The 57,671-nt window shown below is 73.5% G+C and carries 47 protein-coding genes and 1 pseudogene (1 of these 48 running past the window's edge); 34 read left to right on the forward strand and 14 right to left on the reverse strand.

Annotated elements, in window-relative coordinates:
• The 27 genes from ACIRL2_RS32835 to ACIRL2_RS32965 form a co-directional block, all read left to right on the forward strand.
• Positions 1-459 (forward strand): Hsp70 family protein (locus tag ACIRL2_RS32835; protein WP_402236931.1); only part of this gene is annotated, 459 nt, incomplete at its 5' end.
• Positions 456-1,016 (forward strand): nucleotide exchange factor GrpE, encoded by a 561-nt coding sequence (gene grpE, locus ACIRL2_RS32840; protein WP_395873216.1) that lies wholly within the window; start codon positions 456-458, stop codon positions 1,014-1,016. The genes ACIRL2_RS32835 and grpE, both read left to right, overlap by 4 nt.
• Positions 1,017-1,136: 120 nt before the next feature.
• Entirely contained in the window at positions 1,137-1,403 is a 267-nt protein-coding gene (locus ACIRL2_RS32845) for a DUF1876 domain-containing protein (protein ID WP_395873217.1), read from the forward strand.
• A 427-nt stretch (positions 1,404-1,830) separates the two neighbouring features.
• Positions 1,831-2,616 carry a LuxR C-terminal-related transcriptional regulator gene (locus ACIRL2_RS32850; RefSeq protein WP_402236935.1) on the forward strand — a complete coding sequence of 262 codons (786 nt, stop codon included), beginning with the start codon at positions 1,831-1,833 and terminating at the stop codon, positions 2,614-2,616.
• A gap of 201 nt (positions 2,617-2,817) precedes the next feature.
• Positions 2,818-4,860: an AAA family ATPase gene (locus tag ACIRL2_RS32855; protein WP_402236938.1), complete on the forward strand. Its 2,043-nt coding sequence runs from the start codon at positions 2,818-2,820 to the stop codon at positions 4,858-4,860.
• Positions 4,860-7,295 (forward strand): DUF4157 domain-containing protein, encoded by a 2,436-nt coding sequence (locus ACIRL2_RS32860; RefSeq protein ID WP_402236940.1) that lies wholly within the window; start codon positions 4,860-4,862, stop codon positions 7,293-7,295. The genes ACIRL2_RS32855 and ACIRL2_RS32860 overlap by 1 nt, the downstream gene beginning before the upstream one ends.
• The gene (locus ACIRL2_RS32865) at positions 7,292-8,212 is read left to right on the forward strand and encodes a Pvc16 family protein (RefSeq protein ID WP_402236942.1); all 921 of its coding nucleotides are present in this window, start codon (positions 7,292-7,294) and stop codon (positions 8,210-8,212) included. The genes ACIRL2_RS32860 and ACIRL2_RS32865 overlap by 4 nt, the downstream gene beginning before the upstream one ends.
• Positions 8,213-8,225: 13 nt before the next feature.
• Positions 8,226-10,193: a phage tail sheath family protein gene (locus tag ACIRL2_RS32870; RefSeq protein WP_402236944.1), complete on the forward strand. Its 1,968-nt coding sequence runs from the start codon at positions 8,226-8,228 to the stop codon at positions 10,191-10,193.
• A gap of 91 nt (positions 10,194-10,284) precedes the next feature.
• Positions 10,285-10,722: a phage tail protein gene (locus tag ACIRL2_RS32875; RefSeq protein ID WP_331771652.1), complete on the forward strand. Its 438-nt coding sequence runs from the start codon at positions 10,285-10,287 to the stop codon at positions 10,720-10,722.
• Between the two features lie 2 nt (positions 10,723-10,724).
• Positions 10,725-11,117: a hypothetical protein gene (locus ACIRL2_RS32880; RefSeq protein WP_402236947.1), complete on the forward strand. Its 393-nt coding sequence runs from the start codon at positions 10,725-10,727 to the stop codon at positions 11,115-11,117.
• 17 nt (positions 11,118-11,134) lie between these two features.
• Positions 11,135-11,260, forward strand: coding sequence for a DUF6760 family protein (locus ACIRL2_RS32885; protein ID WP_395873225.1), 126 nt, complete (start codon positions 11,135-11,137; stop codon positions 11,258-11,260).
• Between the two features lie 108 nt (positions 11,261-11,368).
• Positions 11,369-12,136 carry a hypothetical protein gene (locus ACIRL2_RS32890; protein ID WP_402236950.1) on the forward strand — a complete coding sequence of 256 codons (768 nt, stop codon included), beginning with the start codon at positions 11,369-11,371 and terminating at the stop codon, positions 12,134-12,136.
• On the forward strand, positions 12,133-12,831 hold the full coding sequence (locus tag ACIRL2_RS32895) for a peptigoglycan-binding protein LysM (protein WP_395873227.1): 699 nt from the start codon (positions 12,133-12,135) through the stop codon (positions 12,829-12,831). The genes ACIRL2_RS32890 and ACIRL2_RS32895 overlap by 4 nt, the downstream gene beginning before the upstream one ends.
• Positions 12,828-14,048 (forward strand): phage late control D family protein, encoded by a 1,221-nt coding sequence (locus ACIRL2_RS32900; RefSeq protein WP_402236953.1) that lies wholly within the window; start codon positions 12,828-12,830, stop codon positions 14,046-14,048. The genes ACIRL2_RS32895 and ACIRL2_RS32900 overlap by 4 nt, the downstream gene beginning before the upstream one ends.
• Positions 14,049-14,145: 97 nt before the next feature.
• Positions 14,146-14,799, forward strand: a complete 654-nt coding sequence (locus ACIRL2_RS32905; protein WP_395873229.1) for a phage baseplate assembly protein V — start codon at positions 14,146-14,148, stop codon at positions 14,797-14,799.
• A 51-nt stretch (positions 14,800-14,850) separates the two neighbouring features.
• Complete coding sequence (locus ACIRL2_RS32910; protein ID WP_026217775.1) at positions 14,851-15,129, forward strand: PAAR domain-containing protein; 279 nt, start codon at positions 14,851-14,853, stop codon at positions 15,127-15,129.
• 2 nt (positions 15,130-15,131) lie between these two features.
• Positions 15,132-15,584, forward strand: a complete 453-nt coding sequence (locus tag ACIRL2_RS32915; RefSeq protein WP_395873230.1) for a GPW/gp25 family protein — start codon at positions 15,132-15,134, stop codon at positions 15,582-15,584.
• Positions 15,581-19,936 carry a hypothetical protein gene (locus ACIRL2_RS32920; protein ID WP_402236957.1) on the forward strand — a complete coding sequence of 1,452 codons (4,356 nt, stop codon included), beginning with the start codon at positions 15,581-15,583 and terminating at the stop codon, positions 19,934-19,936. The genes ACIRL2_RS32915 and ACIRL2_RS32920 overlap by 4 nt, the downstream gene beginning before the upstream one ends.
• Positions 19,937-19,939: 3 nt before the next feature.
• Positions 19,940-22,225, forward strand: a complete 2,286-nt coding sequence (locus ACIRL2_RS32925; RefSeq protein WP_402236960.1) for a hypothetical protein — start codon at positions 19,940-19,942, stop codon at positions 22,223-22,225.
• Entirely contained in the window at positions 22,222-22,515 is a 294-nt protein-coding gene (locus ACIRL2_RS32930) for a hypothetical protein (RefSeq protein ID WP_395873233.1), read from the forward strand. The genes ACIRL2_RS32925 and ACIRL2_RS32930 overlap by 4 nt, the downstream gene beginning before the upstream one ends.
• The gene (locus ACIRL2_RS32935; protein ID WP_395873234.1) at positions 22,512-23,546 is read left to right on the forward strand and encodes an H-type lectin domain-containing protein; all 1,035 of its coding nucleotides are present in this window, start codon (positions 22,512-22,514) and stop codon (positions 23,544-23,546) included. Before ACIRL2_RS32930 ends, ACIRL2_RS32935 begins: the two co-directional genes overlap by 4 nt.
• Entirely contained in the window at positions 23,543-24,511 is a 969-nt protein-coding gene (locus ACIRL2_RS32940; RefSeq protein WP_402236963.1) for a hypothetical protein, read from the forward strand. Before ACIRL2_RS32935 ends, ACIRL2_RS32940 begins: the two co-directional genes overlap by 4 nt.
• Positions 24,508-26,424, forward strand: coding sequence for a phage tail protein (locus ACIRL2_RS32945; RefSeq protein ID WP_402236966.1), 1,917 nt, complete (start codon positions 24,508-24,510; stop codon positions 26,422-26,424). The genes ACIRL2_RS32940 and ACIRL2_RS32945 overlap by 4 nt, the downstream gene beginning before the upstream one ends.
• A gap of 6 nt (positions 26,425-26,430) precedes the next feature.
• Positions 26,431-28,383, forward strand: a complete 1,953-nt coding sequence (locus ACIRL2_RS32950; RefSeq protein WP_402236969.1) for a hypothetical protein — start codon at positions 26,431-26,433, stop codon at positions 28,381-28,383.
• A 118-nt stretch (positions 28,384-28,501) separates the two neighbouring features.
• Positions 28,502-29,650 carry a hypothetical protein gene (locus ACIRL2_RS32955; RefSeq protein WP_402236972.1) on the forward strand — a complete coding sequence of 383 codons (1,149 nt, stop codon included), beginning with the start codon at positions 28,502-28,504 and terminating at the stop codon, positions 29,648-29,650.
• A gap of 297 nt (positions 29,651-29,947) precedes the next feature.
• Positions 29,948-32,638, forward strand: coding sequence for a pyruvate, phosphate dikinase (gene ppdK, locus ACIRL2_RS32960; RefSeq protein ID WP_402236974.1), 2,691 nt, complete (start codon positions 29,948-29,950; stop codon positions 32,636-32,638).
• A 66-nt stretch (positions 32,639-32,704) separates the two neighbouring features.
• Positions 32,705-33,343, forward strand: a complete 639-nt coding sequence (locus tag ACIRL2_RS32965; protein ID WP_402236977.1) for a LysE family translocator — start codon at positions 32,705-32,707, stop codon at positions 33,341-33,343.
• Positions 33,344-33,414: 71 nt separating this feature from the next.
• Here ACIRL2_RS32965 and ACIRL2_RS32970 read toward each other — a convergent pair whose 3' ends face one another.
• Positions 33,415-33,804 (reverse strand): ATP-binding protein, encoded by a 390-nt coding sequence (locus ACIRL2_RS32970; protein ID WP_402236979.1) that lies wholly within the window; start codon positions 33,802-33,804, stop codon positions 33,415-33,417.
• Positions 33,805-34,342: 538 nt separating this feature from the next.
• On the opposite strand from ACIRL2_RS32970, the gene ACIRL2_RS32975 reads away from it, so the two are divergent.
• On the forward strand, positions 34,343-34,750 hold the full coding sequence (locus tag ACIRL2_RS32975) for a peptidase inhibitor family I36 protein (protein WP_402236982.1): 408 nt from the start codon (positions 34,343-34,345) through the stop codon (positions 34,748-34,750).
• A 196-nt stretch (positions 34,751-34,946) separates the two neighbouring features.
• Here ACIRL2_RS32975 and ACIRL2_RS32980 read toward each other — a convergent pair whose 3' ends face one another.
• Both ACIRL2_RS32980 and ACIRL2_RS32985 read right to left on the reverse strand, forming a co-directional pair.
• Positions 34,947-35,420, reverse strand: a complete 474-nt coding sequence (locus tag ACIRL2_RS32980) for a GNAT family N-acetyltransferase (protein ID WP_402236985.1) — start codon at positions 35,418-35,420, stop codon at positions 34,947-34,949.
• A gap of 182 nt (positions 35,421-35,602) precedes the next feature.
• Positions 35,603-36,399: pseudogene (locus tag ACIRL2_RS32985) on the reverse strand (SDR family NAD(P)-dependent oxidoreductase).
• Between the two features lie 259 nt (positions 36,400-36,658).
• Between ACIRL2_RS32985 and ACIRL2_RS32990 the strand changes: the two are divergent.
• The gene (locus ACIRL2_RS32990; protein WP_402236988.1) at positions 36,659-37,696 is read left to right on the forward strand and encodes an NAD(P)/FAD-dependent oxidoreductase; all 1,038 of its coding nucleotides are present in this window, start codon (positions 36,659-36,661) and stop codon (positions 37,694-37,696) included.
• 132 nt (positions 37,697-37,828) lie between these two features.
• Here ACIRL2_RS32990 and ACIRL2_RS32995 read toward each other — a convergent pair whose 3' ends face one another.
• Positions 37,829-39,064, reverse strand: a complete 1,236-nt coding sequence (locus ACIRL2_RS32995) for an epoxide hydrolase family protein (RefSeq protein WP_402236990.1) — start codon at positions 39,062-39,064, stop codon at positions 37,829-37,831.
• A 94-nt stretch (positions 39,065-39,158) separates the two neighbouring features.
• On the reverse strand, positions 39,159-39,530 hold the full coding sequence (locus ACIRL2_RS33000; protein ID WP_395865260.1) for a MarR family winged helix-turn-helix transcriptional regulator: 372 nt from the start codon (positions 39,528-39,530) through the stop codon (positions 39,159-39,161).
• A gap of 100 nt (positions 39,531-39,630) precedes the next feature.
• Here ACIRL2_RS33000 and ACIRL2_RS33005 point away from each other — a divergent pair, with 100 nt between their 5' ends.
• The gene (locus ACIRL2_RS33005; RefSeq protein WP_395865257.1) at positions 39,631-41,133 is read left to right on the forward strand and encodes an MFS transporter; all 1,503 of its coding nucleotides are present in this window, start codon (positions 39,631-39,633) and stop codon (positions 41,131-41,133) included.
• Positions 41,134-41,528: 395 nt separating this feature from the next.
• A complete protein-coding gene (locus tag ACIRL2_RS33010; protein WP_402236994.1) occupies positions 41,529-42,299 on the forward strand; it encodes a hypothetical protein in 771 nt (256 codons plus the stop codon).
• Between the two features lie 541 nt (positions 42,300-42,840).
• Here the strand turns inward: ACIRL2_RS33010 and ACIRL2_RS33015 are convergent.
• Both ACIRL2_RS33015 and ACIRL2_RS33020 read right to left on the reverse strand, forming a co-directional pair.
• Entirely contained in the window at positions 42,841-43,857 is a 1,017-nt protein-coding gene (locus ACIRL2_RS33015; RefSeq protein ID WP_402236997.1) for an ArsR/SmtB family transcription factor, read from the reverse strand.
• Positions 43,858-44,381: 524 nt separating this feature from the next.
• Positions 44,382-45,533, reverse strand: coding sequence for an acyl-CoA dehydrogenase family protein (locus ACIRL2_RS33020; RefSeq protein ID WP_402237000.1), 1,152 nt, complete (start codon positions 45,531-45,533; stop codon positions 44,382-44,384).
• Positions 45,534-45,781: 248 nt separating this feature from the next.
• Between ACIRL2_RS33020 and ACIRL2_RS33025 the strand changes: the two genes are divergently transcribed.
• Positions 45,782-46,582, forward strand: a complete 801-nt coding sequence (locus tag ACIRL2_RS33025) for a hypothetical protein (protein WP_402237003.1) — start codon at positions 45,782-45,784, stop codon at positions 46,580-46,582.
• A 42-nt stretch (positions 46,583-46,624) separates the two neighbouring features.
• Here ACIRL2_RS33025 and ACIRL2_RS33030 read toward each other — a convergent pair whose 3' ends face one another.
• From ACIRL2_RS33030 to ACIRL2_RS33050, 5 genes are all read right to left on the reverse strand, one after another.
• Positions 46,625-46,996 (reverse strand): hypothetical protein, encoded by a 372-nt coding sequence (locus tag ACIRL2_RS33030; protein ID WP_402237005.1) that lies wholly within the window; start codon positions 46,994-46,996, stop codon positions 46,625-46,627.
• Positions 46,997-47,250: 254 nt separating this feature from the next.
• The gene (locus ACIRL2_RS33035) at positions 47,251-47,901 is read right to left on the reverse strand and encodes a response regulator (RefSeq protein WP_395865244.1); all 651 of its coding nucleotides are present in this window, start codon (positions 47,899-47,901) and stop codon (positions 47,251-47,253) included.
• A complete protein-coding gene (locus tag ACIRL2_RS33040) occupies positions 47,892-49,028 on the reverse strand; it encodes a sensor histidine kinase (RefSeq protein ID WP_402237008.1) in 1,137 nt (378 codons plus the stop codon). Before ACIRL2_RS33040 ends, ACIRL2_RS33035 begins: the two co-directional genes overlap by 10 nt.
• Positions 49,029-49,377: 349 nt before the next feature.
• A complete protein-coding gene (locus ACIRL2_RS33045; RefSeq protein WP_395865240.1) occupies positions 49,378-51,948 on the reverse strand; it encodes an ABC transporter permease in 2,571 nt (856 codons plus the stop codon).
• On the reverse strand, positions 51,945-52,820 hold the full coding sequence (locus tag ACIRL2_RS33050) for an ABC transporter ATP-binding protein (RefSeq protein WP_395865238.1): 876 nt from the start codon (positions 52,818-52,820) through the stop codon (positions 51,945-51,947). Before ACIRL2_RS33050 ends, ACIRL2_RS33045 begins: the two co-directional genes overlap by 4 nt.
• Positions 52,821-53,225: 405 nt before the next feature.
• Here ACIRL2_RS33050 and ACIRL2_RS33055 point away from each other — a divergent pair, with 405 nt between their 5' ends.
• Positions 53,226-54,773, forward strand: a complete 1,548-nt coding sequence (locus tag ACIRL2_RS33055; protein WP_402237011.1) for a M4 family metallopeptidase — start codon at positions 53,226-53,228, stop codon at positions 54,771-54,773.
• 55 nt (positions 54,774-54,828) lie between these two features.
• Here ACIRL2_RS33055 and ACIRL2_RS33060 read toward each other — a convergent pair whose 3' ends face one another.
• Complete coding sequence (locus tag ACIRL2_RS33060) at positions 54,829-55,674, reverse strand: M55 family metallopeptidase (protein WP_395865234.1); 846 nt, start codon at positions 55,672-55,674, stop codon at positions 54,829-54,831.
• A gap of 214 nt (positions 55,675-55,888) precedes the next feature.
• Here ACIRL2_RS33060 and ACIRL2_RS33065 point away from each other — a divergent pair, with 214 nt between their 5' ends.
• Entirely contained in the window at positions 55,889-57,364 is a 1,476-nt protein-coding gene (locus ACIRL2_RS33065; RefSeq protein WP_402237014.1) for a serine hydrolase domain-containing protein, read from the forward strand.
• Between the two features lie 59 nt (positions 57,365-57,423).
• On the opposite strand, the gene ACIRL2_RS33070 is transcribed toward ACIRL2_RS33065, so the two are convergent.
• A protein-coding gene (locus ACIRL2_RS33070; RefSeq protein ID WP_395865230.1) for a SpoIIE family protein phosphatase crosses the window boundary here: on the reverse strand, positions 57,424-57,671 show its end. Its footprint extends 1,459 nt past the window's final position; only the last 248 of its 1,707 coding nucleotides appear in the window; its start codon lies off the right edge, out of view; the stop codon is at positions 57,424-57,426.

Raw genomic sequence — 57,671 nt, forward strand, 5'->3', positions numbered from 1 at the left:
ACGGGCAAGGAGCAGTCGATGACCATCACCGGCGGCTCGGGCCTGCCGAAGGACGACATCGACCGGATGATGCGCGAGGCGGAGGCGCACGCGGACGAGGACCACCAGCGTCGCGAGGCCGCGGAGACCCGCAACCAGGCCGAGCAACTGGTGTACACCACCGAGAAGTTCATCAAGGACAACGGCGACAAGGTGCCGGCGGACGTGCGGGGCGAGGTCGAGACGTCGCTGACCGGGCTCAAGGACGCGCTCAAGGGCGAGGACCTGGCCGCCATCCGCGACGCCGCGGAGAAGGTCGGCACGATCAGTCAGCGGATGGGCAGCGCGATGTACGCGAACGCGCAGCCGGGCACCGACGATGCGGCCGGAGCCGGAGCCGGCGGTGACACCGTCGAGGACGACGATGTCGTCGACGCGGAGATCGTCGACGAGGACAAGCGGGGAGGTGGGGCCGCGTGAACCGGACCTCTCCCGGCCCGGGGCTGTTGCCGGTGCCCGCCGGGCAGCCGCAGTCGCCGATCCTGGCCACGCTGTTGACCGAGATCGCCGCGCTGCGCGGGCAACTCACCGAGCGGGTGGACGAATTGCGGCGCCTTCAGGCCGACTACAACGCCTATCGAGCACACGTGCGGCGGGATCGGCTCGCGGTACGGGAGGCGGCGCTGGCCAATGTGCTGACCCCGTTGCTGCCGGTGGTCGACGGCTTCGATCGGGCCCGAGCCGCTGACGAGTTGACCTCCGGGGTCGCCAAAGTCGTCGGTCAACTCGAGGACGCGCTCGCGACGCTGGGGTTGCGGGGGTTCGGCGCGGTCGGGGACACGTTCGACCCGCACGTCCACGACGCGTTGGCCCATCGGCCCTGTCGAGGGGCGGATCCGCCGATCTGTTCGGTGGTGCACACGCCGGGCTACCGCGTGGGGGAGCGGTTGTTGCGCCCGGCCAGGGTGACGGTGACCGGGTCGGGGCCGACGGCGGACAGCCGGGGGGTAGCGGGGGCGGGACGCGAGCACGGGTGACGGAAGGAGCGGCGGATCTCACGGAAGGGAGTGGCGGACGTAGGCGCGGCAGGTCGAATCGGGTCGGTGCGGAGGGGCTCGGCGGGTGCCGACCGGACGGGGGGCTCGGAAGGGGTAGTCATGCAGATCGTCGGATGGCACATCGAGATGGAGTTCAAGGAGGACGGGAAGCGGACCGAGGCCGCCGCGCTCCTCCGGTTGCGAGACGGAACGGAGTTGCGTTCGCACGCGCACGCCAGTCGTTACCCGGATGATCCCGATCAACCGCAGGTGGGCGAGGAGATCGCCGCGGCGCGGGCGCTGACGGATCTGACCCGGCAGTTGCTGGACAAGGCGGCGGGCGAGATCGAGACCACGACGCGGCGGCCGGTGACGACGCTGGTCTGAGGAGGCCCGGGCCGTACCGAATCGGCGTGGGTGAGCGGTGGTTCGCCCACGCCGATGTCGGTCCGGTCGTCCCCGGAGCTTTCGATCGAGTGGGTTCGTATCCAGCGGTTCCTATCGAGCGATTCGAATCGAGCGGTTCGGTCGAGTCGGCGCGTGCCGCGTCGGGGAGATGCCGTCCGCGGGCGCCGCCGCGGCTCGGAATGGGTGCGGTTTCGTCGAGAGGTGCGCCGGTTCGGCTGCTGTGAACCCGGGTTTGTAGCGAGGCAACGACAGCGGCGGTACTCTTAGCGCGACCGGACGATTACTGTGAGTTGTCAACAGTCGATGTGACGCAGTCGCCCGATTCGGCACGCCGCGCGAGGGTTTCGCGGGACGGTGGTGCGGATCGCCCGGCGGGCCTTCGACGGCGGGGGGCAGAGAGAAGCCGATGAGTGCGGCCATCGAGGTACTCGTGATCACCCCGGTTCGGATCTATCGCGAGGCCACCGTGCGGGCGCTCGCCGATGAACCCGCGTTGCGCCTGGTCGGGTCGGGTGGGTCCGCCGCCGAGGCGGTCTCGGGGGCGCTGCGCCTGCGGCCCTCGGTCCTGCTGCTCGATCTCGCCACGCCCGACAGCATTCCGGCGATCCGTGCGATCCGGTGCGGCTCGCCGGAGACCCGGTTGATCGCGCTCGGCGTGGACGAGTCCCGGGACGACGTGATCACCGCGGCCGAGGCCGGCGTGGCGGGGTTCATCGGCCGGGAGTACTCCGTGTTGCAAACCGCAGCCGCGATCGTCGGCGCGGTGCGCGGCGAGGCGTCGTGCAGTCCGCGGATCGCCGCGCTGCTGCTGCAACGTGTACAGTCGCCGGCCGCCGGCGCGCAGCGTGGAGGGTCCGCACTGTCGGAGACGCTGACCGCGCGCGAGCGGGAGATCCTCTTCCTGATGGCCGAGGGGATGAGCAACCACGCGATCGCCCGGCAACTGTCCATCGGCCTGTCCACGGTCAAGACCCATGTGCACGCGGTGCTGCGGAAGTTGGACGTTCCACATCGCGAGGCCGCGGCGACGCTGCTGCGCTCGATGCCGGCCGACCGACCGTCGGGCCCCGCGGACGCGGGATCGGACGCGGGACCGGATCGGCCGATCGTCGGCGGGCCGACGCGGGCTCCGCGTACCCGGCGTGCGCCGGATCTCGGGCAGCCCACCAACGGTGGGCCGGCGCGCGCCTGACGCCGATTCGCTCGGTGGGCGTACGCCCGTTTCCGCTCCCCCGGGGCGCGGTCCGGCGTGGGCTCCGCGGGTGGATGCCGATCTCCACCCCGGGTGGAGGAGGACGCATCGGCGGTCCATCGGGGATCTACTCCCGCCACGCGCAAAGATCGTCCTGTCGGGTGGATGACGCGTCGGCGGCCGGTGATCAAGGATCACGACATGGCCGCCACCTCCTCGATCGATTCGAGCGCATCCGTCTTTCCCGACCTCTCCGATCTGGAGCGGTGGATCGCGGACGTGCTCGCGCGGGCCGTGGCGGCGATCGACCGGCAGGACGAGGAGAGTTCGCTGGAACGCCTCTATCCCTCGTACGACGAGGTGCACCGCGCGCTGTCGGGCGATCCGCGCCCCGCGCCCGAGCCGATCACCACCCCGCCGCTGCCCGCGCACGTGACACTGCCGTTGACCCGTGCCGGCTTCGACGCGTTCGAACTGACCGTCCTCGCACTGGCGTTCGCGCCCGATCTCGATCCCGCGTTCGGTCGGGCGATCGGCTGGTTGCAGCGCGACCCCGGACAGCCGTACCCGACCCTCGACCTGCTCGCCCGGCTGTGTTGCGCGACCGGTGCGGATCGCACGGCGGTGGCGGTCCGGCTGTCCTCGGCCGGACCGCTGGTGCGCCGCGGGCTGGTCGAGCCGGTCGGAGCCGGGTCCGGGCCCTCCTTCGCGAGCGCGGTGCGGCCCTCGGTGGTGTTGCTGCGCCGGCTGTTCGCGGTGGCCCCAATCGCCGACGAACTGGCGCCGTTCGCCACCCTGGACGGGTACGCGCCGGTCGGTGTGGTCGACCCCGAGGCGGCCGAGGTGCTGGTCGCCCGGCTGACCGGCGAGGATCCGACGCTGACCCACCTGCACGGTGCCGAGCCGGCGAACTGCCTGGATCTGGCGTGGTGGAGCGCGGCACGGGCCGGGCGCCGGGTGCTGACCGCGCGGCCCGAGGCGTTGGCCGAGCCCGCCGTCGTGCGCGGGCTGGCCGCCGAGGCGCTGCTGCGCGAGGCCGTGCTCGTGGTGGACGCCCACGCCGTGACGCCACCCGCGCCGGTGTGGGAGCGGTTCACCCACACGATCGTGATCGGCGGTCCCGACTCGCTCGCGCCCACCGGACCCGAACCGTCCGCCGGGCGTGTGGTGTCGCTGCCCGTGCGGCGGATGCCGGCAGTGGGTGGTTCCGGCGGGCTCACCACCGCGCTGGCCGAGCGGGGGGTGCGCGTCGCGGGCGGCACCGGGCCCGACCCGCTCGCCGGCTGGACCCACCTGGCCGGCGCCGAACTGCGGCACACCCTGGACGCGGTCGCCGCCCGGGCCCGCGGCCGGGCCGAGGCCGGTGTCGAACCGCACACCACGCCGGCCGAGGTGGCCGACGTCGCGGCCCAGGTCACCGGCGGCGAACTGGGCCGACTCGCGTCCCGGTTGACCACCTCGGACGACTGGTCCGCGCTGATCGTCCCGGACGGCGTCGGCGAGCGGCTGGACGACGTCTGCGCGCATCTGAGCGCCCATCGCACGGTGCTCGACGGGCACGGGTTCGCCGGGCGACCGGGCCAGGGACGAGGTGTGTCGGTGCTGTTCGCCGGACCCAGCGGCACCGGCAAGACGCTCGCCGCGCGACTGGTCGCGGGCCGGCTCGGACTGCCGCTCTATCGGGTGGACCTCGCGTCGGTGGTGTCGAAGTACATCGGCGAGACCGAACAGAACCTGGACGCGGTGTTCACCGCCGCCGCGCGCACCGACGCGGTACTCCTGTTCGACGAGTGCGACGCGTTGTTCGGCAAACGCAGCGAGGTGCACGACGCGCGGGATCGTTATGCGAACCTCGAAGTCGCCTACCTGCTGCAGCGGTTGGAGGACCACGACGGGCTCGCGGTACTGGCCACGAACCTGCTGCACCACATGGACGACGGGTTCATCCGGCGACTGACCTACTGCGTACACTTCCCGTTCCCGGAGGCCCCCGAACGCAGGCGGATCTGGCAGCGCGTGTGGCCGCCGGCACTGCCCCGACACGTCGACCTCGACCTGGGTGAACTCGCCGACGACTACCCGCTGTCCGGGGGCCACATCCACAACGTCGCGGTCGCGGCAGCCCACTTGGCGGCGGCCGAGGGCCGGGTCGTGGACCGGGCGTCGGTGTTGCGGGCGATGGCGCGCGAGTACGACAAGATCGGACCCTCCCCGCAGGCCGCGGTCCCGGTCGGGGTGGTGTGATGGCGTCGAGTCCGAAGGCCGGTGGCGACGGCGGATCGCACCTGCCCGCCGAGTTGGAGTCCCGCGCCGAGCGCGCGCGGCCGCTGGACGCGTCGGTGCGCGGTCCGATGGAGCGTTCGTTCGGGGCGTCGCTGGGCGATGTGGTCGTGCACACCGACGCCGACGCCGCGGCATCCGCCGATCGGCTCGACGCGAAGGCGTACGCGGTCGGTCGGCATGTCGTGTTCGGCCCGGGGCGCTACGACCCGCACTCGGACGCGGGTCGCGCGCTGATCGGGCACGAACTCGCGCACGTGGTGCAGCAACGGCGCGGCGGTGTGGCACCGGGACCCGGCGGTGTGCACCCGTCCGGAACCGCCGCCGAGGGCGCCGCGCACCGTGCGGGCGCCCGGGCCGCCGCCGGGTTGTCCGCCCCCGTCGCGGGCGGCACCGCACCCGGCGTGTCCCGCGCGCCGAAGGGCGAGGAGGATCCGGAGGTCGCCGCGCTCAAGGCGGAGAACCGCGCGGCCGACCTGAGGAACCTGGGCGTGGCGGAGGGCATCGTCCTGGAGGGCGCAGCCATCGTCGACACGGTGGTCGGCTTCCGCTACAGCGTGCAGGACCTGGAGCAGCGCGGCGTCGACAACCTGGCCTCGGCCCTGGGCCTGGGGGCCGAGGGCAAGGCACGACTCCAGGTCGCCTCCGATCTGCTGACCGGTGGCGCAGTGCTGCGGGCGGTGCGGGACGAGGCGAAGGCCGCCGGTCTGGTCGACCCGGTCACCGGTTCGCCCGCCGTCTCGTCCCGGGTCACCGCGGCCGGCGACTGGCTGGAGGCGAAGTACGACGAGAACATGGGAACCAGGGCGCCGAGGAACGACGACCTGTTCACGGACCGCGAGTTGGGCCAGATCATCGGTCAACTCACCGCGAAGACCGTGCTCACGGCGATCGACGTCGAGGAAGTCGCGGTCGCACTCGCCGCGGTGAACGTCATCGGCGCCGTCAGGTCGATCCTCGACGCGGTCAACGCCGATCCGGACGGCTGGCCGTCCGACGTGCACTTCTGGACCCAGGTGGTGGCCGCGGTGCTCACCGTGGCCGGGATGCGCGCGGGCAGCGCCAACAAGAAGATCGCGATGTTGCTGATCGACGCCGCGTTGGCCGGATTGACGCTCGCGCCGGTGGTGAAGCGGCTGGTGACGGACTGGCGGCGGCCGGCCGGCGCGGATCGGGACGCGGCGCTCGAGCGGGGCGCCAAGGACTTGGCGAAGGCGCTGCTGGCGCTGCTGCACCAGATCCTGCTCCAGGCCGCCGCGAGCCGACGCGCGAAGGCGGGCGGCGCGCCACCGGCGGCGGGCGCCGCATCGGGCGCGGCCAAGACGGGCCCGAGGACTGGGAAGCAGCCCGCCTCGCACGGCGAGCCACATGCGGCCACGCCGCCACAGGCCGTGCACGCTCCGTTGGCGACGCCGGCGCCGGCGCCGGCGCCGGTCTCGGTCGCGCATGTCGCCGCGCCCGCGACACCCGCCGTGCCCGCCGGCGCGCCGAAGGCCGGTGCCGCGAAGCCCGCTGCCAAGCCCGCCCCCGGTAGGAAGGCGGTAGCCAAGCGAACCCCGCGCGAGACGACGAGTGCTGCGGCGGTACCTGCGGCCGGTACGCCGGAGACCGCCGGTGCGGGGGCCGCAGGCCCGGTGAAGGCCACATCGGTGCGGGCGAGGCCGGCGAAGAAGGCTTCGACAACCAAGCCCTCCACCGGGAAGGCTTCGACGCCGAAGTCTTCGGCCGGGAAGGTTCAGGCCGAGAAGGCTCCGATCGACAAAGCTCAGGCGGAGAAGGCTCCGCGCGGGGCCGCTTCCACCAAGGCGACCGAACAGGCCCACCGGCAGCAGCTCAAGGAGACTCGGGCTCGGGCCAAGGAGTTGCACGAGGAACTCCGTCGCGACAAGGACGGGTCCGCGTTGGACCGACTGGAAGCCCTGTACCGGGGACAGTCGGACCGTGTGCTCCGCGCCTTGGAGAAGGGCGATCCGGTGGCGGGCAAGGTCTTGGAACAACGGCGCGCGCAGGCTCAACAGGCCGAGCTGAAGCGCCTCGAGGCGAGCGGGTTCCGCCCTCCGCACGACGCGATCGCCAAGGTCGTGGACAAGGACGGCCACGTCGTCAGCCACAAGCCGGTGCACAGCGGCGGCTCCACCAAGGAGCGGCGCCGAGAGGTGGGCCTGATCAAGGCCAACCAAGAGGTCCACACCGAGGCCAAGGCCGTGCGGAACATCCCGCTCAAGGCCGGGCAAACGATGTACATCAGCGGCCAGTACGACCCGTGCGGCCCCTGTCGAAGCACGATGCAGGCGGCTGCGGACCGCACCGGAGCTCGGATCAACTATCAGTGGCAGGGCGGGCCGGCGGGCGGTATCACCTTCACTCCCACCCCGCGCCGGCAGGGCGACAAGCCATGATCGACATCCTCGACCTGATCATCCGGGAGACCCTGGTCGCGGGCCTGCCCGGGCTGACGAGTGCGCGGATCGGGTTCCAGCCGCCGGACGACGACTGGCGGCAGCGGGTCGGTGCGAGCACCGGCGTCTGGGTCAACTGCGCACTGGTGGACCTGCGCGAGGACCGGACGCTGCGGCAGAACATCCGGCGACGGATCACCACCGGTTCAGTGACCGTGGAGCGCCGCGAACCCGCGCGGATCCGCTGCCACTACCTGATCACCGCGTGGAACGCGGCCAAGGACAGCGCCCAGATGCCCGCCACCGAGCAGGAGCACACCGTGCTCGGCGCGGTCCTGGCCGTGTTCCTGGACGCCGACCCGATGGTCGCCTCGGCGATTCTGACACCCGAGCAACTGGCCAAGGTCCCCGCCACGTTGCGCGAGGCGGAGCTGCCGGTGGAGGTGGTGCCGCCGGAGGGGTTCGGCAAGCTCGCCGAGTTCTGGGGAACCGTCGGACGGGCCACGTCCTGGCGGCCCGCCGTCTACCTGATCGTCACCATGCCGGTCCCGGAACCGGACCGGCGGATCGACGGCGTCGTGCACACGGTGCTGACCTCCTACGACGGCGTAACACCCCGGGCCGGTGACGGCTCCGCAGAACAACTCGCCGACGTGGGTGGCCTCGTGCTCGACGCCACCGCGGGGCCGGCGGCGCCGCCGGTGCCGGTGCCGGACGCGGACATCGTGCTGTACCACCCGGCGGGGCGCGTGGTGGCCCGGGTCCGCAGCGACGACGACGGGCGGTTCGTGCTCGTCGGCATCCCGCCGGGGGAGTACCGGGCGCGGGTCACCGCCGCCGGATTGCCGCCGCCGGCCCCGCAGACGGTCCGGGTCCCCGGATCCCCCGACGCGCTGATCGAACTCCGCTTCACCTGAGAGGACACCCGCCATGGCCGTGCAGGTCTCGTATCCCGGCGTCTACATCGAAGAGACCGAGCCCGCCGCACCCATCCAGGGTGTGTCGACCAGCGTCGCGGCGTTCATCGGCATCAGCGCGCACGGGCCGATCGCCGAACCCATCCTGGTGACCAGCGCGGACGCGTTCACCGCGCTGTTCGGGCCGCCGGTGGACGGCGGCGACGTGCCCTACCACCTCCCGCTCGCGGTGGACGGGTTCTTCCGCAACGGCGGCGCCCAGTGCTTCGTCGTGCGGGTGGGTACCGCCAAGCCCGCCGCCAAGGACCTGCTGGGACGCGCGTCGGGCGCGCCGGTCTTGGGCCGGGTGGAGGCCCTGCTCGACGGCCCCGACGGCGAGGGCGGTTCGGTCCGGATCGTGGATTCGAGCGCGCTGGCCAAGGCGTTGACCGCGGCCGGCCAAGGAAGCGATCTGCCGGTGGTGCAGGGCAAGGCGGACATCACCGCCGTCGACGCCACCCGGCGCGTGCTCACCGTGAACGCGGTCGGCGACTTGGCGGCCGGTGAGCGGGTGGTCGTCACCAAGGGCACGGAAACCCGAACGGTGCGGGTGAAGTCGGTGCAGGAGCCGGACACGATCGTCCTCGACCAGGGCCTGTCCGGCACGACCGACTTCGTCGGCGGCAAGGTGACCTCGGACGATCTCACGCCCGGCGACACGGTGTTGCGGCTGAAGGTCCCGCCGGGGATCGCGCTGCGACCGCTGGTCCCGATCGGGTCGTCGGTACGGATCAAGGACGGCGCGACCACCGAGTGGGGGATCGTCGCGTCGGTCACCAACGACGCGCTCACCCTGCGCAGGCCGCTCACCAACGCGTACAAGCTCGTCACGCCCACCCGCGTGTCGACGGCCGAGTTCGACCTGACCGTCACCGATCGAGGCGGCCAGGCGGTCACGTACCCGAACCTGTCCACGATGCCGTCGCATCCGCGCTGGTGGGGTGGCCCGTCGGTGTCGAGTACCTATCTGAGGATCGTGCTCGAGCCGACCACCCCGATTCCGGTGGGTGATCCGCGCCCCGCTGCCGGGACGTTCCCGTTGACGGGCGCGGTGGCCGATGATCCGCCCGAGGCGGTCAAAGCCGTGCGGGAAGGCATGGTCGAGCACCTGAAACTGCTCGAACCGATCGACGAGATCAGTCTCGTGCTTGCCCCGGGTTGCACCGACTTCGGTGCGCAACAGGCGATCGTCGACCACTGCGAGAAGCTCTACGACCGGTTCGCCATCCTGGACAGCGTGCCCGGCGCCGACGTGCCGACCGTCATGACGCAGCGCGCGAGCGTGTGCGGCAACCAGGACAAGGGCTTCGCGGCCCTCTACTACCCGTGGATCCAACTTCGCGACCCGGCCAAGCAGATGGTGGTCCTCCAACCCCCGTCCGGCCACATCGCCGGGATCTACGCGCACACCGACGCGACCCGCGGGGTACACAAGGCGCCGGCCAACGTCGGCATCGCGGGTGCGCTCGGTCTCGAACGCAGGCTCCTGGACTCCGATCAGGGCCTGCTCAATCCGGACGGCGTCAACGCGCTGCGGATCCTGCCCGGGCGCGGATCACCGGTGGTGTGGGGCGCGCGGACCACCACGAACAACCGCAACTGGCAATACGTCAACGTGCGGCGGCTGTTCCTCTTCCTCGAGGAGTCGATCCAACAAGGTCTGCGCGGCGCCGTGTTCGAGCCGAACGACCTGGAACTGTGGGGCAAGCTCAAGCACACCCTCACCGAATTCCTCACCCGGGTCTGGCGGGACGGAGCGCTCTTCGGCGCCAAGGCCAAGGACGCCTTCTTCGTCCGCATCGACGAGGCGTTGAACCCGCCGAGCTCCCGCAAACTCGGATTGCTCCACATCGAGATCGGCGTACAGCCGGTCTATCCGGCGGAGTTCATCGTGGTCCGGATCGGCATCTGGGACGGCGGCGCGCAGGTGAGCGAGCAGTAGCGGCCGACCCCGCGCGGCGGCGCGTACCCGGACCCGCGGGCGCCGCCCGCGAGCACCCACGATCGGCAACGGACAGGCAGCGGAGGACGCCGTGAGCACAGGCGATATCCAGGATCCCTTTGTCAACTTCAACTTCAAGGTCGAACTCGACGGCATCATCCGGGTCGGGTTCCACGAGGTGAGCGGCCTCGACGCGACGGTGGACGTGGTGGAGCACCGCGAGGGCGGATGGAACATCACCCCGTACAAGTTCCCCGGGCAGGCCAAATACGCCAACATCGTGCTCAAGTGGGGCATGACCACCGACACCGAGTTGTACGAGTGGCATCAGCAGATCGTCGAGGGAGACATCCTGCGCCGCAACGGCGCGGTGCTGCTGCTGGATCGACGCGGCGTGGTCACCTCGCGGTGGAACTTCGTCCGGGCCTGGCCGACCAAGTACACCGCGCCGGCGCTCACCGCCGAGGCCGACGACATCGCGATCGAGACGCTCGAACTCGTCCACGAGGGATTGGTGCGGGTGCAGTGAGCATGCTTCGGATCGAACACGACTTCACGCTGCCCCTCGGGCTGCTCGGCGAGGACGGCGCGCTGCATCGCGAGGGCACGATGCGGCTGGCCACCGCCGCCGACGAGATCCTGCCGCTGGCCGACCCCAGGGTGCAGCGCAACCCGGCCTACCTCTCGGTGATCCTGCTCAGCCGGGTGGTCACCCGCGTGGGCGGCGTCGAGACGGTGACCCCGCGCACCATCGAAACGCTGTTCGCCGCCGACCTGGCGCATCTGCAGGAGCTCTACAACCGGATCAACACCGTGGACGAGCCCACCGGTTCGACGGAGGGGTCCTGCCCGAACTGCGGCGAGGAGGTCCGTACGGGCCACGAGCGCCTGGGGGGATCCGCGGATATCCGGTCGATCGGCTGAGGGAGGAGATCGCCTTCGTGGCCTACCACCTGCACTGGTCGCACGCCGAGTTGATGGACCTGGACCACGCCGAGCGGCGGCGCTGGGTGGAGCGGGTCTCGGCCATCAACCAGCGGCTCAACGAGGCGGCCGGCACGCCGTGACGGCGGGCCACGCATCCACCGCTCCGCATCCGGCATCGAGCAGGACACGACCCCGGGCCACGTGCACGACGTGGCACCCGGCATCGAGCATCGCGAAGGGAGAAGACCGTGACCGTCACGGGAGCGCGCGCGTCGGCGGCCGGATGGCCGGTGCGATCGGCCTCGGCGTCGATGCTCGCCGGGGTTCGGGCCCGGGTCGGGGGGATCACCGGCCCCGCCGGCGCGGGCCGAGTGGAGACCCGGGTGCCCGGAATCGGCCTGGTCCTGCACACGTTGCCGCGCCCGGCCGGCACCCGTCCCCCGCGCCAGGCGCCGGTCCCCGTCCCGGACATCCGACGCTGCGCGCACGTGCGGCTGGACGTCCGGGTCACCGCGCCGCCCATGGTCGCGCTCGCCCGTACCGAGACCCCCGGGCCGTACTCGCCGTCCTCCGCCGGGCCGGGCCGACTGCCCGCACCGGTGCTGCGCACCGTGTTCACGGGTGCCGGCCGTACGGTGGGTGAACGCGCTTGGGTGACACGAGAGTTGTACGAACGCGGCGCGGGCCGTGGTCGGCGCGTCGAGGAGTCGGCGCGGCCCGGCGCGGTGCTCGGTAGCGGCGGGTGGCCGGCCCCGCCGGGCCGTTCCGGCGGCCGGCCCGGGAGCGCCCTGACGTTGGTCGTGCCCACCCGTCCCACGCCCGCCTCGACTGCGGCCGAGTCGTACACCGCGCCGGCCCACACATCGGCGCGCGGCCGGGCCGAGACGGGGTACGGCCGTCCGCAGGCGGCGCCCGCGCTCACCTCGGCCGACCTGCCCCTGCTGGTCGACGGGGTGGTCCGGGAGATCGACCGTCGGGTGCGCGCCCGGCAGGAACGCCGGGGGTGGAGCCGATGACGGTGATGGAACGCGCGACGATCACCAACACCGTCACCGGCGCGCGCACCCGGGTGTTGTTCAACCCGGAGGACTACACGGTCAACCGGGAGACCACCTACGCCCAACTCCCGGTCCCCGGGCTGTCCGCGCCGGTCGTGCAGTTCGTGCACGGCAACGCGCAGACGCTGGAGATGGAGCTGTTCCTCGACTCGCTGGAGGCCAACGACCAGGCGGGCGCGGGCAGCGACGTGCGGATCCTGGTCCGCCGGGTGGTGGACCTGATGGACATCGACCCCACGCTGCACGCACCGCCGCCGCTGGTGTTCGCGTGGGCGAGCCTGACCTTCACGTGCGTGTTGACCCGGGTCGCGCAGAAGTTCGTGATGTTCAAGCCGGACGGAACCCCGGTGCGGGCCCGACTGACCGTCACCTTCAGCGAGTTCCGCAACGTGGACATGGAGGCCAAGGAGGTCAAGCGGCAGACCTCGGACTACACCAAGGCGCACACCGTGGTCGCCGGCGAGACGCTGCAACTGATCGCGTGGCGCGAGTACGGCTCGGCGTCCGCGTGGCGGCCGATCGCGCTGCACAACGGGCTGGACGACCCGCGCGCGCTGCCCGTGGGCGCGACGCTGCACGTGCCCCGGCTGCCCTACCGGGACCCGGGCACGAACGAGGTCTTCGACGCACCGCCCCGGGAGGTGCCCGCGTGAGCGTGTTCCCGCAGTACGCCCCGGAGATGCGGCTGCGCTTCGCCGGCCGGCCGGCGCCGGCGGCGCTGCGCGGCTCGGTCACCGGCGTGACCTGCCAGACCGGCATGGGCGACGCCGACCGGCTGGAGGTCTCGCTCGCCAACGAGGGCCTGCGCTGGCTCGACGACCCGCTGTTCCGGTTGGACACCGAGGTGAGCATCGCGCTGGGCTACGCCCCGGACGAGCCGCGCCGATTGTTCACCGGCGAAGTGGTCGGCACCGAGGCGAGCTTCCCCTCCGACGGGATGCCGATGTTGCGGGTGGTCGCCCAGGACCGGCGCACCCGTCTGGCCGCCGCGTCGCCCGCGCGCTGGTTCGGCGTCCCGGTGCCCAAACTCGGCGTGCTGCCGCTGCCGGACGCGGTGGTCGCGCCGCTGTTGGCGCTCGAACACGGCATGATCCCGCTGCTCGACCCGCTGGGCGCTTTCCTGTCGGCTGCCCTGGGCGCGGTGGACGTGGTGGCCTCGCTGGAGGACCCGAGCATGCGTCAGCGGGTGGTGCGCCGCCAACAGTCCGAGACCACACTCGACTTCCTGAAGAAGATCGCGGTGGAGAACGCGTGGGAGCTGATCGTCGAGCACGACAGCGAGCCGTCCGGCTTCGTGCTCCGGTTGATGTCGCCCGCCGCCTACCTCTCGCCCGACGTGACCTTGCGGTACGGGCGCTCGCTGATGGAGTTCACGCCCCGGATCAGCACCGTCGGCCAGGTGGAGAGCGTGTCGGTGCGGGTGTGGCGGCCCGAGGTGCGCCTGGAGTTGACCGTCTCGGTCGGCTACGACTGGGACCGCCAGGCACTGTCCATCGAGGTGGCCCCGGGGTTCGGACTGCCGTCGGGCCGCCAGGTGCTGCTGGTGGACGAACCGGTGACCATCGCCACCGCTCCGCGCCTGATCGTCGCCAAACTGCTGCCCAGGCTGAACCGGCGTACCACCGCGAGCGGTTCGTGCGTGGGCGACCCCCGGATCAGCGCCGGACGGGTGTTGCGGATCGAGGGCGTGGGCGAGACGTTCGGCGGCCTGTGGCGGGTGGTGTCGGCGCAGCACACGCTCGACGGCGGCGGCTATCGCACCTCGTTCGAACTGCGCAAGGAGATCTGGTTCGGCGGCATCCCGCCCGCGTCCCAGGGCGCGGTCCGGGTCCAGGGCGGCCTGTTGTCGTTGCCGGCGCCCAACTCGTAGCGGTTGTGAGGCCGTTTCCGTGACGTGTCCGGTGACCGGCCGCGCCTTCGCTTCCACCCGTTCCCGACGTAACGACCGGACCCCTCGGAGGATCGGCATGTTCGAACCGCTCTTCGACGCCCTCGACGACATCCACGCGTCCGACAGCCCGCGGGTGACCGGCGTGGCGCCGGCCACGGTGGTGGACAACCTGGACCTGACCGGTGCCGGGCGGGTACAGGTGCGGTACGCGTGGCTTCCGGGCGTGGAGCCGTGGGCACGCGTGTGCGCGCCGGTCGCCGGCGACGGCTCCGGGGTGTGGTTCATGCCGCAGCCCGGCGACGAGGTGCTCGTCGCCTTCCGCAACGGCGACGTGCGCGAGCCCTACGTGCTCGGCGGACTGTGGACGATGACCTCGCGGCCCCCGGTGGACCTGCCCACCGACTCGGTGACCAAGCGGGTCATCCGCACGCCGGTGGGCCACGAGGTGGCCATCGACGACCTGGTCCAGACGGTCACGCTCACGCACGCCCTGGGCCACTCGATCGAGATGTCCGTCGACGGGATCACCCTGGCCGTGGCCGGCGGCTCGGCGAAGATCTCGCTGACCACCTCCGGCGCGGTGACCGTCACCGGCACCCGATCGGTCGAGGTGAGCGGGCTCGACGTGAGCGTCGAGGCCGGCAACGGCCTGGCGGCGAAGGCCACCCGCGCGGATATCCGGGCCGCCGCCACCTGCAGCATCCAGGGCGCCCTGGTGAAGATCAACTGACCGTTCGCGGACCAGCGTTCACACCCACCGATCACCTTCGAGGAGGCAGCCGTGCCCGCAGCAGCGCGCGTCACCGACCCCACCGGTCACCCCGGCATGGTCGCGGGACCCGGCGTGCCCACCGTGCTGATCGGCGGACTGCCCGCCGCCGTGCAGGGCGACATGCACGCGTGCGCGTTCCCGCCGCCCGCCGCCCACCCGCCGTCACCGTTCACCAAGGGCTCCGCGACGGTGCTCGTCGGCGGTCGCGGCGCGCTGCGCCAAGGCGACCTGGCCGGCTGCGGCGCACCGGTGGTGGCCGGCGTCCCGACCGTGCTGATCGGAGGCTGACGATGGCCGAACCGAACGCGCCGCTCGATCCAGACCCCGCGCAGCACACCCCCGCGGACGCCGCCGTGCTCGGCCGGGGCTGGGCCGCGCCGGCCCGCCTGGACCCGCTCGGTGAGGCGGCCGAGGCGGCCGGGCCGGAGAAGGTCCGCCAGTCCGTGCTGCTCATCCTGGGCACTCGACGCGGTGAGCGGGTGATGCGTCCCGACTTCGGCGCGGGTCTGGAGGACATGTTGTTCGAGCCGGTCACCGCGGCCACCGCCGCGCTGGTGCGGCTGCGGGTGGAACAGGGCCTGACCGCGTGGGAGCCGCGCATCGACGTGCTGGGCGTGCAGGTGTCGGTGGCCGATCGCGCGGCGGGCCGACTGGACGTGCGCATCGACTACCGGATCCGCGCCACCAACACCTTCTACAACCTCGTCTACCCGTTCCACCTGCACGAAGGGGCGGCCACGTGAGCACGCCACGAGGCCGGGCCGAGGTGGTCGCCGCGCTGCTGGCCGCGCGGACCGGCTGGGTACCCGACTGGCATCCGACCGCGGGCGGACCATCCCTGGGCGTGGCACACGGACTCGGCGCGCTGCTGGCCGCGCTGGAGGAACGGCTGGCCGCCCTGCCCGACCGGCAACTCGCCGCCCTCCTGGACATGGTGGGGGTGTCGCTGCTGCCCGCGCAGGGCGCCGGCACCACGGTCCTGCTCCAGCCGCTGCCAGGGGTGAGCGGGGCCCGGGTGACCGCCGGATCACGGCTGGGCGCCGCCGTGCCGGGACAGGACGCGCCGCTGATCTTCGAGACCCGGGACACGGTGGCGCTGGCCGGCGCGCCGCTGGTGGAGGTGTGGAGCCTGGACCCGGGCGCGGACGCCGCCGCCGACCACTCCGCCGACGTCCTGGCCCGACGCCCGGTCACGCTGTTCACCGATCTGCGCCCCGCCGTACGGGAGTTGTACCTGGCGCACGACACGCTCCTGGCGTTCGCCGGGCGGGCCACCGTGGAGATCACCGTGGTCCTGGGGCGACCCGCGTCGAGCCCGCTGCGGATCTCCTGGACGTGGTGGGACGGCGGCGCGTGGCGTGCGTTCGCGCCCTGGGGCGACGGTGACGACGAGTCCCGCGACGGCACCGCGGGGCTGACCCGCTCGGGCACCGTCCGCCTGGTGGCGCCGTGTGCGACGGCGGTGACCACCACCGTCGAGGGCACCGAGTCGTACTGGCTGCGCGCCCGGCTGGACTCGGCGCTGAGCGGTCGACCCGGATTCGTGGTTCCCGAGGTGGCACGGGTACGGCTCGCGGCGGTGAGCACCCACGCGCGCCTGGCCCTGTTCACCGGCCCGCCGACCGGTGCCGACACCACCGTCACCGTGCACGCCGCGTACGGCACCACCGCACCGCCGGAGGTGACGGTGCACGTGCGGGACACCACCGCGGCGAGCAACGCCGATCCGACCGCGAAGCCCGGCACGCCGGTGGCGATCGGGACCGCGCACCCGGGCCACACGGTGCGGTTCGGCGTCACCGTGCCGCCCACCGCCGCGGACACCTTCACCGCCGGCACGGCGACCCCGAAACCGGGCATCGACTACTTCGTCCTGGACGACCCCGACGACCTGACCGCGCCGCTCGCCCTCGACGCCCCCGCGCACCTGGACCTGACCCTGCGCACCGGCCTGGCCCCGGACAAGGCGGTCGCCGACGCGCAGGCGGTGGACCCGACCCGGGCCTTCACCCCGCTGGGCCCGGCGCCGGTACGCGGCAGCGCCTTCCACGTCGCGTGCGACGCCGCGTTCGCCAAGCCCGGCGCCCGGGTCACCGTGGTGCTCGGCCGACCGCGCACCGCGGCCGAGGAGGCCGACCAGCGCACCGGCGAACTGACCGGCGGGGTGCAGAACGCGAAGGAGTTCCGCGACAAGACGGTCGCCGACATCCGCGCCGTGGCGACCAGGTTGGCCGAGTTGACCGCGGTCACCGGGGACCTGGGGCGCGCGGTGGTCTCGCCGCTGTCCGGCGAGGACCCGACCGCGTGGTACGCCCAGGTCAAGACGCACCTGCGGGACGCGCTGACCACGTTGCGCGGCGCCGCGCAGGCCGAGCCCGGCCTGTTCGGCAACATCGGCTCGGCGCGCGAGCACGTCACCGCCGCGCAGACCGCCGCGAACCCGGCCGCCGACCTCGCCGCGGCGCTGGCCGCGCTCGGCGGCGCCCCGCGCGCGAGCGCCGGGCTGCTGCTGGCCACCGCCGACGTCACCGCGCAACTGTCCGCCGGCGCGAGCGCGTTGACCGCGCCCCGGGCCGCGCTCGCCCAGGCGCTCGGCGGCGGCAGCGACGCCCAGGTGGTCGCCGCGCACGGCGCGCTCGCGTCCGCGCTGGGCACCGTCCTGGCCACCCCCACCCCCTACCTGGCCGACACCCCGCTGCCGTCCTTCCTCAGCGCCGACCCCCAGGCGTTCGTGACCGACGTGACCTCGCGGATCGACGCGGCCAGGACCGCCGTGGACACCCAGGTGGCCAAGGCCCGCACGATCGCGACCGCGCTGGCGGACCTGGCGCCGGAGGACCTGCTCAAGGCCGTGGTCGGCGCGCAGACCCCCAACCAGCTCACCGCGCCCGAGGTGACCTGGGAGTACTACGACGGCATCCGCTGGCGGGCGATCGGCGCGGCCGGCGCGCCCGCCGTACTGGCCCTGCAACGCTCGGGAGCGTTGCACTTCACCGTGCCGAGCGACTGGGCGGCGGCCTCGGTGACCGGCGACGAACGCCGCTGGCTGCGCGCGCGGTTGGAACGCGGCAGCTTCTCCTTCCTGCGCCAGGTGAGTTGGACCGACAAGTCCGGCGTGCTCAACTTCCTGCCCGTGGTGGAGCCCCGGCCACCGGTGCTGGACCGCTTCGAGGTGTTCTACCGGCACGTCGCCGGACCCGACGACCCGCGACACACGCTCGCGCTCGACGACCACGCGTGGGCCGACCTGACCGCCGACCTCGCCTTCCCCGGACCCGGCGCCACGCCGTTTCGCCCGATGGCCGAGACCGCCCCGACGTTGTACCTGGGCTTCGACGGCGAACTGCCCGCCGACCGCCTGGGCCTGTACGTCGAGCCCGCCGGCGAGGACCCCGACGCGGTCCCGGCACGACCCACCTGGGAGGGCTACGACGGCACCGGCTGGGTCGCCCTGGCCGGCGACGACGGCACCGAGGGCTTCACCCGAGGCGGCGTGGTCGGCCTGCTCTGGCCCGGCGCCGGCGGCCCGCCCGGGGCACCCGTCGCGGGCGCCGCGGACCGTACGGTGACCCTGCTCGGGCGCGGCGCCGCCGCCCGATTCGGGCCCGGAGACCGGCTGTTGCTCACCGACGCGCGCGGCGGCGAACCGGTGCTCGTGGCCGGCGCCGAGGGCGAGACGCTCACCGTGCGCGACCGACTCTCCCGGGCCTACGCGGGCGGCGAACTGCGCGACGCGCCACCCGCCCGATTCGGCACACCCCGCACCTGGATCCGGGCCCGTTTCCCCGGCGAGGCCGAACCCCCGCGACCGGTGCTGAGCGCGCTGGTGCCCAACGCGGCCGGGGTGCGGCAGGTCCAGACGATCACCGACGAACTGCTCGGCTCGGCCGACGGCAGCGCCGGACAGGTCTTCCAGGCCATGCGCGCCCCGGTCCTGGACGGCGCGGTGCTGGAGGTGCGCGAGCTGGACGGCGAGCGCGCCTTCGTCGATCTTCCGCTGCTGCGCCGGGAGTTGGCCGAGCGGGCGGGTGCGGCGCTGCGCACGGTGGCCGATCCGCGCACGGGCCGGGTGAGCGAGGTCTGGGTGCGCTGGGACGAAGTTCCCTCCCTGGGACTGGCCGGCCCGGCCGATCGGGTCTTCGTGTGCGACCACGCCACCGGGCGGGTGTTGTTCGGCGGGAACGGACACGGGCGGGTTCCGCCGGTGGGGCCGGACAACGTGCGGCTGCGCTCGTACCGTTCCGGCGGCGGCGCGGTCGGCAATGTGCCCGCCGGCGCGATCACCCAGGCGATCGGCGCGGTCGCGGTCGGCGCGGTGAGCAACCCCCGGGGCGCGAGCGGCGGCACCGACGCGGAACCGTTCCCGGACGTCCTGCGCCGCGGCCCCGCGCTGCTGCGACACCGCCGGCTCGCGCTGACCGAGAGCGACGTGGCGGCGCTGGCCCGGGAGACCGTCCCGGCGATCGCGGCGGCCCGCGCGCTGGGCGCGCGCGACCGGCACGGTCGGGTGCTGCCGGGCGTGATCCGACTGGTCGTGGTGCCGCGCGACGGTACGGACCGGCCGGAGCCGACCGGCGAACTGCTGCGCCGGGTACGGGACGCGGTCGGCGCGCGGATGCCGGCGGCGGCCCGCCTGGTGGTCGAGGGCGCGCGCTACTTCCCGATCGGCGTGGCGGCCACCGTACGTCCGACCCGGGCCGGCGACGCGGGCCCGGTGCGCGGCGCGGTGCTCGCCGACCTGGCTCGCTTCCTGCACCCGCTGGACGGCGGCCCGACCGGGACCGGCTGGCCGTTCGGCCGGGGCGTGTACCTGTCCGATCTGGCCCGGCGCCTGGAGGCGGTGCCCGGTGTGGACGTGGTGACCGCGCTGGACCTGACCGTGGACGGTGTACCCGCCGGCGACGCGGTACCGGTCGCCGCGGACGCCGTGGTGTGCGCCGGACCGCTCGTGGTGCGGCTCGCCGGGCCGGGGGAGACCGGAACGGGGCCGGGGGTGGCGCGGTCCGTCGGGTCCCCACGGTCCCCACAGGCCCCGGGGACGCCGGGATCCGCCGGGTGTTCGCGATCCTCGCGATCCCCGGGAAGGGAGTACTGAACCATGCCCCTGTTCCCTCCGAGTCTGGACACCCGGCGGTGGCCCGACCTGGTCGCCGAGGCGCGGGCGTTGTTGCCGCTGGAGAGCCCGCGCTGGACCGACCACAACCACTCCGATCCCGGCATCGCGGTGATCGAGATGCTCGCGTGGCTCGTGGACACGGACGTCTACCGGGCCTCGCGGGTGACCGACCGGCACCGGCGCAAACTGCTCGCGCTGCTCGGCGTGCACCCGGCCGCGCCGAGCCCGGCACGGGTGGTCCTGGCGATCCGGCCCGGGCCCGGCGCACCGCCCGAACTGCCCGCCCGACTGGGCTTTCTCGCGCACGGGGCGGACGCTCCGACCGGCCTGGAAACGGTCGAGGCGCTGCCGTTGACCGGCGCGTCGGTGACGGCGGCAGGCACCGACGACGGCACCGCGCGGGAGTCGGCGTACACCCTCGGGTGGACCGACCACACCCCCACGCTGCTCGGCGGCGCCGCGGTGGACGCGTTGGGCCCCGATCCGGGAGTCGGCGCCGCGCTGCTCCTGGGGCTGGACCGGGCTTTGCCCCCGGGTGCCGCGCTCGCGCTCCACCTGGACGCGAGCGGGAGCGACGTGGCCGACGTGGCCCATGCCGTGGACTCGGTCCGGGACCCGGGCACCTCGGCGCACCACGGCGCGCACACCGTGTGGGAGGCCCGCGTGGACGGCGGGTGGCAGCCGCTCGGCGACGTCGAGGACCGCACTCGGGCGCTGACCCGATCCGGCGCGGTGCGGCTGCGGATCGGGCCCGGTGGCCTGCCGGTCGAATCGCTCGGCGCGGCCGGGACCCGCGCGTGGCTGCGCTGCCGGCTCGACCGGGGTCGGCACGACGCGCCGCCCCGGTTGCGTCGGGTGGTCGCCGACGCGGTCGAGGCGAGCTTGGCGGTCGCGGCGGTGGGCGCCTACGACGTCGCGTCGACGGCCGTGGTCACCGGGGGAGCGGCGCTGGTGGAGGGCGCGGTCGTGCCGCTGGCGATCACCGTGGACACCGCGCGCGTGGTGCGGACCGTGCGCGCGGACGACCCGGCCGCGCCGCCGGTACGGATCCTGCGCTGGATCGCGCCGACAGCCGGCGCCCCCGGCCGGCTGTCGGCCGAACTCGTCGCGGCCGGCGTCGGCGACGGCGCGCCGGAACAGACGTTCACCCTGCCGGGCGGCGCGGTGGCCCCGGACGCGCCGACACCCGGCCCGGACCGGGTGTGGCTGGCCGACCCGGGCGGCGGCGTCGAACCGGTCCGGCTGGTCCCGGACCTGGACGCGGCCGGCCGCACCGACCTGCACGCGGTGCTGGACGCCGCGACCGGGACGCTGACCTTCGGCGACGGCCGCGCGGGCCGGGTCCCGGAGGCCGGCCGTACCGTGCTCGCCGCCTATCGGACCACCTCCGGAGCCCGGGGCGGCACGTTGGCCCCGCCCGCACCCGTGGTCGTCGCGCCCGACGTGCGCACCCGCGTGCTCCTGGGCGGCCCGCCCGCCCCCGACGCGTTCACCGCCGCCCTGGTCGACCCGGCGACGGGCGGCACCGACGCCGAGGACACCGCCGCGGCGGCGGCCCGCGCCGAACGCGCGCTGTGGGCCCACGAACGCCTCGTGGACGCGCTCGCCGCCGCCGACGCGCACTCGCTCGACGACCTGCCCCACACCGCCGTACTGCGGCTGGCCGCGCCCGAACGCGCGGTGACCCTGGCCGGGATCGAGCGCTGCGCGCTGGACACTCCGGGCACCCGGATCGCCCGGGTCCGCGCGTTCGCCGAGACCGACCCGCGACTGCCGGGCCTGGTCGCGTCGGGCTGCGTCACCGCGGTCGTGGTGCCCGCGCTCCCGCGTGGGCGACCCGAGCCCACACCGGGTCTGCTGCGTGCCGTGCGCCGACACCTGGCCGCACTGCGCACGGCGGGCACCCGGCTGTTCGTCACCGGGCCGCGCTATGTGGTGGTGAGCGCGGATACGACCGTGGCCCTGTTTCCGGGCGTCGACCCGATCGCGGCGACCGCGGCGGTGCGCGCCGCGCTCGACACGTTCCTGCACCCGATCACCGGCGGACCGCGTGGCACGGGCTGGCCGTTCGGCCGCGACGTGCACCGCAGCGAAGTGTTGCGGGTGCTGGACGAGGTCCCCGGCGTGGACCACGTCACCGCGCTCGCCCTGCGCGCCGATGGCGGGCCGCCCGGCTGCGGCGGGTTGTGCGTACCGCCGACGGCGCTGGTGGTGCCGGGCGAGCACTCCGTGCTCGCGGTCCGCGGGGAGGAGCGGAGGTGGGTGTGACACCCGATCGTGTCGTCGAGGTATCCGGTGTCCGGTCGGATGCCGCGGATTCGCGCGATCTCACGGCGAACGAGGCGTGGCGCCCGGCCCGGCACACGCGTGCCGCGCATCGTACGTGGGGTGTCGCGGTGGGTTTGGCGGTGTGGATGTTCGACATCGGGCGGGTTCCGGTCGAGCCGGGCGTGGTCCTCACCCGCGAGGGCGACCTGCTGGTGCCGGGCGCCGACGATGTGTTGGTTCCGCCGGGGGAGCGCTTCGTGTGCGTGGTCCGGGGGGAGGAGCGGCGATGAGTGCGACACCCGACCGCATCGTCGAGGAAGTCGGTGTCCGGCTGGACGCCGTCGACCTGCGCGACCTGACCGCGAACGAGGCGTGGTATCTGGCCCGGCACACGCGTGCCGCGCATCGCACGTGGGGTGTCGCGGTGGGCCTGGCGGTGTCGACGTTCGACATCGGGCGGGTTCTGGTCGAGCCGGGCGTGGCTCTCACCCGCGACGGCGACCTGCTCGTGCTGGGCGCCGACGACGTGCTCGTGGTGCCGGGGGAGGCGGTCGGGCCGCAGACCGTGGTGCTGCGCCGTGCGGGCGCCGGACCGCGCGGTCGGGTCCGGCGGCTGGAGCCCGGTGATGTCGTGGGCCTCGGGGACGTGCCGCTCGCGGTCTATCACCCCGACTCGGGGCGGCTGGACGTCGGCGACGGCGCCCGGAGCACCGCGCGTGGACCCGGGCCGACCGTGCTGCTCGCGGGCCGGGTGCCCCGGGGCGGGGCCGCCGCCGAGGGCTCGCGCGTGCGGTGGTCGGCGCGGATCGACTTCGCGCGCCCGTTCGCCGAGGTGCCGCAGGTGTTCGTCGGCGCCGAGGGGCCGCCGCCGGCCGGTACCGGTGCCGGCACCGCGCAGGTCACCGACGTCGACACGACCGGGTTCGCGCTCACCGTGCGGCACGCGCTGCCGGAGAGCGGCGACATCGACGAGCAACCGAAGGTCTCGGCGGTGCCGATGGCGTTCGCGTGGACGGCCGTGCTGAGTGCGCGGCGGGTGCCGGCGCTGCCCGGGCCGGTCGACCCGCCGTGCCCGGTGCCGTGCACCCGGCCGGTGGTGTACGTGCCACGCGATCTTCGCGACGCGACGGGGCCCGAGGACCGGGGCGGGCCCGGCCCGGATGCCGGACCCGGTCGTCGGGGCGCCGACACGCCAGGCCCGGATGCCGGAGCCGGTCGCCGAGCCGGCGCGCGGCCCGGCCCGGATGCCCGAGCCGGTCGCCGAGCCGGCGAGCCACCCGGGGCCCGACCGGGTCCTCGACGAAGGGGAGAGTCCGCATGACCGGCCCGACCACGAGCGGGGCGGCATTGCCGCCGACGCATCGCCCGAGCTTCTTCGCCGGACAGGTGCTTGCCGCCGCCGACCTCGACGACGCGGTCTCGGTGGAACGTTCGCGCCGTCGGCTGCACAACCGGGTCCTGCACGGATGGGGCATCGCACTCGGCCTGGAGGTGACCGGTGCCCGGGGTGCCAAGCGCGTCGCGATCGGCGCGGGGTACGCGCTCGACGCGCTCGGTCGCGACCTGATCCTGGTGGACGGCGCCGAGTCGGATGTGCCGGCGGTGGCCGCCGGGCAGGACGGCGGTGACGTGGTGTTCTGCCTGACGCTGCGCTGGACCGAGGACGACGAGGCGGCGGTGCGGACCCGGGACGGGGCCTGCGGCGTGGTCGGCGCGGTGCGGCTCGCGGACGGTCCGACGGTCGGCTGGTGTACCCCGGCGGAACTGCGGGACGGGCTGGACGTGTTGCTCGCGACGGTGTCCGTGCGCGGTTGTGCGCTGACCGCGCCGCCCGATCCGGCCGGGCGCCGGATCCTGGCGGTGCTCCCCACGCCGTACGTGGCCACCGGCGCCACGAGCGCGTTCGGCACCGTGTGGTCGGCGGTCGAGGATCCGGCCTCCGGGGTGGTGATCGGGCTGCGCACCGTCGTCGACACCGGCGCGGCGGGCTTCGGCGACATCCCCGCCTACACGGTCCGGCTCGACGGCGATCGGGAGTTGAGCGCGTCGGCCGCGCCGGGTGGCCAGGCCTGCGTGCTCGACGGCACGCCCTACGTGGACGGCGCGGAGCCCGGCCGGATGACCGTGGTGGTGCCGCTGCCCGCCGGGCGGATCGGCGGGGCCGCCGGCGGCACCACGACGCTGCCGCTGAATCCGGCGGTGGTGCTCGCCGATCTGGAGACCCCGAACCTGGTGCGCACCGAACTGGGCTGGCACATCTCGTGGATGGGGGTGGAGGGCGGGTGAGCGGCGCGACCGACTACCGCTGGGTCAACACGCTGGGACGCTGGCCGGGGGCCCGCTTCGCGGGGGTGCGCGCGGACGGCGAGCGGCTGGTGCTGGGCCCGGGGACGGCGACACCGGAAACGATCGCGTGCGTGGACCTGGACCCGGCGGGCGGGCCGCTGGGGCTGGTCGTGCTCGGCGACGGCACGATCGTGGTCGCCGATCCGGGCCACGGTCGGGTGCTGCGCGTGGACGGTTGCGACCACATGGTGTGCGTGCTGGGCTGCCTCGACGTGGCCACGGGGGATCCCGCCGCGCTGCGCGCGCCGCGCGGACTGTGGTTGCTCGACCGCGGGCGGCTGTTGATCGTCGGCGACGAGCCGAACCGATCGGCGCACCACCGGCGTCCCCGGGCCATGGTCGTGCTCGCCGACACCGGCGAGTACCTCGCGCCGTGGACCGACCCGCCGCCCGCGGAGGACCCCGCGCTGCGCGCGGCCCGGGTACGGGTCGGCGGCCTCGCGGCCGTCCGGGTGCCGGACGGGGTACTCGTGGCGGGCGGCGCCGGACAGGTGCCGGGCCCGGGCGTCGTGTCGGTCCCGGACGACGGCTCACCGGTGCGGGTCCTGGCCGGCGGCGACTTCGCCGGGATCGCCGTCGACCGGTGCGGGCGCGTGTTCGTGGCCGGCCCCGCCGGGATCTCCCGGTTGGGCGCGCGGCGCACCGGCACGCGCGGCGTCGCGGTACTGCCCGCGCCGATCGAGCCGCCGGGCGTCGAACACTGGGACAGGGTCCGAATCCTCCTCGCCGAGCCCGCGCCGTCCGGCACGCACGTGCGGGTGTGGACGATGCTCGCGCCGAAGGGGGTCACCCCCGACCCGCCGGATCCGGCGAGCGCCGACGCCGACGACGCGCCCGTGCCGACCCCCACGGGCCGTTGGCGGGCCGGCCCCCTGGACGGCCTGGACGTGCGGGTCCTGGCCGGCCCGACCACCCCCGGCGCCCGACTGTGGATCGCGATCGAACTGCTCGGCGACGGACGCGGAACCCCGCGCGTGGACGACGTACGCGTCGAACACGTGGGCCGGGGCCTGCTCGACGCGCTGCCCGCCGCCTACACCGGCGACGACGACGGCTCGGGCACGCTCGGCCGATTGCTGGGCCTGCTCGCCTGCGCGCACGAGGCGTCGGTGCGCGAACTGGAGGACCTGCCCGCCTTGCTCGACCCGGGCTCGGCCCCGGACCGCCCGGACGATCCGTGGCTGGACCGGCTCGCCCGCTGGGTCGACGCCGCACCGTCCCGCTCCGCCGACCCCGCCACGCGGCGCGCGGACATCGCCGGGGCGTACACCGCGCACGGCCGCCGCGGCACGCCCGCGGGGCTGGTCGAGGCCGTCGCCCGCGAGACCGGGGTCGCCGTCCGGCTGTCCGAACCGCTGCTTCGCGCCGGGGTCTGGCGACTGGGCAGCGGCGGACTGGGCCGGGACACCGCGACGCACGTCGCGGACCCGGGGCCGCCGGTCCTGGACGCCACGGCCGTGCTCGACGGCGCCCACCTGATCCCGGCGCAGGACCGGGGGCTGCCGCTGTACGCCGCGTTCGCGCACCGGGTGTGCGTACATGTCCCGCCGGAACACGCCGACGCGTTGCCGGAGATCGCCCGCGTGGTCGAACGCGAGCGCCCGGCACACGTGTTCGCGCGGGTGCGGGCCGCCCGGCACGGCGCGATCCCGGGACAGGTCGGCATCGACACCTACGTGGCCGGCCCGCCGCCGGACCGGGCCGCGGGTGCCGGACCCGCGCTCGGCACCGGGATCCGGCTGCCGGGATCGGCCGCGGCGCATGTCGGCGGTCCCGTCGAGACACGCCTCGACACGACGCTTCCCACACCAGGCGGTCGCGGGTCGACCACCCGACCATCTCCAAGGGGTTGAGCACAAGTGAGTCAGCACGGTCAGGACCACGCGGCGGACACGGGATGCGGCTGCGACGGGGGCGAGGACGCGTCCCCCGCCCCGCCGGTCCGCAACCGCTTCTACCCGGGCAAGCTGATGGACGTCCGGCACTGGCAGCTCGAACAGTCCTACCACCGAAGCACCTCCGCCACCCTGGCCCGGCTGGGCCTGGGCCCCGGCGTGTTGTGCGGACTGGACGTGGAGGCGGACACGGACGGCGGGTTGACCGTCTGCCCCGGCGTCGCGGTGGACGGCCGCGGCCGGCTGATCGTGGTGGACCGCCCGGTCCGAGTCGAGGAGCCGTACCAACCCACCGACTGCGCGGGCGAACCCGAGGGCGACCCGGTTCACGACGGCACGGTCGCGATCGTGTTGTGCCGGCACGAGTGCGGCACCGAGTTCGTCCGCAGCCCGGTGGTCGACTGCGAGGTCCGCGAGGAGTGCGTCCCGTCGCTGACCCTGGAACGGTTCCTGATCCGGGTCACCGCCTGCGAACCGGACCCGGTCGGCCTGAGCGAGGAACAGTGCGCGGCGATCTTCCCGGACCGGCGCGGCGCGAACTTCGACCGCCGCGAGCGGGTCGCCGACACCGTCGAGCACGAGTGCGACCGCGCCGACGACTGCGTGGTCCTGGCGACGATCACCTACGCGCCGGAGCGCGAGCCGGACCTGGACACGGTGACCGCGCGGCCGGTCGTCTACTCCAACCGGGTCCTGTTCGACCTGCTGATGTGCCTGGCCGAACGGGTGGACGCGTGCTGTGCGGGCCGCATCCTGCCGCCCCGGATCACCGGGCTGTGGCCGCAGGTCGGCACCGACGCGACGCCCGCGACGTGGCGCGCCTTCGTCGCCGAGAAGCGCCTGGAGATCGCCTTCGACCGGCAACTCGCCGACGCCGCGTTCGATGCCCCGGACCCGTGGGTGGGCGTGTGGCAGCTCGACCACACGGGCGCGCAACGGCTGAAGCTGACCCGGGCCGGCGGCGCCTTCACCCACGTGAGTGTGCCGGCCGCCGGCGAGGGCGTGGCGTACACGGTCGGGCTCGAGAGCGAGGGCCTGCTGACCCAGACGATCTTCGTGGTGGCCTCGCGGGTGCCCGGCGCCGGGCCGCCGCGCGCTCAGGACCCGGACGGCCTGGCGCTGGACCCCGACCTGGTCGGCACCGGGCTCACCGCCGCCAACCGCGACACGCTGTGGGCGATGGCTCCCGGCGCCCCCAAGGACACCGCCCTGGCCGACCTCGTCGAGCGGGCGCCGCTCGCGGCGGTACCGCCGTTCCCGTCCGGGAACGGGACCCAGGGCGGCGAGTTGCATGTGTTCGCGCCGCCGCCCCCGCCGACCGAGCAGGTGGAGAACGGGCCCAGGCTGCTGCGGGTGTGGCCGGACGGCGCCGCGCGACTGGATCCGGCCGGTCCGCTGCGCCGGGACTGGACGCGCTTCACCCGCCGACCGCACGTCGAACTCACCGTGGACCGGGCCCTGGCCGACCCCGCGTCGGCCGAACCGCAGGGCTGGGTACGGCTGTTCCAGGCCCTGCGGGACGGGGACAAGCTCGCCGGCTTCCGGCACCTGGACCTGGGCCCGGGCGCCCGCGGCGATTCGCGGGGGGAGAGGGTGACGTACACGTTCGGCGTGGACGGGGTGCGGCTTCCGGACGCCGGCGAACCGGCCGCCGTATTCCTGCTCCAGGTGCGGTCCTCGGCCGCGGCCCCGGTGCCGCCGGTGGGCGCGGACGGGCCGGCGCTGTTGCTGGACGCGGACTTCCTCGGGACCGCCCTGGACAACCACACGCTCTTCTCGATCTGGTCCGGGCAGCAGGTCCTGTCCCCGGCCCGGCCGGTGTCCGCCCTCGGCGCCCGGTCGAGCGTCGACGTCGAACTCTTCGACGGGGACCCCGGCGGGTTCGTGCACCTCGTCTTCGAGGTGGCGCCGGAGTGAGTGCCGCAACCGGCGCGCTGCGCCGGCCGACGGGATCGCACGGGTGCCGCCCGCCCGGAAAACGGGACGCCGGGCGCCACCGAGACGACGCATACCGAGGAGCTGAGGGACGTTGACGGTGCACGAACGAACGATCCGGCCCGCCGCAGTGGCCGGACACGGCGGCTGCGGCTGCGACGGCGGGAGCGAGACCTCCTCCGCGTGCGGATGCGGTGACTGCCTGGGCCGGAACGCCACCGGGCGGCTGCGCCCACGCTGGTTCGGCGGCCAACTCGTCGGCCCGGAGGACCTCGCTCAGACCGGTGTCTGGCTGCTGGAACGCATGCGCCGACACAACCGGCTGCTGCACGGGTGGGGTGTGGTGTGCGGGGTGACCGTACGTACGGTCCGCTACGGCGACGGCGGCCGGTTGCCCTGGCTGCTGGACGTCTCGCCCGGCTACCTGCTGGGCCCGTACGGGGACGAGATCGTGGTCGACCACCGGATCAGGGTGGACGTACGCGACTCGCTGCCCGGCGCCACCGACGGATGCCCGCCGCCCGACGACCCTTGGTGCGCGCCGGTGCGCGAGCGGCGCGAACCCGGGCGCACCTACTACCTCGCGGTGCGCTACGACGAGTGCCTCACCGCGCCGGTGGCGGCGGCCGGTTGCGGCTGCGAGGACACGGCGTGCGAGTACAGCCGGGTTCGGGAGGGCTTCGCCCTCGGCGTGCTGGACACCCTGCCGGACGTGTACGTCAACGGCGAGGACGACAGCCGCCAGGAGACCACGGGGTGTTCGTCCCGGATCTCGGAGACCGGCACCCGCCCGTGCCCGCCGTGCCCCACCCAACCCTGGGTGGTGCTGGCCGACTTCACCGTCGCGGCGGACGGCAGGCTGTCCGTCGACCAGTTGCGCAACCGTCGCTTCACCGCGTCCTTCGGCGGTTACGGCTTCTACTGCGGGCAGCCCGGCCAGGACCGGCTCACCGGCTGGACCGAGGTGACCCGACAGGCCCTCGCGCACGCCTTCTCCTCGTCGCACGCCCAGGAGGTCATGACCGCGGACGACCCCGAGGCCGTCCGCGCCATGCCCGCGCGCACGCTCCTGGGCGTCGCCCGCACCGCCCGACTGGCCGACCTGCTCGGCGACCGCACGGTGGCCGACCTGGCCCGCGCCGATCCCGAGACCCTGGCCGAGGAGGCCCACGCCGCCGAGGTCCCACCCGGACCCGTCCTGGAAGCCATCGACCGAGCCAACCTGGTGCTCCGCCTGACCAGCGGCTGACCCCCACGGGACGACCCATCCCGCACAACCCGCACGGACACCCACGACCGCGCCCGGGACGGAGCACTCCGGGCGGGTCGCGGACGCGCCCACGCACCGACGCGCCGATCCATCGAGGCATCGACCGAGACCGAGACCGAAGCCGAGAGTGGGAGTCGGCGGGCGCGACGACATCGGGCAGTGCGGGCGTCGGAACGGGCGGCCCGATCGTGGCCGGATCGCGGCCTGCGGTGGTCCGGGGCCCGGCGTTACCCTGAGAGACAGCCGAGGCGGTCCGCTGTGCGGGAAGGGATGCCGATGGCCGGCGTGTATGTGTACGACTTCAGTGAAGGCTCCCGGGAACAGGCCGCGCTGCTCGGGGGCAAGGGCGCGAATCTCGCCGAGATGACCCGGTTGGGACTGCCGGTGCCGCCCGGTTTCACGATCGGCACCGACGCCTGCCGGGTCTTTCTGCGTACGGGCGCGCCGCCTGCCGAACTGGAAGGCGAGATCGCCGACCACCTGGCCCGCTTGGAGGCGTCGATCGGGCGACGTCTGGGCCGGCCCGACGACCCGTTGCTGGTGTCGGTGCGATCGGGTGCCCGGTTCTCGATGCCCGGCATGATGGACACGATCCTCGACGTCGGCCTCAACGACGCCTCCGTGCTCGGCCTCGCCAAGGCCCGCGGCCGGGAACGCTTCGCGTGGGACTCGTATCGCCGACTCGTGCAGATGTACGGCACCACCGTGCTCGGCGTGGACCCGGCCCGCTTCGAGGACGTGCTCACCCGGCGCAGGCTGCGCCTGGGCGCGGCGGACGATCTGGGGCTGGACGTAAGCGAGTTGACCGGGATCGTCGACGAGTTCCGGGCGATCGTGCGCGAGGACGCGGGCGAGGAGTTCCCGCAGGATCCGCGCGAGCAGCTCGCGGGCGCCGTGCTAGCGGTCTTCCGATCCTGGAACGGCGAGCGGGCGCGGGTCTATCGGCGGCGCGAGCACATCCCGGACGACCTGGGTACCGCGGTGACCGTGCAGGCGATGGTGTTCGGCAACTCCGGACCGGACTCCGGCACCGGCGTCGCGTTCACCCGCGACCCCGGCACCGGGCGCGCCGGCGTCTACGGCGACTACCTGCCCGACGCCCAGGGCGAGGACGTGGTCTCCGGCGTCCGGGACGCGCTGCCGCTCCAAGCCCTGGAGGGGTTGGACCCGGCCGCCTACGCCCGCCTGACCGATTACCTGCGGCAGCTCGAATCGCACTATCGCGACCTGTGCGACGTCGAGTTCACCATCGAGCGCGGCCGGTTGTGGATCCTGCAGACCCGGGTCGGCAAACGCACCGCCGAGGCCGCCTTCCGGATCGGCTGCGCGCTGGTGGACGAGGGGACGATCACCTGGTCGGAGGCACTCTCCCGGGTCGACGGCGGGCAACTCGACCAGCTCACCTTCCCGCGCTTCGACGCGCACGGCGACGCCGCGCCGTTGGCGCACGGCATCCCGGCCTCGCCGGGGGCCGCGGTCGGCGCGGTGGTGTTCGACGTCGCCGAGGCGACCCGGCGGGCCGCGGCCGGCGAGCGGGTCGTGCTGGTCCGCCACGAGACCAGCCCGGACGACCTGCCCGGGATGATCGCGGCCGAGGCCGTGGTGACCGGGCGGGGCGGCAAGACCAGCCACGCGGCGGTGGTCGCCCGAGGCATGGGCAAGGTCTGCGTGTGCGGCGCGGCCGACCTGGACATCGACATCGAGGGCGGGCGCTGCACCGGAGCCGACGGAACCGTCGTCGAGGCCGGCGACGTGGTCTCGGTGGATGGTACGGCCGGCGCCGTGTACCCGGGCGCGCTGCCGCTCGTGCCCTCGGCGGTCACCCGCTACCTGGAGACCGGCGCCCGTTCCGCCGGCGTGGTCGAGGCGGTCGCCCGCTTCCTGGACCGAGCCGACGAGGTACGGCGGTTGCAGGTCATGGCGAACGCCGACACGGCCGAGGACGCGGCCCGGGCCCGACGTTTCGGCGCCCGGGGAATCGGCCTGTGCCGTACCGAGCACATGTTCCTCGGCGCCCGACGCCCGCTGGTCGAGGACCTGATCCTGGCCCGCACCGACGCCGACCGGCGGCATGCGCTGGACGCGCTGCTGCCGCTCCAGCGCGAGGACTTCACCGACATCCTCGCGGCGATGGACGGCCTGCCCGTGACCATCCGGCTGCTCGACCCGCCGCTGCACGAGTTCCTGCCCGACCACACCGACTCGGCGGTCCGGCTGGCCCGAACGCGGGCGATGGGCCGGGAGCCGGCGCCGCACGACGTGCATGTGCACGAGGCGATCGAGCGGTTGCACGAGGCCAATCCGATGTTGGGCCTGCGCGGGGTACGCCTGGCGCTCACGGTTCCCGGCCTGGTCGCCACCCAGGTACGCGCGATCGGCGAAGCGGTGGTCGCTCGGCTGCGCGCGGGCGGTGATCCGCGGGCGGAGATCATGATTCCGCTGGTCGCCACGGTCGAGGAACTGCGTGTGGTGCGCGAGGAGGTGGAACGGATGCTCGACGAGGTCGGCCGGGCCGCCGGGCTGCCGGTGCGCTGCCCGGTGGGCACGATGATCGAGCTGCCCAGGGCCGCGCTCACCGCCGGGAGCATCGCGCCGACGGCGGACTTCTTCTCGTTCGGCACCAACGACCTGACCCAGACCACATGGGGCCTGTCCCGCGACGACGCCGAGGCGACCTTCCTCGCCGCCTATCTGGAGCGCGGCATCATGGCCGTCTCGCCGTTCGAGAGCATCGACCGGGACGGGGTCGGCCGCCTGGTCCGACTGGCCGTCGACGAGGGTCGGCGGGCCAGGCCCGATCTGCGCATCGGGGTGTGCGGCGAACACGCCGGAGACCCCGCGTCCATCCACTTCTTCCACGAGGTCGGCGTCGACTACCTGTCGTGCTCACCGTTCCGCCTGCCGAGCGCCCGCCTGGAGGCGGCCCGCGCGGCGGCGGGCACCCACGCCGAGGCGGACTCGCGCTGAACCTCCGGCCGGAGCCCACGCGAAATGGCCGCGCGCGTGCGTGGTCTCCGTGCTTTCATGTGCCGCATGGTGTCCATTGACCGGCTGGCGGCGTTCGCGGCCATGTCGTTCCTGCTGATCGTGATACCCGGTCCCAGCGTGCTGTTCGTGGTCGGACGGGCGCTGGCGCAGGGCCGCCGGGCGGCGCTGACCACGGTGGTGGGCAACACGATCGGGGCGTACGTACTGGTCGTGGCGGTGGCACTCGGGGTGGGCTCCGTCGTCGAGCGGTCGGTACTGGTCTTCACGGCGCTGAAGCTGGTGGGCGCCGCCTACCTGGTGTACCTCGGCGTCAAGGCGGTGCGGGAGCGCGGGTTTCCGCACGCCTCGATCAACGGTGCGGTTCCCGCGCGGGGCGGGCTGCGCACGTTGTGGGAGGGGTTCGCGGTCGGCGTGGCCAACCCCAAGACCATCGTGTTCTTCGCCGCCGTACTGCCCCAGTTCGTGGACCGCGACCAGGGGCACGTGATGGCGCAGATGTTGCTGCTCGGCCTGGTGTTCAACGTGATCGCGGTGGCCTGCGACAGCGTCTGGGGCCTGGTTGCCGCCTCCACCCGGACCTGGTTCGCGAGTTCCCCGACACGCCTGGCCCGGGTCGGTGGGATCGGCGGCCTCACCATGATCGGCCTCGGCGTCACCGTCGCGGTCACGGGCCGCAAGGACTGACCCGGGTCGGGGCACCCGCGGGGCCCGGGACGGCGAGTCGGCGTCGGGGGATCGGCCGTGGGCGGCCGCGGTCAGGTGAGCGGGATGCGGGCGCGGACCCGTTTGCCCGCGGCGTTCGGTTCGACCGCGAAGCCCGCGCACAGGGCGCGCACGATCTCCAGACCGTGCCGACCGATGCGATCGACGTCCCGGGTGTGCGGTACGGGCAGGGTCGGCGTGCCGTCGGACACCGTGACGTGCAGGTCGTGGCCGGTGATCTCCAGTTCCAGCAGGCACGGCCCCGGCGCGTACCGGGTGGCGTTGGCGATCAACTCGTCGACGACCAGCGGGACCACCTCCGCGGCCCGCGTGGTGATCGAGACGTCCCCGATCGCCCGGGCCCGCTCCAGGAAGCGCCCGGCGAAGGCGCGTGCCCGGCGGGTCGTTCCGGGCGCGCCGTCGTAGGCGATCGACTCACGCATCGGGTACCGGCCCCGGACGCCGCCGGATTCCGGAAACGCAGGTCCTCATCATGCGCACCCGCCCTGCCTCGACGCCGTGAACTGCCCGGGACCCGAGCCGGGTTCCGGTCGATCGGGCGGATGCCTGCCCTGCCCTGGAGGACCCACTCCCGGCGTGGCCGGAGGAAGTGGTGCGGAGGCGATTCGTGCCGGACGCGGCGGTGACCGTGGCGATTCGGCCATGGGCTGGTGTCCGGGATCGACGGGGTGGAGGGTCGCATTCCGGCCTCGACGCGAGACCGCGGGCGGACCCGCCGCGTTCCTCGGGAGGCCGAGTTTCCGGGCCTCACCGCCCGTAGTCGAATGATTACCTTCCTGTTCGCGGCGGGTGTCGACGGTTGGTGACATGGCCGAAACAACACGGGTCGCCACTGTCCGTAAATGAGGTTTCACGCACCGCTGTCGATGCGAGAGCGTTGCCTGCGTCGACGCCCGCCGATCAACCGGCGGAAAACCGACGCATAACCGTTCGGACCCATCGAGGAGTGAGGACACTCGCATGATTCGTAAACTCGCCACCACGGCCGCTGCCGCCGCCGCGGCCACCGTCCTGGGCGCGCTCACGCTCGCCCCGACCGCACGGGCGGACGTCGCGGACACCGTCTCCTGCCCCACGGGCAGTCTCTGCGTCTACAGCGGACAGAACCTGACCGGCACGCGGACCGTCGTGCCCGCGCGGATGATCGAGGAACGCCGGGACGCCGGCTACACGATCACCGCTCCGGTGTTGTCGATCGCCAACCGCACCGGGTTCGATGTGCTCCACGGCGCGAGTCATCCGGTGGTCTGTATCCGCTTCCCCTGTTATCAGTACACGGTGCATGGTCGCGTCGACGCCGGTCGCGATCTGGCGAGCGCGGACGCCGCCGGACAGCCTCTGGTCGTGGGCCGGGACTACGGCCGCTAGACCCGGGATGGCCTGCCGGCCCGCGCGGGCGGGGGCCACCCCCCCCCACCCCCCCCCCCCGGGGACGCGCCCACGGGCCGCGCGCGCCCCCCCCCGCACACCCCGGGGGGGGGGGGGGGGGGCCCCCCCGGCCCCCCGGGGGGGGGGGGGGGCGGGGGGGGGGGGGCCCCCCCCCCCCCGCCCCCGGCCCCCGGGGTCAGGCTCGCGGGGCCGGGCGGGCGAGCCTGAGGAGGATCTCGTCGTTGTCCTCGTCGCTGCGACGACCCTCCTCGGCGAACCCGAGTCGGGCGTAGAACCCGCGGGCCCGGACGTTCTTCTCGTACACCTCCAGCGTCAGCGCGCCACGCAGCGCCGCCGCGTGCTCGACGAGCAGGCGGCCCACACCGGTGCCCTGGGCCTCGGGGGCGACGAACAGGCCGCCGATCTCGCCGCCGGCTCCGCCCGCGATCTCGGCGTCGAGCAGGCCCAGGAGCGCGACCACCCTGCCGTCGGCCTCGGCCACCCAGTTGTCGGCGTGGACCAGGTAGATCTCGCGCATCTTGCGTTCGCGCTCGCCTTCGCCCTCGCCCGGGACGAACGGGTGCGCGGCGCGGCCCGCGCGCGACCAGACGTCGACCGCGGCGTCCTCGTCGACGGGGCGGTAGGGGCGGATCCTCGGGATTTCGGACATGCGTGCGACCGTATCCCACCGGGCAGTCGACGCTCGGCCGGGTTTCCCGTGCCCGAGGCGGCATCGATCGGCCCGGCGCGGGCAAGTCGCGGCGTGCGGCCGGCGGCCCCGCGGTAGCACCCGCGTGCGCGCCGAGAGGGGAGCCCCGGGCGAGGCGAAACTTACGCGGGGCACCCTTCGGGTCAGGCCCGCATGCCGCCGTCGACGCGCAGGACGGTGCCGGTGACGTAGGAGGAGCGGTCGCTGAGCAGCCACGCGGCGGCCTCGGCGATCTCGTCCGGATCGGCCGCGGCCCAGTGGCGTCCGGGCGTTCAGGCGGTCGACGACGCCGGGGGAGTTGTGCTCCCACTCGCGCACCATCTCGGTGAGTGTGGTGCCGGGGGCGATCGCGTTGACCCGGATGCCCTCGGGGCCGTACGTGACGGCCGCGGACTCGGTGAGGCTGTTGACCGCCCGCTTCATCGCCCCGTAGGCGGGCAGTTCGGGGTTGCCCCGCAGGCTGCCGACGCTGGAGTTGTTGACGATGGCCCCGGTTCCGGCGGTGGCGCGAATCGCGGCGACCTCGGCGACCATGGCCGGCCACGTGCCCTTGAGGTTCACCGTGTAGATGTGATCGAAGTCGGCCTCGGCGACCCGGTCCATCGGGCCGGGCGGGATACCGGTCGCGGCGTTGTTGAAGGCGACGTCCAGTCGGCCGTACAGGTCCACGGTGCGATCGACGGCGGCGCGTACGTCGGCCGGGTCCGCCAGGTCGCAGACCGCGTAGTCGGCGACGCCGCCCCGCGTCCGGATGTCCTCGGTGACCGCCTCGAGTTGGCTCTTCGTTCGCGCCGCGAGCAGTACGCGAGCGCCTTCGCGGGCGAACAGCGGTGCCGCGGCGGCGTATGCCGCGCCCGGCGCCGGTGACGAAGGCGACCTTGCCGGCCGGCAGACCTTCCCGGGCGGCGGCGGGTGGGGTGGTGTTCGGTGCGTTGTCCATGGCAGCGAGCCTGCCGTAGCCGGCGGCGCCCGGCCAGGTACCGGTGGTCCCCGGCCGAGCACCGGAGCCCTCACCCGCACCGAGGGTGGACGGACGGGAGTCGGCGGGCTCCCGCGCGACCGACGCGAACGCCCGCACCTCCGCCGCCGCGGGCCCGTCGGTCCGGATGCGCCGGCTTCGTTCTTGCCATTGCGGCAAGGAATGTTGCCGGGGTGCCGAGGGGGCGCGGATGCTGCACACCGAAAGGGAGGTGTACGGCATGAGGGAAGACGGACAGGATTTCGCGGCCGACGCGGTCTCGACGGAGGCGGGCGATGCCTCGGGTTCGGGTGACCGGGAGCGGCGTTACGACGTCGTCGTGGTGGGCGGCGGCGCCGCCGGTTTGAGCGCGGCGCTCACCCTGGGGCGCGCCCGGCGGTCGGTGCTGGTGGTCGACGCCGGACAGCCGCGCAACGCGCCGGCCCACGGGGTGCACAACTTTCTGGGCAGCGAGGGCATCGCGCCGGCCGAGCTGCTGGCGAACGGCCGCCGGGAGGTGGCCGGTTACGGCGGCGAGCTCACCAGGGGCACGGTGGCGGGGGTACGACGCGCGGCGGACGGCGACTTCCGGGTGGGGCTGGTGGACGGCCGTTCGATCCGGGCCCGGCGGCTGCTGGTGACGACGGGGCTGGTCGACGAGCTGCCTGCGGTGCCAGGGCTGGCCGAGCGGTGGGGGCGCGAGGTGTTGCACTGCCCGTACTGCCACGGCTGGGAGGTGCGGGATCAGCCGATCGGTGTCCTGGCCACCGGACCGATGGGCGTCGAGCAGGCGCTGATGTGGAGCCAGTGGAGCAGGCGGGTGACGTTGTTCCTGCACACCGGTCCGGAGCCGGACGACGAGGCGTACGAGCGGCTCGCCGCGCGCGACGTGGGCGTGATCGACGGCGAGGTGCGGGAGCTGCGGGTGGACGACCGGGACGGGTTGACCGGTGTGGTCCTGGCCGGCGGGACCACCGTGCCGGTGCGGGCCCTGGTGGTGGCTCCGCGTTTCACCGCCCGCGCCGCGCTCCTGAGCGATCTGGGCCTGGAGACCCGGGAGGCGGAGATGGGCGGACACGTGCTGGGTACGTACGTGCCCACCGACGCGTCCGGTGCGACCGGGACACCCGGGGTGTGGGCGGCGGGCAACGTGACCGACCTCACCGCCACCGTCGTCGGCTCCGCCGATTCCGGTATGCGTGCGGCGGCTGCCGTCAACGCGGATCTGACCGCCGAGGAAACCCGACAGGCGGTGGGCACCCGCCGCACATCGGGGTAGGGCGCCCGGCGCGGCCGGTCCGAGCGTCCCGCGCCCACCGGGCGCGGGACCCCGCCTCGTCGGCCCGGGAGTCGGGGATGAACCAGGCCCGGTGGCGGACACGCCGGACGGGTGCGCCTTCGCCGCCGGTCGTCAGGGCCTGCGGCCGCGAAAGGTGCGGCGCAGGTCGCTCACCCAGGCGTCGGGGTTCTCCCAGGGGATGAAGTGGCCCCCGTGGTCGTGGGCGTTGACGTTGACGTGGTTGAACCAGGCGGCTTGCGGGCCGGTCTCGAATGCCCGGACACGCTCGTCGGCGGTGTGGACGCCGGGCGGGTTCTCGTAGGTGACGAAGGTGAGGCCGACCGGGGCCTGGACGACGGGGGTGCGGTCGTGGGCGGGGGTCCAGGGGTGGCGGTTGGCGTTGGCGTAGTAGCGCATCGACGTGGCGATGGAGTTGTTCACCCAGTAGATGGTGGCGTGGGTGAGCAGGTCGTCCTTGCTGAAGACGGACTCGACGTCGCCGCCGTTGTCGCTCCAGGCCCTCCAGCGCTCCAGCAGCCAGGCGAGCAGTCCGGCGGGTGAGTCGCTCAGTCCGTGGGCCAGGGTGGCGCCGTCGAGCATGTGCACGGCGAGGTGGGGGGCCCAGCGGTGGTCCAGCTCGACGATGCGGGCCCGGACGTCGGCGGGCTGGTCGTCGGTGAGGGGCCGATTCCGGGCGAAGTCCCAGGCGCGGTGGCCGGTGAAGAAGTCGAGCGGCAGCCCGGAGCCGATGTGGATGCCGTACAGCTCGTCGGCGTACTTGTGGCCGAGTTGGCTGGAGACGATCCCGCCGATGTCACAGCCCCCGGCGGCGTACTTCTCGTATCCCAGGGTCTCGGTCATCAGGGTGTGCCAGCGGTCGGCGACCTTCCAGAAGTTGACGTCCGGAAAGCCGGTGAGCGGCCCGGGGAAACCGAAGCCGGGCAGGGACGGCACGATGACGTCGAACGCGTCGGCGGGGTCGCCGCCGAACGCGGCCGGGTCGGCGAGCGGGTCGATCACCTTCGACCAGTGCCAGAACGTCCACGGCCAGCCGTGGGTGAGGATCAACGGGATCGGGCGGGGGCCGCGGCCGGGCTTGCGCATGAAGTGCACCGGGACACCGGCGACGCGCACCTCGTAGTGCTCGTGGGCGTTGATGGCGGCCTCGGCCTTGCGCCAGTCGTAGCCGTCCCGCCAGTAGGCGACCAGCTCACGGAGATGGCTGTCCGGGACGCCGTAGGACCAATCCTCGTTCCCCTCGTCCAGCGGCGGCCGGGTCGACGCGAGACGGGCGCGCAGGTCGTCGAGGACCCGGTCGGGCACGTGGAGCGGAGTGGGCTCCAGGGGGAACGCGTGCAAGGTGGTCATGGCGGGGTCCTTTACCGGGTCGGGGAGGCGGTGTCGTCGGCCCGTCGGACGGCGACACCGCGCCGTCCGAATCGGGACGCCGGGGCCTTGGCGGTCAGGTCAGTTGCTCGCGGAGGACTTCGAGCTGGGTCAGCCGGGCCTGGGCGTGCAGGGCGCGGCCCTTGTCGGTGGCGGTGACGAAGACGCCGCGGCGATCGGTGTCGCACATCGCGCGCTGGACCAGACCACACTTCTCCAGCCGGGCGACGGCCCGCGAGGAGGCGCTCTGACTCAGGTGCAGGTCGCTGACCAGGTCGTGGATCCGGGACTTGCATCCCTCGGCGGCGATCAGCCGGTCCAGTACCTCGAAGTCGCTCATGGCGATGTCGTGCCGGGCCTGGAGGGCGCGATCGAGCTCGTGGGCGACCCGGCTGTATCGCGACAAAAGGGTGCGCCAACTCTCGATCAGCGGCTCCTCGGTCTTCATCGCGTCACGGTAACGCCACCCGTCATAACATGCAAGCAAATTTATTGCACCCACATTTAATGCGTAGACATTCAATGCGTGCGCATATATGTTCGTCGCCATGGCCCCAACAGTCGAGACCTACGCGGGACCGTCCTCCCGCGAGAAGTCCGTCCCCTCGTCCGCCGCGTCCACCTCAACACCGTCCGCCTCGCACTGGACTCCCAAACTCTGGGGCGTCCTGGCCGTGCTGTGCCTCGTCCTGTTCCTGGACGGCCTCGACGTCTCCATGGTCGGCGTCGCGCTGCCCTCGATCGGCCACGAACTGGGCATGTCCGCGACCTCGTTGCAGTGGATCGTCAACGGCTACGTGCTCGGGTACGGCGGACTGATGATGCTCGGCGGTCGCACCGCCGACCTGCTCGGCCGGCGCCGGGTCTTCCTGATCGCACTCGCGGTGTTCGCCGCCGCCTCACTCCTGGGCGGGCTCGTCGACAGCGGCGGCCTGCTCATCGCCAGCCGCTTCATCAAGGGTCTGGCCGCGGCCTTCACCGCGCCGACCGCACTGTCCATCCTGACCACGACCTTCCCCGAGGGCCCGGCCCGCAACCGAGCGCTGTCCGTCTTCTCCGTCTTCGGCGCGAGCGGCTACTCGTCCGGCCTGATCCTGGGCGGACTGCTCACCGAGTTCGGCTGGCGCTGGACCTTCCTGACCCCCGTACCGCTGGCCGTTCTCGCCCTGGTGGCCGGGTACTTCCTGATCCCGCGGGACCGCCCCGCCGACTCCGGCGGCCATGACCTGGTCGGCGCCGCCACCCTCAGCGGCGGCATGCTGCTCGCCGTCTACACCGTCGTCTCCGCGCCCGAACGGGGCTGGACCGCGCCGCTCACGCTCGGCTCGGTCGTGCTGGCCGCCGTACTGCTCACCACGTTCGTGTTCGTCGAGAAGCGCATCGCCCACCCGCTCGTGCGGTTCGGCATCCTGCGGATCGGCACGGTGGTGCGGGCCAACCTGAGCATCGTCGCGCTGATGGGCTCCTACATGAGCTTCCAGTTCATGATGACCCTCTACCTCCAGGACGGCCTCGGCTGGTCCGCGCTGCGGATGGCGCTCGCGCTGCTGCCGGCCGGTCTGGTCGTCGCCTTCGGATCGCCGTTCACCGGCCGCCTGATCAACCGCTACGGCACCGCGCCGCTGCTGATCGCGTCGATGGCCTCGATGAGCCTGGGCTACGCGTGGTTCCTCGCCACCGCCGGCAGCACCCCGAACTACGCCTTCACCGTGCTGCCCACCATGCTGCTCCTGGGTGGCGGCTTCGCCTTCGGCTTCAGCGCGATCATGTCCCAGGCCACCGAGGGCATCGAGGACTCCGAACAGGGCCTCGCCTCGGGCCTGGTGCAGACCTCCGGCCAGGTCGGCGCGGCCCTCGTGCTCGCCGTGGTCACCGCCGTCACCACCGGCGCCACCGCCGGCGACACCGACTTCGGCGCCTACCGGCCCGGGGCCAACCTGGTCACCGGAGTGGCGATCGTGGGTCTGCTGCTCAACATCGTCCCGCTGCTCGCCTCCTCGCGCCGTCGGGCGCAGACGGCCGACGCCGACGGCACGACGCGCCTGCCCTGACCGTAGCCGGGTCGCGCCGCATCGAGGCGCGAACCCGACCCGCACGACCCGAAGGCCGGCTCCGATCGACATCGGCACCCGAGCCCCCACGCGCCGAACCGCGCGTGGGGGCTTCGGCGTGTGCGGACCGCACCGGGCGTGCGTTCGGCCGTGGGTGGCGAGTGCGGATCCGGGCGAATGCATCGGGTGCGCCGGCGGGTGCGCTCCCCGGACTGGGCGCCAACCGGAAGCGTGGGCCGGTCCGAGTCGATTCGCCGCGCCTCGCCGCGCGTTTCGTGCGGGCGGGCGCGTGGATCGTCGTGGACGCCCAACGGCGCGACAACGGTGCGACAACGGGGCGACAACGGGGCGTGGGACGATGGCGACGAAGCGACGGGAACCGGGTGGAGGTCGACGTGGGGTTGTGGAATCGACGAGGTGCACCGGACGACCCGGCGAACGACCCGGCGGGAGATCCCACCGAGGCGCTCGAAGCACTCGGGTTGACCGCCGACCGCACGGCGGAGCTCTCCGCGACGCTCCGGGGCCCGGTGACCGAGCTCGTGCTGCGGGACCTGCCGCGGATCGAACTCGGCGCCGCGCCGCGCTGGTTGCACGCGACTCGGACCGTGATCGGATCCGCCGCGCCGGCACTGGTACGGGACATGGTGCCCGGGCTCGACGACGAACAGGCCGCCGGGGCCGCGTTCCACCCGAACCTGCTCCCCACCGTCGCCTTCGAACTGCGCCGCCGCCGCGCCGCGCTGCGCCGGGCCAAGGACCCGGGTGCGTTGACCCGGACCGGGCCCGGGGCGCTGAAGCTGAGCGTTGCCCTGATGACCGGCCGGATGCTGGTGCACGGCCACATCGCCGCGCGCGTCGGCGCGGACACCGCGAAGGAACTCGCCGCCGGTCATGCCGAAACGATTCGCTCGCTCGCCCTCGTCGACGCCTCGGACCGCGCCCGTCGACACGAGCCGGCATGGGGCGCGTGGGGGCTGCTCGACGTCCTCCAGGCCCTGCTGCGCAACCGCGAATTGCTCGGCGAACCGGCGGTTCCGGTACCGGCGCCGCCGACGCGGCCCGGGGAACCCAGAGCGGAGCCCTCCACCGTCGCCGAACTGGGCCTGATCCTGTGCTGCTCCGCGGCGATCGCCCTGATCGAGGCACTGCCGCCGACGGACTGAGCCGACGCCGTGCGCCGGCGCCGACGCCGTGCGTCCCGCCGACGCCGACGCCGACGCACAGCGCGTATGTGATCGGGCGGGGTCGCCGGCACGGCGGTGCCCGGGCGGTTGTGTCGGGACGGCAGCGCCGGGGCCCGCGGCGTGCCCGGGTGGCGCCGCGACGATCCCAAGCCGGGCCTACATCGAACGGTGCAGTCACGATTCGGTCGTCCGCACGACGCCGGCGCGGGCCGATGTCCGGAGAGTGGACGAGGTAGGGGGCGTTCACGAAGGGACAGGCACATGCGCGGCGCGAAGAGTCGAGTGGGAGCGGTGGCACTGGCGGCGGTCTTCGGGGCCGGGATCGGCGTGGCCCCTGGGCCCACATCGGCGGCGGCGAAGTGCACTGCGCGACCAACGCGCTGCGCGACCCGAGCAGCCCGACGCCGTGGTGGCGGGAGCGGTCGGAGGCCGCCGGCACGTGATCGGCGGCACGCCCGGGCATTCCGCGCCCGGGCGTCCGGGGACCGGTGTCCACTCGACGGACGTTCGTGCCGTCGGGTCAGGTCCGGGCCGGATGGCGTGCGCGTAGCGGGCTCTCGCCGAGCAGTTCCAGGCCCAGTGAGGTCAGCGAGTGCAGGACCGCGCCACCTCGCCGGGTCGTGGTGATCAGCCGGGCGTTCCGCAGCACGGTCGCGTGTTGGCTCGCCGACGCCGCCGAGACGTTCAGCCGACGGGCCAACTCCGTAGTCGTGCAACCGTCGTTGATCACGGTCAGCGCGGCGGCCCGGGTCTGGCCCAGGAGCGCGCCGAGCGCGCGGTCGTCGCCCACGCCGGGTTGCCACAGCGCGACGCCGTCCTGGAGGTCGCGCACGGTGGGGACGGCCAACACGTACGGCGCGGTTTCGTCCTGGACGTCCCAGAGCACCACCGACTCACGCCAGACGAAGAGCGTCGGTGCGATCACCAGGCCCCGGCCACCGAGCAGGATGTCGTGGTCCTTGCGATGCCGTACTTCCAGGACCGGTGGATTCCAGCGGATGAGCGGTACGCACAACCCGGCCAACAGGCCCTCGACACCGCTGTCGAGCAGCGTGTGGGTGTAGCGGCTGCGGACCGCCTCCAGGTGCGAGCGCACCCGGTCGTGGAAGGGCGCGACCGTCACGTCGTGGCAGGCGCGCAGCGCCTCGGCGAACTCGCGGCGCGGTTCGAGGGAGCCGTCCAGGAAGTCGCGCACCCAGGTCGAGTACGCGGGGGCGAAGGTCAGGTGCTTCAGTTCCGCGCGTAATCGCGCGCCGGGTACCGCGAGCAGGTTCTCGATGCTTTCGTCGAGGGAGGGGGAGTCCCCGACCAGCGTGCGCAGATCCAGACCCGGGCCGCGGATGGGCATCAGCGCGGTGAGCGGACCGGGCGCGGCCTCCAGTCGCGCCGCCACCTCGGTGCGCCATGCCCGGAAGGGCAGCGGTCTGCGCGGACCGTGCAGCAGCTCCAGGCTGTGGTACGTCTCGGCCGCCGCACCGACCGTCGTGGCCAATCGGGTCCGGGCCAGGTCCTCCGCGGTGAAGTGGATCCGCAGCACTCGTGTACTCCGAGGGTCGAGTGGATGGTTGGGGGCGTTTCCGCCGAGATGTTCCTTGTGCCGACCTCCCGTTCGATGTGCACGTCCTCGGGAGGACCACGACAGTGTGCGTCCTCGACGACGCTGCGACCAGCGGGTTTCAGCCCAGGCTGAAAGGCGTTTCCGGACAACGGCCGATCGGCCAGGCTACGGGGACGGGGTGAGCGGACAACGTCGTCCGCCCGCCGGGGAATGCGAGCCGGGGTGGAGGGACCCGGGCACGAGGTCACAGGGGTGGAGGCGGCGGGCTCGGCCGGAGATCCGACACGGGGCGGAAGCGCGGGCCGAGAGAAGACGTCGTCGGGACCCATGTGGTGATCGTGCCCGGATCTCGGCCCCGTCCGACGGGGACGGGCGGGAAATCCATCATGCTCGGGATCGGCCGGAGGCGGGCGGAGGTACGCTCGCCTCCGGCCGCGCGCCCCGAGCCGGGGTCGGGGGTCGGGGGTCGGGTCGGAGGCTCACGGTCTCCGGGGCTCCGGCGCTCAGGCGAAGGCGTTCACGCCGGTCAGGGCACGGCCGATGAGGAGTTTGTGGATCTGGCTGGTGCCTTCGTAGAGCGTCATCACGCGGGCGTCACGCAGATACTTGCCGACCGGATACTCGTCGATGTAGCCGTATCCGCCGAACACCTGGAGCGCGTTGTTGGCGGCGCGCACCGCGGCTTCGGAGGCGAACAGCTTGGCCACCGAGGATTCGGTGGCGAACGGCAGCCCGCGATCGATGTGGTCGGCGACCTGCCAGGTCAGCAGCCGGGCCGCGCGGACGTCCACGGCGATGTCGCTGAGCAGTTCCTGGACCAACTGGTGGCCGGCGATGGGTTTGCCGAACTGCTCGCGCTCGCCCGCGTGGCGCACCGCCGCGTCCAGGCACGCCTGCCCGATCCCCACACAGCCGGCCGCGACCGACATGCGGCCCTTGGCGAGCGCGGCCATCGCGACCGAGAAGCCCTTGCCGAGTTCGCCCAGGCGCGCGGAGTCCGGCACCCGGACGGCGTCCAGGACCAGTTCGGCGGTGGCCTGACCACGCAGGCCCAACTTGCCGTGCACCTCGCGGCGTTCCAGACCGGGGGTGTCGGTGGGCACGAGGAACGCGGTCACGCCCTTGTGGCCCGCCTCGCCGGTCCGGGCGAACACCAGCGCCACATCGGCCCAGGTGCCGTTGGTGATGAACATCTTGGCGCCGGTCAGCAGCCAGTCGCCGCCGTCGCGCACCGCGCGGGTGGTCAGATTCGCGGCGTCCGACCCGGTGTTCGGCTCGGTGAGCGCGAAGCAGCCCAGCGCCTCGCCCGCGCACAGCCGAGGCAGCCACGCGTGCCTTTGCTCCTCGCTCCCGTACGTGGCGATCGACTTGGCGACCAGGCCGAGCGAGACCGACACGATGCCGCGCACGGCCGAGTCACCGCGCCCCAGTTCCTCCAGGACGAGACAGTAGGCCAGGTGGTCGCCGGCCGATCCGCCGTACTCCTCGGGAATGGTCAGGCCGAGGAAGCCCAGCCGGCCCAACTTCGCGACGATGCCCGGGTCGACGGACTCGGCGCGGTCCCAGTCGGCGGCGTGCGGGACGAGTTCGCGGTCGGCGAACCGTGCGGCCAGATCCCGCACGGCGTCCTGTTCGTCGGTCAACTCCAGGTTCATGGGCCGGCTCTCCTGATCCTCGGAATCGGGCGCTCGCGACTCGGCCGGGCGACGGACCGCCGGATGGGCCGGACTCGCGTGCGGCCCCGCTTCCGTCGGGGCCGCCGTCGACCGCCGTCGACCGGTCAAATTAGCAGTGCCGATATCTTCCGCGCGGAACACGGAACCCCGTCCCGGCGGCGTGCGTCGCAGTGCCGGGCCCGAACACCGGTCGGGCCGAGCCGATTCGGGTCGAACGGGAGCCGCACTTGCGCGCCTACAACCACACCCTCGCCGCCGCGATGCTTGCCGGCACTCTGCTCCTGGCCGGCTGCGGAGCGGACTCGACGCCGGTGGGGATCGGCACGCCCACCGCGACGCTCGGTGCCTCGACCCCCGCGGTCGCCGAGACCGGCGAGGACAACACGAAGCTGGACGACGCCGCGCTGAAGAAGAGCATCCAGGCGGCGGGGCGCGGTGTCTCGACCGTGCGCGCCATCGGCGACGTGCGATCATCCGACGGGCGCCGCAGGATCGGCTACGACCTGCGGTTCGACCAGTCCCGGAAGAGCTACATCGGCTCGATGACGGTGGACGGGAGAACCATCGAACTGCGTCGGATCGGCGCGGACCTGTACCTGAGGGCCGGCGCCGACTACTGGACGGCCGCGGGCAAGCTCGCCGACCCGAGCGACGCCGGGCGAGTGCACGAGAAGTACGTCAGGATCGAGGCGGACAACGCGCGATTCGAGGACGTCACCGAGATCGCCGACTACGGCAGCGTCGCGACGGCCGTGATGGACTGGGGATCCACGCCGATACGCCGCTCGGAGGAGATGCTCGACGGCCGGCGGATGCTCGTGCTGACCTTCCCCGACCCGGACGACGGCGACGTCCGCCTGTACGTACCCGCCACCGGAAGTCCGGTCCCGGTGCGGCTCCTTGCTCCGGGCCCATACACCGTCGACTGGTCGGATCCCGGCAAGCCGGTGGAGATCACCGCCCCACCGGCGGCGGCCACGGTGGCCCTGCCGCCGCTGAACCGCCGGACCAGGCCGTCCGCCGGCTGATCCGTGCGCGGCTTCGGCCGGGGACGCTCGGACGGGACCTCGTCAGCGGCCCACGGGCACGGTGACGAACAGTGCGCCGGCCGTTGTGGCGAGCGCCAGGTAGACGCCCAGATGTGCCGCGCGATACCGGTTGAACCCGGGCTCGTGGGGCCACAACCACGATGTCAACGCGACGGGCACGGACGCGACCGCGAGCCACGCGGCCCGGTTCACCGCCGCGGTGGCTTCCGGGCAGTCGGCGGCGGAGTTGCAGGAGTCGAACGCCATCGCACTCAGCCCGAACAGGAAGAGGTGCGCACCCGCGACCGGGACGGTCAGGACGGTGGCGATGACGGGAGCGGTCAGCGAGCCACGCCGGGACGCGGATGTGCCGGCGCGGTGCACGGACCGGAGCGAAGCCTCGTGTTGTGTCATGTGGTCAGCTCATCACCGGGGGACCGGCACGGGATGAGTACGGGTACTCATTTGCCCCGTTCACCCGGAAGCGGCACGGCGGACGCGTCGCTCCGGGTGTGCTCGCGCTCGGCGACGCGGTGTGTCCCGGAGGTGAACCGGACGCGGACGTAGGGCAGTTGCGCGGCGCGGGTGGCGAAGCCGGTGGATGCGCCGACCCGCGCGCGGCGATGCCGTGCCCGGGTTCGAGGCAGCCACGTGGTGGGCGCGGGTGGTCAGGAGCCCAGGTAGCGCAGGATGGCCAGGACTCGGCGGCTGTAGCCCGGGCCGGCCGCGTGGGCCAGGTCGAGGCGGTCGAAGATCGCGTTGACGTGCTTCTCCACCGCGCTCTGCGACACGTGCAGGGCCTGGGCGATGGCGGCGTTGGTGCGGCCCTCGGCCATGTGCGCCAGCACCTCGCGCTCGCGTGGGGTGAGCCGGTCCAGCGGGTCGACGTGGCTGGTCCGGGCCAGGAGTTGGCGCACCACCTCGGGATCGAACGCGGCGCCGCCGGCGGCCACCCGGTTCAGTGCGTCCAGAAAGTCGTCCACGTGCGCGACGCGGTCCTTGAGCAGGTAGCCCACCGCCGCGCCGTCGTGGGTCAACAACTCGACCGCGTACCGCTTCTCGATGTACTGGGACAGGACCAACACACCCACCCCCGGCAACCGGCGCCGCACCTCCAGCGCGGCGCGCAGACCCTCGTCGGTGTGCGTGGGCGGCATCCGTACGTCGGCCACCACCACATCCGGGACGTGCTCGAGGACCGCCTCGACCATGGCGTCGCCGTCACCGACGCCCGCGACCACCTCGTGCCCCTCATCGGCGAGCAGTCGGGCCAACCCTTCGCGCAACAGGGCCGAATCGTCGGCCAGGACTATGCGCACGGTACCTCCGCGGTGATCGTGGTGGGACCTCCGGGCGGGCTGTCCACCCGGAGGATTCCGTCCAGTGCGGCGACCCGACGGGCCAACCCGGACAGTCCGCCGCCCGCGGGATCCGCGCCGCCGAGGCCGTCGTCGACGATACGCACCCGCACCGCGTCGCCGGCGCCCGAGACGCACACCGTGACGGCGTCGGCGCCCGCGTGCTTGACCGTGTTGGTGACGGCCTCGGCGACCACGAAGTAGACCGCGGTGGCCACGATCGGCGCGGGTTCCGCCGGTACGTCGTACGTCAACCCGACCCGCACCGGCGCCCGCTCGGCGATCGTCTCCAGGACCGCGCGCAACCCGCCGTCGTCCAACCCCGTGGGATGGATCCGCCAGGCCACGTCCCGCAGATCGGTCAGCGCCTGCTGAGCCTGCTCGTGCGCCTGACGCAACAACTCGTCCGTACGCGCGGGATCGTTGCCGCGCCGGGCCCGGCCGATCAGCATGCCCAGGGCGACCAGGCGCTGCTGCACCCCGTCGTGCAGGTCGCGTTCGATCCGCCGGCGCTCCTCGTGCACCGCTTCGACCACGCCCGCCCGGCTCGCCGCCAGCTCGTCCACCCGAAGCCGCAACCATTCGCTCGGGTCCGGTTCGAGCAGGCGCCGGGCCAGCGCCCGTTCGGTGTCCGCGAGCCCGACCAGGCCGTACAACGCCAGGGCGAACAGAGCCGGCCCGGATGCGAGCAGGATGGCCACGTCGGAGGTGGTGGTGTTCGGACTGCCCGTCGCCCACGCGCCCACCATCACCGCTGCGAACCCGGCGCCGCCGACGGTGAGCACCAGGAGCGCGCCGCCGAGCAGCCCGACGGGCACCCGCGCCGCCAGGTAGCGGACCAGGCGCCTCGGCTCGGTCGGGGTGGGGTGGACCGGGTCCCCGGGGCGGGCCAGGCGTGCGCGCTCCAGGTCGGTCAGGGCGCGGGCGCCGCGCGTGATCAGGCGGAGCGCGGCGCGGCGCGGGCGCGTCCGGGAGCGGGGGACGAGCGCGTACGACAGCCCGGCGCCGGCCAGGAAGAGCACTTCCGGCAGGGCGGTCGCGGTGCCCACGAAGACCACCCGAACGGCGCGCAGGGCAGTCTTCGCCACACTACGCACGACCGTCCCGAACCCGCGGGCGTGCCGCGTGTCGTCAAGCGGACCCGAACCGTCCAATGCCCCTGCTCCCGTCCTGTCCCATCCCAGTCCCCGTTTGCGCACGTCACGGCGGTGACCCGAGCCTCTCATCCGGTCCTCCGGCCGAAACGCGTGGGTCGTTCGACTCCGGCTGAACGGCGTGGGTCTTTCGGCGTCGGCCGAACCGCGCGGATCGTTCGGCTCCGGCTGAACCGCGCGCCCGGTTTCGGTTGAACAGGCCGGGTCGCCCGCCTCCGTCCCACCCGTCGGCCTTCGCTCGACCCCGCCGGACCGGGCGACCTCACCCCGGTCGGCCTTCCGGTCAACCCCCGCTCGCCATCGCCTCGCGCAGGTCGACCCGGGCCGCTCGGCGGGACGGGAGCCACGCGGCGAGGGTGCCGACGACGACCGCGCCGACCAGTACCGCCACGCACGTGGTCCACGGGACGGCGAGCGTGTCGAGGCCCTTCGTGGACAGCACACGCTGCGTGGCCGCACCCCAGGCCAGGCCGGGCAGGAGACCCAGTACCGCGCCGACCACGGCGATCAGCACCGCCTCCGTGCGGATCATCCGGCGCACCCGGCGCCGGGTCAGCCCCAGGGCCCGCAACAGCGCGATCTCCCGGGTGCGTTCGACCACGGACAGCGCGAGTGTGTTGACCACGCCCAGTACGGCCACCAGGATTGCCAGCGCGAGCAGCGCGTACACCAGGTCCAGGGCGAGGGCGACCGTGTCGTGCAGCGCCTCGCGGTAGCTGTCCCGGTCGCGCACCTTGGTCTGTGGGAAGCCGGCCAGCCGCTCGGCCAGGGCCGTGTACACCAGGTCCCGGTCCGCTCCCGCCGCGGTGGTCGCGAAGTACACGTCGTCCAGGGGCATTTGATCGGCGGGCAGGTTCGCCCGGGCGACGTGGGTGCCGATGTAGGTGGCGCCGGAGGCGAACACGTCGCCGTCGCGGACGATGCCGCCGACGGTGAGCCGCGCGGTGCCGCCGCCGTGGAAGCGCACCCGCACCGGATCGCCGAGCCGCAGCCGGTGTTCGTCGGCGAACGCCTGGGGCACGGTGATCCCGTCGCCGCCCGGGGCCAGCGTCGAGCGGGCGTCGCCGGCGGTGAAGGTCAGCTTGAAGTCGTCGGTGAACCGCTCGGTGGTGGCGGTCAGATCGTGATCGCGGTCGGTGCCGTGCGCGGTGATCAGGTCGGCGCGCACGGTCTGCTGCGCGGTGACGTGATCCAGGCCCGGCGTCTCCCGGACCACGCGGGCCACCTGTTCGGTCATCGGGCGCGAGGAGAGGATGAAGTAATCGGCATTCACGGTGCGTTCGAGTTGGCCGTCGACCGAGGTCACCAGCGACGCGGCGACCAGGGAGAGGAAGCTCACCAGTGCGATGCCCACCATCAGGGCCGACGCGGTGGCCCCGGTACGCCGCGGGTCGCGAATCGCGTTGCCGCGCGCGAGCCGACCGAGCGGTCCGGACCGGCGCGCGAGCAGTCGGTCCACGCCGCGGACGGCCCATACGCTCAGGATCGGCGCGCCGGCGACGGTACCGACGAGGGTGAGCAGGACGCCGACCGCGAGCAACGACCCGGCCGCCGCGAGGTCGTCGGCGCGTACCGCGAGCAACAGCGCGCCGGCGCCCAGCAGTCCGGTGGCGCCCGCCACCAGGTTGCGGACCCGCAGCGAGCGCCCCGTCGCGGGTCCGGCCACGCGCAGCAGCGCCGCCATCGGGGAGACCCGGCCGGCCCGGCGCGCGGGCAGGTACGCGGCCACCAGGGTGATCAGCACGCCCACCGCGTACGCGGCCACGGGCGTCGACCAGCGCATTGTCGGCCCGCTCGCCGCCGGGGTGTCGCCGACCTGTCCCACGACCCGGATCAGTCCGGTCGCGAGTCCGACGCCCAGGGCCAGTCCCAGCGTCGATCCGGCCACGCCCAACAACCCGGCCTCGCCCAGGATCAGCCGGTTGACCTGACCCCGCCGGGCACCGACGGCGCGCAGCAACCCGCTCTGTCGGGTGCGCGCGGCGACCAGCATGGAGAACGTGTTGCCGATCAGGAACACGCCGACGAGCACCGAGATCCCGGCGAAACCGAGCATCAGGTAGGTGACCACGTCCAGCGAGGCGCCGGCGGCGTCGCCCCGGGCGGCGGCCTCCTGATCGCGGGTGCGCACGGTGAACGGGGCGGGATCGGTCAACGCGGCCAGCACCTGCTGCCGCAATCGCGCGTCGGCGACCCCGGGCGCGGCGGTGACCGCGATGGACGTGAATCGTGCCGTCGCGCCCAGGAGTCGGCGTTGCGCGGTGGCCGAGTCCACGAACACGTCCGCTTCGCGGGCCCGATCCGCCCGCTCCTGCCCCAGGCCCACCACGGTCGCCTCGAAGGTGCCGGGTATCGCCATGATCCGCAGCCGGTCGCCGATCCGAATCCCGTGCGCCTTGGCGGTGTTCGCCGCCACGACCACCTCGGCCGGGCCGCCGGGGGCACGTCCTTGGCTCACGCGCGGCGCGGACCGGGGATCGGTCGGCCAGTCGGCGACGGTCCCGCCGCGCGTACTCAGCGGTTTGCCCCGGCCGTCCAGGACCACGACGTCCGGGACGTGCACCCGACCGTACGCGGCGCGCACGCCCTCGGTCCGGGCCACCGTGTCGAGCACCGGGCCGGGCACGGTCGCGGGCAGGCCGGTGCCGTCCTGTCGATCGCCGCCCTGACGGGGCGTCACCGTCACGTCCGCCGCGGACCCCGAGAAGGACGCGCGCGCGGAGGCCGCGACCGAGTCGCGGAAGACCAGGGTCCCGGCGACGAACGCGGTACCCAACGCGATGGCCACCAGGGCCAGAAGCATCCGAGCCTTGTGCGCCACGACTCCGCGCAGCGCGATCCGAGTGAGCGTCACCGTCGCACCCCGTCCGTGTCGTTCCCGATCGTGCCTGGCATGCCCATCGGGTGCGCCGGCCCGGGATCGGACCCGGGTCGATACGTTCGCCCGGGGCCGTCGAACCCCCTCATCCGCGCGAACACGGTGTCCGCCGTCGGTTCGGCCAGGTCGTCCACGATCCGGCCGTCGGCCAGGAAGACGACCCGATCGGCGTAGGCCGCCGCGTTCGGGTCATGGGTGACCATGAGTACGGTCTGGCCCCACTCGCGCACGCCGCGGCGGAGCAGGTCGAGCACCTCGGTCCCGGCCCGGGAGTCCAGGTTCCCGGTCGGTTCGTCGGCGAACACGATCTCCGGCCTGGACACCAACGCTCGTGCCACCGCCACGCGTTGCTGCTGGCCGCCGGACAGCTCGGCGGGTCGATGAGCCAGCCGGCCGGTCAGACCGGTGGCCGCGACGATGCGATCCAGATGGGCCCGGTCCACCCGGCGCCCGGCGATCTCGACCGGCAGGGTGATGTTCTCCAGGGCGGTCAGCGTGGGCAGCAGATTGAACGCCTGGAAAACGAACCCCAGTCGGTCGCGCCGCAGTTGCGTCAAGGCGGTGTCGTCGAGCCCGGCCAACTCGGTACCGCCGACCGCCACACTGCCCTCGGTGGCGGTGTCCAGCCCGGCCAGGCACTGCATCAGCGTCGACTTGCCGGAGCCGGACGGCCCCATGATCGCCGTGAAGCCGCCGCGGACGAGATCCACGTCCACGCCCGCCAGGGCCGCGACCCGGGTCGGGCCCGACCCGTACTCCTTGACCAGCCCCCTGGCGCGCGCGGCGAACGGCGACGTGCCCCGCGCGTCCTCGGTGACCGCTGCCGTCCGCGTCCTGCTCCTCGGCATCCGCCGACCTCCTCGCTCGCCCGATGGGGCCTCGTTCCGGTCGGAACGGGCCTCGAATCACCGGTAGGAGCAGCCTCCAAGATCGCCGACGCCCGGACCATGGGGCGCGGCACCGACCCCACCTGCGGAAAACCACACCCCCCGCGAGTCCGCCGGGTGGGGACGGGCGCGGCCTGGACCGGGCACGCGCGGCGCCGGACTTTGCCGGAGTGTGCCGATGGTCGGGCGGGTGTTGACGGTGGTTCGGGCACGCTGTGAGCGTTTTGTTCGCTCGGGCGACGAACCCGGCGCGTGGGGTGGTCCGTTCGTCCCGGAAGCGGAAGCGGAAGCGGAAGCGGAAGCGGAAGCAGGGGCGGCGGCGGTCGGATTCGTGGTCGGGGCGTGCCTTCTACCCGAGGAGCCTCGATGCATCGCAGCACGTTGACGTTCGGGTCGGTCCTGGCCCTGATGGTCGGCCTGGTGGCCGGCACGACGGCGCAGTCGACCACGGAACGAGCACGGCCCGTTCTCGCCCCCGACGCCCGGGCCGCGGCGATCGCGGCGGCCGACCGGGCGATGGCCGACACCGGCGCCTCGACCGGGACGCCCGGCGGGCACTACCTGCGCCGGTCGGTGCTGCCCTGGGTCGGCGACATCTACTCGATCTCGTACGCACGCACCTACCGCGGCCTGCCCGTGGTCGGCGCGGACGCCGCCGTGCTGGCGGACGGTCGGGGGCGGGTGCACGCCGTGCAGACGGCCGACGACGTGCGCATCGACGTCGCGACCACACCGAGCGTCGACCGGCCGACGGCCGAGGACACCGCGCGCACCCGACTGCCGGTGGTGGACCGGGTCGCCCCGAGCCGCCTGGTGGTGCGGGTGGGCGCGGGCGCGGCGCACCTGGCCTGGGAGACCGTCGTGGTCGGCCGGACCGACACCGCGCCGAGCAGGTTGCACGTCTTCGTCGACGCCGGGTCCGGTACGGTGCTCGACTCCGTCGACGAGGTGCACGCCGGGATCGGCCACAGCCAGTGGAACGGCCCGGACCCGATCACCATCGACACGACACGCTCCGGCAGTACGTACACGCTGCGCGACCCGATCAGGGCCAATCTGAGCTGCGCGAAATACGGCGGCGCGGTGTTCGCCAAGCCCGTCGACGAGTGGGGCAACGGCAACCCCGCCACCATCGAGACCGGGTGTGTGGACGCCCTGTGGGCGGCGCAGAAGCAGTTCGACATGTTCCGGAACTGGCTCGGCCGCAACGGGCACAACGGCAACGGCGGGGCCTGGCCGCTCCAGGTCGGCCTGAACGACTACAACCTGTACTGGGACGGAAACAAGGTCGTGATCGGTCGCAGCACCCAGAACCAATGGATGTCGGCGATGGATCTGGTGGGCCACGAGTACGGGCACGCCATCGATCAGATGACCCCGGGCTTTCCGTTCACCGAACCGGGCCTGGCCGAGGGACTCGCGGACATCATGGGCACCCTGACCGAGGCGTACGCCAACGAGCCGGCGCCGTTCGACACCCCGGACTACACGATCGGCGAGATGGTCAACCCGTTCGGCAGCGGCCCGCTGCGCTTCATGTACAACCCGTCGATCCGCGGTGACGCGAACTGCTACACCTCGGCGATTCCGAGCATGGACCCCTACCGGGCGGCGGGCGTGTTCAACCACTGGTTCTATCTGCTCGCCGAGGGCTCCAACCCGGGCGGCGGCAAACCCACCAGCCCGACCTGCACCCCGACGCCGGTCACCGGCGTGGGTATCAAGACGGCCGCCAAGGTCGTCTACTACGCCCTGATGTCCCGCGCCGGCGGCACCAACTACCGCCAGGAACGCCGCCAGACCCTGTACGCGGCCAAGGCCCTGGACCCCACCTGCGACGTCTTCAAGAAGACCAAGGCCGCCTGGGAGGCGGTCGCCGTGCCACCCGCGGCGGGCGAGCCGGTCTGCCCCTGAACCCCTGAACCGACCGACGCCCGCCGGCTACCGGTTGCCCGGCGGGCGTCCCGGGTCAGCGGCGGCTCAGCATCGGCAGGCGCGAGCGGGCCGAGTGCGCGGCGATGGTGTACCAGATCTGGACCAGGTCCACGACCCGCCCCGGGTCGGCCACCTCGCAGCGCACGGTGAGCTGGTCCACCCGCTCCGCGCCCGGCACCGCCGCCGCGACCTCGGCGGCCAGCGGGATCTGGAAGCCGACCTCGAAGACGAACGTCTCCGGCAGCGGCAACGGCTCCAGGTTCCCGGCCTTCTCCACGGCCGCCGCCGCGCCGGCCCGGATCAGGTCCTGGGCCACGGAGGGGTGCACGCTGTTCGCCGCGGTGATGCCCTCGGCCGTCTTGACCGGGACCGTGATCACGCCCGGAAACGCCGCGGCCGTCGCGGCGCAGACTTCGTTGTCGCCGGTGACCAGCCCCACCGGGACCCCGTGCTGGGCCGCCAGCAGCCCGTTGACCTCGGCCTCGGTGACGGGGCTGCCGTTGAGCCGTACGGTCGCGAAGTCGGACGAGAAGGTGTGCGCGAGCACGCCCGGGGTGGCCGCCGCCGCGTGGTAGCCGACGAACAGCGCGACGCCGTGGTTCGGGCCGAGCCCGTGCGCCATGCACTGCGCCTTGGGGCTGCCCTGGATCACCCGTGCGCGCCGGTCCAGGCTGCGCGCGAGCAGGTTGTCCATGGTGCCGTGGCTGTCGTTGATCAGGACGTTGTCCGCACCCGCCGCGAACGCGCCTTCGATGGCCGCGTTGGCCTCGCCGGTCATCATCTCCTGCGCGTTGGCGTAGCCGCCGCCTCCGGGCACGATCTGGTCGATGGTGGCGATGCCCGCCACACCTTCCAAGTCGATCGAGATGTATACGTCCATGGGTGTGCTCCCGTTCGTCGCCCTGTTCGGCCGGTCCCGCGCGGCGTGCGATGCCCTGCCGAGCATCACGCACGGTCCCCTCGCCGGTCGTTGGCGATTCGGACAGGGCCGGCGACGGTTCTTCGTCGACGACGACGAGTCAGGGGTCCGGGCCGCTGCCTACCGTGATCGACCACCGCGGTACACCCGCCGCTCTTCGAGGAGGTGCCCGTTCATGGCACGATCCATCCCGCCGCAGGCCGCCGCGACCCCGGCGTCCGGCCGGTCGGACGTACCGAGCCCGGCCGAGTCCATGCCGACCCCCGAATACCTCGAGGCCCGTCTCGCGGAACTCGCCGAGCAGGCGGGAATTCCGGGTGCGAGCATCGCCGTTCGGGTGGGCGATCGGACCGTCGCGGCGGCGGTGGGCGTGCTCGACACCGAGTTCGACCACCCCGCGACCACCGACTCGCTGTTCCAGGTCGGCTCGATCACCAAGGTGTGGACCACGACCCTGGTGATGCAGCTCGTCGACGAGGGCCTGATCGACCTGGACGCACCCGTCCGCACCTACCTCCCCGACCTGCGCCTGGTCGACGAGGACGCGAGTGCTCTGGTGACGATTCGTCATCTCCTGTGCCACACCGGCGGTTTCGAGGGCGAGCTGTACGACGACTTCGGTCCCGGACACGACGCGCTCGAGCTGATGACCGCCGGCCTGGCGACCCGGGGCGAACAGTTGTTCCCGCCGGGTTCGACCTTCTCCTACTGCAACAGCGGTTTCGACCTGCTCGGTCGGGTCGTCGAGGTGCTGACGGGCCGGACCTGGGAGACGGCGCTGCGCGAACGCATCGTGGCACCGCTGGGACTCGCCCACGTGGCCAACGACGCGGCCGAATCGATCCTGCACCGTACCGCGATCGGCCACCTGGGTGGAGCAGACGGCCCGGTCAAGGCGCCGATCCACCACATGTCCCGCGCCGGCGGCCCCTCCGGGGGCATGCTCGCGATGAGCGCGAGCGACCTGTTGGAATTCGCCGCCGCGCACGTCCGCCGAGGACTGCTCCCGGACGGGACGCGCCTGCTCTCGGAGGCGTCCGCGCTGGCGATGCGCGAGCCGCAGGTCGAGATCATCGGCGACGGCCGGCTCGGCAGGTCGTGGGGGCTGGGCTGGAATCTGTACGACTGGCCGGGCGAGGCGGTCATCGGCCACGACGGCGGCACGATCGGCCACAGCGCGATGTTGCGGGTGGTGCCCTCGCGCGAGTTCTCCATCGCGCTGCTGACCAACGGCGGTGCCCTGTATCTCGCCTACGACCTGGTCCGCGAACTGCTCGGTTCGCTCGGCGGCGTCGAGGTGCCGGACCTGCCGGCGCCGCCCGCCGAACCGGTCTCGATCGACGCCGACTACGTCGTCGGCACCTACGCGTCGCCCGCGCTGATCGTCGACGTCGCCGAGACCGAGGACGGCCTGACCGTGACCTCGCGCGTGCACGGGCCCATCGCCGAGATCGTCGGCGAGGGTTCCGGTACCTCGCGAGTGGTGGCCGCGGACGCGCGCACCCTGATCACGGCCGAGCGCGAAGGCGGCCGGCACCCGATGTACGTCTTCCTCGGGGACGGTGCACAGGCCGAGTTCCTGCACGTGGGCCGGGCAATGCGCCGGGTCCGGGGCACCGACGCCGAGCGGGGGGCCGCCGCCTCCGCCTGATCGTGCTGCGGAAACGACGTGGATCTCGACCGTCGGCGGTGCGCCGACGGTCGAGACGCTTACGGGATGTCCTGCTCGGCCCAGACGATCTTGCCCTCCGGGGTCCGGCACGAACCCCAGCCTCGGCAGAGCATGTTGATCAGTTGCAGGCCGCGGCCGCCCTCGTCGCTGAGCGAGGAGTGCTGGATCTGCGGGAGGTCGGGCCCGGTGTCGGACACCTCCACCACCAGCCGGTCGTGGCGCAGCAGGCGTAGTTGGCCCGGGGCGATCCCGTAGCGCAGGGCGTTCCCGACCAGTTCGCTGACCA

Origin of the sequence: Embleya sp. NPDC127516, from assembly GCF_044765325.1 — a bacterium.
Taxonomy (GTDB): domain Bacteria; phylum Actinomycetota; class Actinomycetes; order Streptomycetales; family Streptomycetaceae; genus Embleya.

Bases quoted from the DNA above. Each gene is read 5' to 3' on its own strand.
- ACIRL2_RS32845 (WP_395873217.1), top strand. From the start codon at position 1,137: ATGCAGATCGTCGGATGGCACATCGAGATGGAGTTCAAGGAGGACGGG.
- ACIRL2_RS32850 (WP_402236935.1), top strand. From the start codon at position 1,831: ATGAGTGCGGCCATCGAGGTACTCGTGATCACCCCGGTTCGGATCTAT.
- ACIRL2_RS32855 (WP_402236938.1), top strand. From the start codon at position 2,818: ATGGCCGCCACCTCCTCGATCGATTCGAGCGCATCCGTCTTTCCCGAC.
- ACIRL2_RS32860 (WP_402236940.1), top strand. From the start codon at position 4,860: ATGGCGTCGAGTCCGAAGGCCGGTGGCGACGGCGGATCGCACCTGCCC.
- ACIRL2_RS32865 (WP_402236942.1), top strand. From the start codon at position 7,292: ATGATCGACATCCTCGACCTGATCATCCGGGAGACCCTGGTCGCGGGC.
- ACIRL2_RS32870 (WP_402236944.1), top strand. From the start codon at position 8,226: ATGGCCGTGCAGGTCTCGTATCCCGGCGTCTACATCGAAGAGACCGAG.
- ACIRL2_RS32880 (WP_402236947.1), top strand. From the start codon at position 10,725: ATGCTTCGGATCGAACACGACTTCACGCTGCCCCTCGGGCTGCTCGGC.
- ACIRL2_RS32895 (WP_395873227.1), top strand. From the start codon at position 12,133: ATGACGGTGATGGAACGCGCGACGATCACCAACACCGTCACCGGCGCG.
- ACIRL2_RS32905 (WP_395873229.1), top strand. From the start codon at position 14,146: ATGTTCGAACCGCTCTTCGACGCCCTCGACGACATCCACGCGTCCGAC.
- ACIRL2_RS32915 (WP_395873230.1), top strand. From the start codon at position 15,132: ATGGCCGAACCGAACGCGCCGCTCGATCCAGACCCCGCGCAGCACACC.
- ACIRL2_RS32925 (WP_402236960.1), top strand. From the start codon at position 19,940: ATGCCCCTGTTCCCTCCGAGTCTGGACACCCGGCGGTGGCCCGACCTG.
- ACIRL2_RS32935 (WP_395873234.1), top strand. From the start codon at position 22,512: ATGAGTGCGACACCCGACCGCATCGTCGAGGAAGTCGGTGTCCGGCTG.
- ACIRL2_RS32940 (WP_402236963.1), top strand. From the start codon at position 23,543: ATGACCGGCCCGACCACGAGCGGGGCGGCATTGCCGCCGACGCATCGC.
- ppdK (WP_402236974.1), top strand. From the start codon at position 29,948: ATGGCCGGCGTGTATGTGTACGACTTCAGTGAAGGCTCCCGGGAACAG.
- ACIRL2_RS32965 (WP_402236977.1), top strand. From the start codon at position 32,705: ATGGTGTCCATTGACCGGCTGGCGGCGTTCGCGGCCATGTCGTTCCTG.
- ACIRL2_RS32970 (WP_402236979.1), bottom strand. From the start codon at position 33,804: ATGCGTGAGTCGATCGCCTACGACGGCGCGCCCGGAACGACCCGCCGG.
- ACIRL2_RS32975 (WP_402236982.1), top strand. From the start codon at position 34,343: ATGATTCGTAAACTCGCCACCACGGCCGCTGCCGCCGCCGCGGCCACC.
- ACIRL2_RS32980 (WP_402236985.1), bottom strand. From the start codon at position 35,420: ATGTCCGAAATCCCGAGGATCCGCCCCTACCGCCCCGTCGACGAGGAC.
- ACIRL2_RS32990 (WP_402236988.1), top strand. From the start codon at position 36,659: ATGAGGGAAGACGGACAGGATTTCGCGGCCGACGCGGTCTCGACGGAG.
- ACIRL2_RS32995 (WP_402236990.1), bottom strand. From the start codon at position 39,064: ATGACCACCTTGCACGCGTTCCCCCTGGAGCCCACTCCGCTCCACGTG.
- ACIRL2_RS33000 (WP_395865260.1), bottom strand. From the start codon at position 39,530: ATGAAGACCGAGGAGCCGCTGATCGAGAGTTGGCGCACCCTTTTGTCG.
- ACIRL2_RS33005 (WP_395865257.1), top strand. From the start codon at position 39,631: ATGGCCCCAACAGTCGAGACCTACGCGGGACCGTCCTCCCGCGAGAAG.
- ACIRL2_RS33020 (WP_402237000.1), bottom strand. From the start codon at position 45,533: ATGAACCTGGAGTTGACCGACGAACAGGACGCCGTGCGGGATCTGGCC.
- ACIRL2_RS33030 (WP_402237005.1), bottom strand. From the start codon at position 46,996: ATGACACAACACGAGGCTTCGCTCCGGTCCGTGCACCGCGCCGGCACA.
- ACIRL2_RS33050 (WP_395865238.1), bottom strand. From the start codon at position 52,820: ATGCCGAGGAGCAGGACGCGGACGGCAGCGGTCACCGAGGACGCGCGG.
- ACIRL2_RS33055 (WP_402237011.1), top strand. From the start codon at position 53,226: ATGCATCGCAGCACGTTGACGTTCGGGTCGGTCCTGGCCCTGATGGTC.
- ACIRL2_RS33060 (WP_395865234.1), bottom strand. From the start codon at position 55,674: ATGGACGTATACATCTCGATCGACTTGGAAGGTGTGGCGGGCATCGCC.
- ACIRL2_RS33065 (WP_402237014.1), top strand. From the start codon at position 55,889: ATGGCACGATCCATCCCGCCGCAGGCCGCCGCGACCCCGGCGTCCGGC.